The organism is Eubacteriaceae bacterium Marseille-Q4139 (assembly GCA_018223415.1).
Taxonomy (GTDB): Bacteria; Bacillota; Clostridia; order Lachnospirales; family Lachnospiraceae; genus CABSIM01.
This window is the reverse complement of the sequence record JAGTTQ010000001.1, coordinates 1704536-1762206: the sequence shown is the minus strand read 5'-3', so window position 1 is coordinate 1762206 and position 57671 is coordinate 1704536. Positions and strand designations below refer to the sequence as shown.

The 57671-nt window shown below is 51.4% G+C and carries 38 protein-coding genes and 1 tRNA gene (2 of these 39 running past the window's edge); 25 read left to right on the top strand and 14 right to left on the bottom strand.

Annotated elements, in window-relative coordinates:
• The 4 genes from gyrB to KE531_08415 all read right to left on the bottom strand — a co-directional run.
• Positions 1–1541: the 5' portion of a DNA topoisomerase (ATP-hydrolyzing) subunit B gene (gyrB, locus tag KE531_08430; GenBank protein ID MBR9953644.1), read on the bottom strand. It extends 373 nt beyond the left edge of the window; the window shows 1541 of its 1914 coding nt (coding positions 1–1541); the start codon lies at positions 1539–1541; its stop codon lies off the left edge, out of view.
• A gap of 12 nt (positions 1542–1553) precedes the next feature.
• Complete coding sequence (gene recF, locus KE531_08425) at positions 1554–2639, bottom strand: DNA replication/repair protein RecF (GenBank protein ID MBR9953643.1); 1086 nt, start codon at positions 2637–2639, stop codon at positions 1554–1556.
• A gap of 12 nt (positions 2640–2651) precedes the next feature.
• Positions 2652–2861, bottom strand: coding sequence for an RNA-binding S4 domain-containing protein (locus tag KE531_08420; protein MBR9953642.1), 210 nt, complete (start codon positions 2859–2861; stop codon positions 2652–2654).
• 97 nt (positions 2862–2958) lie between these two features.
• Positions 2959–4077: a DNA polymerase III subunit beta gene (locus KE531_08415; GenBank protein ID MBR9953641.1), complete on the bottom strand. Its 1119-nt coding sequence runs from the start codon at positions 4075–4077 to the stop codon at positions 2959–2961.
• A gap of 94 nt (positions 4078–4171) precedes the next feature.
• Here KE531_08415 and KE531_08410 point away from each other — a divergent pair, with 94 nt between their 5' ends.
• Positions 4172–4345: a hypothetical protein gene (locus KE531_08410; protein ID MBR9953640.1), complete on the top strand. Its 174-nt coding sequence runs from the start codon at positions 4172–4174 to the stop codon at positions 4343–4345.
• A gap of 15 nt (positions 4346–4360) precedes the next feature.
• On the opposite strand, the gene dnaA is transcribed toward KE531_08410, so the two are convergent.
• A complete protein-coding gene (gene dnaA / locus KE531_08405) occupies positions 4361–5731 on the bottom strand; it encodes a chromosomal replication initiator protein DnaA (protein MBR9953639.1) in 1371 nt (456 codons plus the stop codon).
• Between the two features lie 292 nt (positions 5732–6023).
• Between dnaA and KE531_08400 the strand changes: the two genes are divergently transcribed.
• The 9 genes from KE531_08400 to rsmG all read left to right on the top strand — a co-directional run bounded on the left by KE531_08400 (position 6024) and on the right by rsmG (position 13924).
• On the top strand, positions 6024–6656 hold the full coding sequence (locus KE531_08400; GenBank protein MBR9953638.1) for an ECF transporter S component: 633 nt from the start codon (positions 6024–6026) through the stop codon (positions 6654–6656).
• A gap of 245 nt (positions 6657–6901) precedes the next feature.
• The gene (rpmH, locus tag KE531_08395) at positions 6902–7036 is read left to right on the top strand and encodes a 50S ribosomal protein L34 (protein MBR9953637.1); all 135 of its coding nucleotides are present in this window, start codon (positions 6902–6904) and stop codon (positions 7034–7036) included.
• A 67-nt stretch (positions 7037–7103) separates the two neighbouring features.
• Entirely contained in the window at positions 7104–7460 is a 357-nt protein-coding gene (rnpA, locus tag KE531_08390) for a ribonuclease P protein component (GenBank protein ID MBR9953636.1), read from the top strand.
• On the top strand, positions 7453–7665 hold the full coding sequence (gene yidD / locus KE531_08385; protein ID MBR9953635.1) for a membrane protein insertion efficiency factor YidD: 213 nt from the start codon (positions 7453–7455) through the stop codon (positions 7663–7665). The genes rnpA and yidD overlap by 8 nt, the downstream gene beginning before the upstream one ends.
• 17 nt (positions 7666–7682) lie before the next feature.
• Entirely contained in the window at positions 7683–8939 is a 1257-nt protein-coding gene (locus KE531_08380) for a YidC/Oxa1 family membrane protein insertase (GenBank protein MBR9953634.1), read from the top strand.
• Positions 8940–8955: 16 nt separating this feature from the next.
• Positions 8956–9621, top strand: coding sequence for a protein jag (locus tag KE531_08375; GenBank protein MBR9953633.1), 666 nt, complete (start codon positions 8956–8958; stop codon positions 9619–9621).
• Between the two features lie 75 nt (positions 9622–9696).
• Positions 9697–11082 (top strand): tRNA uridine-5-carboxymethylaminomethyl(34) synthesis GTPase MnmE, encoded by a 1386-nt coding sequence (gene mnmE, locus KE531_08370; GenBank protein MBR9953632.1) that lies wholly within the window; start codon positions 9697–9699, stop codon positions 11080–11082.
• A gap of 25 nt (positions 11083–11107) precedes the next feature.
• Positions 11108–13087 carry a tRNA uridine-5-carboxymethylaminomethyl(34) synthesis enzyme MnmG gene (gene mnmG / locus KE531_08365; GenBank protein MBR9953631.1) on the top strand — a complete coding sequence of 660 codons (1980 nt, stop codon included), beginning with the start codon at positions 11108–11110 and terminating at the stop codon, positions 13085–13087.
• 117 nt (positions 13088–13204) lie between these two features.
• The gene (gene rsmG, locus KE531_08360; protein ID MBR9953630.1) at positions 13205–13924 is read left to right on the top strand and encodes a 16S rRNA (guanine(527)-N(7))-methyltransferase RsmG; all 720 of its coding nucleotides are present in this window, start codon (positions 13205–13207) and stop codon (positions 13922–13924) included.
• A 270-nt stretch (positions 13925–14194) separates the two neighbouring features.
• On the opposite strand, the gene KE531_08355 is transcribed toward rsmG, so the two are convergent.
• The 4 genes from KE531_08355 to KE531_08340 all read right to left on the bottom strand — a co-directional run bounded on the left by KE531_08355 (position 14195) and on the right by KE531_08340 (position 19247).
• The gene (locus KE531_08355) at positions 14195–15145 is read right to left on the bottom strand and encodes an alpha/beta hydrolase (GenBank protein ID MBR9953629.1); all 951 of its coding nucleotides are present in this window, start codon (positions 15143–15145) and stop codon (positions 14195–14197) included.
• A gap of 1290 nt (positions 15146–16435) precedes the next feature.
• Entirely contained in the window at positions 16436–16783 is a 348-nt protein-coding gene (locus KE531_08350) for a nucleotide pyrophosphohydrolase (GenBank protein ID MBR9953628.1), read from the bottom strand.
• A 490-nt stretch (positions 16784–17273) separates the two neighbouring features.
• A complete protein-coding gene (locus KE531_08345; protein ID MBR9953627.1) occupies positions 17274–17732 on the bottom strand; it encodes an effector binding domain-containing protein in 459 nt (152 codons plus the stop codon).
• Positions 17733–18293: 561 nt separating this feature from the next.
• Positions 18294–19247 (bottom strand): DUF1835 domain-containing protein, encoded by a 954-nt coding sequence (locus KE531_08340; protein ID MBR9953626.1) that lies wholly within the window; start codon positions 19245–19247, stop codon positions 18294–18296.
• A 965-nt stretch (positions 19248–20212) separates the two neighbouring features.
• On the opposite strand from KE531_08340, the gene KE531_08335 reads away from it, so the two are divergent.
• From KE531_08335 to KE531_08315, 5 genes are all read left to right on the top strand, one after another.
• Positions 20213–20983, top strand: a complete 771-nt coding sequence (locus KE531_08335) for a ParA family protein (GenBank protein MBR9953625.1) — start codon at positions 20213–20215, stop codon at positions 20981–20983.
• Positions 20983–21951 carry a ParB/RepB/Spo0J family partition protein gene (locus KE531_08330; protein MBR9953624.1) on the top strand — a complete coding sequence of 323 codons (969 nt, stop codon included), beginning with the start codon at positions 20983–20985 and terminating at the stop codon, positions 21949–21951. The genes KE531_08335 and KE531_08330 overlap by 1 nt, the downstream gene beginning before the upstream one ends.
• Before the next feature lie 60 nt (positions 21952–22011).
• Positions 22012–22770, top strand: coding sequence for a DUF4446 family protein (locus KE531_08325; GenBank protein ID MBR9953623.1), 759 nt, complete (start codon positions 22012–22014; stop codon positions 22768–22770).
• On the top strand, positions 22770–23663 hold the full coding sequence (locus KE531_08320) for a DUF3881 family protein (protein MBR9953622.1): 894 nt from the start codon (positions 22770–22772) through the stop codon (positions 23661–23663). Before KE531_08325 ends, KE531_08320 begins: the two co-directional genes overlap by 1 nt.
• Before the next feature lie 307 nt (positions 23664–23970).
• Positions 23971–24047, top strand: a tRNA-Arg gene (locus KE531_08315).
• 67 nt (positions 24048–24114) lie between these two features.
• Here the strand turns inward: KE531_08315 and KE531_08310 are convergent.
• Together KE531_08310 and KE531_08305 are read right to left on the bottom strand one after the other, a co-directional pair.
• Positions 24115–25158 carry a suppressor of fused domain protein gene (locus KE531_08310; protein ID MBR9953621.1) on the bottom strand — a complete coding sequence of 348 codons (1044 nt, stop codon included), beginning with the start codon at positions 25156–25158 and terminating at the stop codon, positions 24115–24117.
• Between the two features lie 86 nt (positions 25159–25244).
• Positions 25245–28835 (bottom strand): DUF4253 domain-containing protein, encoded by a 3591-nt coding sequence (locus KE531_08305; protein ID MBR9953620.1) that lies wholly within the window; start codon positions 28833–28835, stop codon positions 25245–25247.
• Between the two features lie 441 nt (positions 28836–29276).
• Here KE531_08305 and KE531_08300 point away from each other — a divergent pair, with 441 nt between their 5' ends.
• From KE531_08300 to KE531_08285, 4 genes are read left to right on the top strand one after another with little or no spacing between them, the layout of a single operon-like run.
• Positions 29277–30764 (top strand): hypothetical protein, encoded by a 1488-nt coding sequence (locus KE531_08300; protein ID MBR9953619.1) that lies wholly within the window; start codon positions 29277–29279, stop codon positions 30762–30764.
• 18 nt (positions 30765–30782) lie between these two features.
• Entirely contained in the window at positions 30783–35126 is a 4344-nt protein-coding gene (locus tag KE531_08295; GenBank protein MBR9953618.1) for a hypothetical protein, read from the top strand.
• Between the two features lie 19 nt (positions 35127–35145).
• The gene (locus KE531_08290) at positions 35146–47505 is read left to right on the top strand and encodes a hypothetical protein (GenBank protein MBR9953617.1); all 12360 of its coding nucleotides are present in this window, start codon (positions 35146–35148) and stop codon (positions 47503–47505) included.
• A gap of 14 nt (positions 47506–47519) precedes the next feature.
• Positions 47520–48455, top strand: a complete 936-nt coding sequence (locus tag KE531_08285; protein ID MBR9953616.1) for a hypothetical protein — start codon at positions 47520–47522, stop codon at positions 48453–48455.
• 20 nt (positions 48456–48475) lie between these two features.
• Here the strand turns inward: KE531_08285 and KE531_08280 are convergent, their stop codons facing one another.
• The gene (locus tag KE531_08280; GenBank protein MBR9953615.1) at positions 48476–48832 is read right to left on the bottom strand and encodes an arsenate reductase family protein; all 357 of its coding nucleotides are present in this window, start codon (positions 48830–48832) and stop codon (positions 48476–48478) included.
• Between the two features lie 88 nt (positions 48833–48920).
• Between KE531_08280 and KE531_08275 the strand changes: the two genes are divergently transcribed.
• From KE531_08275 to KE531_08265, 3 genes are all read left to right on the top strand, one after another.
• Complete coding sequence (locus KE531_08275; GenBank protein ID MBR9953614.1) at positions 48921–49445, top strand: spore maturation protein; 525 nt, start codon at positions 48921–48923, stop codon at positions 49443–49445.
• A 240-nt stretch (positions 49446–49685) separates the two neighbouring features.
• Positions 49686–50087, top strand: a complete 402-nt coding sequence (locus KE531_08270; GenBank protein MBR9953613.1) for a MarR family transcriptional regulator — start codon at positions 49686–49688, stop codon at positions 50085–50087.
• An 88-nt stretch (positions 50088–50175) separates the two neighbouring features.
• Positions 50176–51414 carry a 6-phosphofructokinase gene (locus KE531_08265; protein ID MBR9953612.1) on the top strand — a complete coding sequence of 413 codons (1239 nt, stop codon included), beginning with the start codon at positions 50176–50178 and terminating at the stop codon, positions 51412–51414.
• Positions 51415–51500: 86 nt separating this feature from the next.
• Here KE531_08265 and KE531_08260 read toward each other — a convergent pair whose 3' ends face one another.
• The gene (locus tag KE531_08260; protein MBR9953611.1) at positions 51501–52022 is read right to left on the bottom strand and encodes a nitroreductase; all 522 of its coding nucleotides are present in this window, start codon (positions 52020–52022) and stop codon (positions 51501–51503) included.
• Positions 52023–52121: 99 nt separating this feature from the next.
• Positions 52122–54005, bottom strand: a complete 1884-nt coding sequence (locus KE531_08255; GenBank protein ID MBR9953610.1) for a DUF885 domain-containing protein — start codon at positions 54003–54005, stop codon at positions 52122–52124.
• Between the two features lie 709 nt (positions 54006–54714).
• Here KE531_08255 and metG point away from each other — a divergent pair.
• From metG to rsmA, 3 genes are all read left to right on the top strand, one after another.
• Positions 54715–56697: a methionine--tRNA ligase gene (gene metG / locus KE531_08250; protein ID MBR9953609.1), complete on the top strand. Its 1983-nt coding sequence runs from the start codon at positions 54715–54717 to the stop codon at positions 56695–56697.
• 146 nt (positions 56698–56843) lie between these two features.
• Positions 56844–57626 (top strand): TatD family hydrolase, encoded by a 783-nt coding sequence (locus KE531_08245; GenBank protein ID MBR9953608.1) that lies wholly within the window; start codon positions 56844–56846, stop codon positions 57624–57626.
• Positions 57627–57629: 3 nt separating this feature from the next.
• A protein-coding gene (rsmA, locus tag KE531_08240; protein MBR9953607.1) for a 16S rRNA (adenine(1518)-N(6)/adenine(1519)-N(6))-dimethyltransferase RsmA crosses the window boundary here: on the top strand, positions 57630–57671 show its beginning. It continues 825 nt past the right edge of the window; 42 of the gene's 867 nt are visible here — the first part of the coding sequence; the start codon lies at positions 57630–57632; its stop codon lies beyond the right edge, outside the window.

The window sequence follows — 57671 nt, the reverse complement described above, 5'->3', positions numbered from 1 at the left end:
AAGGTTAAAAGCAGGGTGCTGATATGGGCGCCGTCCACATCGGCATCAGTCATAATGATGATTTTGTGGTAGCGGAGCTTCGTAATATCAAAATCCTCGTGGATGCCGGTTCCGAAGGCCGTAATCATGGACTTGATTTCGGCGTTCCCGTAAATCCGGTCGAGTCTCGCTTTTTCCACGTTTAAGATCTTTCCGCGGAGCGGCAGGATGGCCTGGGTGCTCTTGTTTCTCGCATCCTTGGCCGAACCGCCGGCGGAATCTCCCTCGACGATGTAGATTTCGCATTCTTCCGGGTGCTTGCTGGAACAGTCGGCCAGCTTTCCCGGAAGGGCCAGGCCGTCGAGGACGGTTTTTCTTCTCGTCAGATCCCTCGCCTTTCTGGCCGCAGCCCTCGCCCTCTGGGCCAGGACGGATTTCTCCACGATGGCCTTTGCCGTCTGCGGATTCTGTTCAAGGAAATAGGTGAGCTGTTCGCTGACGACGGAATCCACGGCACCGCGGGCCTCGCTGTTTCCAAGCTTCTGCTTCGTCTGGCCCTCAAACTGGGGTTCCTCAATCTTGACGCTGATGATGGCCGTTAAGCCCTCGCGGATGTCCTCGCCGGAAAGCGCCGGCTCGCTGTCTTTTAAGAGCTTATTTTTTCTCGCATAGTCGTTGAACGTCTTTGTCAGCGCATTTTTAAAGCCGGTTAAATGGGTTCCGCCCTCCGGCGTGTTGATGTTGTTGACAAAGCTGTAAATATTTTCCGTGTAGGAATCGTTATGCTGCATGGCGACTTCCACCAGGACGCCGTCCCGCTTGCCCTCGCAGTAGATCACCTGCTCGTAAAGAGCCACGTTGCTGCGGTTTAGGTAGGTGACGAATTCCTTGATGCCGCCCTCGTAGTGGAAGGTCTTTTCTTTCTTGTCCTCATCCCTGTCGTCCCGGAGGGTGATCTTCAGATTTTTTGTTAAGAACGCCGTTTCCCTTAAACGCACCTTTAAGGTGTCGTAGTCATAGACCGTCTCCTCGAAGATCTCTTTATCGGGAAGGAAGGACACCTTCGTCCCGTGCTGTTCCATCGGGCACTCTCCAACGACCTTTAACGGGTACATGGTTTTTCCGCGCTCATATCTCTGCTTATAGATTTTCCCGTCGATGTAGACTTCCACCTCCAGCCACTCGGAAAGGGCGTTTACGACGGAAGCGCCGACGCCGTGAAGGCCGCCGGATACCTTGTATCCCCCGCCGCCGAATTTTCCGCCGGCATGGAGAATGGTAAAGACTACCTCCACGGCCGGGATGCCGGCCTTTTTCTGGATGTCCACGGGAATTCCGCGTCCGTCGTCGGTGACGGTGATGGAATTGTCAGCGTTGATCTGGACATCGATGGAATCACAGAAGCCTGCCAGGGCCTCGTCCACGGAATTGTCTACAATTTCATATACAAGATGATGAAGTCCCCTGGAAGAGGTGCTTCCAATGTACATGCCAGGCCGCTTTCTTACGGCCTCAAGCCCCTCTAATATCTGGATCTGATCTGCACCATATTCTGCGCTCATGAAGTTCCTCCTTTACTCTTCGCTCTCCACAGTTCCTTCAACAATCCTGAAAATTTTATCCATCTGGAATCTGCTGTTTACGAATTCATCCAGACCCGTGCAGGTAATGATCGTCTGGATATGGCTGATTCCCGACAGAAGATGTTCCTGCCTCTTGCTGTCGAGCTCTGATAATACGTCGTCTAAAAGAAGGACCGGATAATCCTTCACTGTCTGTTTTACAAGTTCAATCTCCGAAAGCTTTAAGGAAAGGGCTGCCGTCCGCTGCTGGCCCTGGGAGCCGAACCGGCGGATGTCGGTGCCGTTTACGAGAAAGCTTAAATCGTCCCGGTGGGGGCCCGTAAGCGTCAGCTTCTGGCGAAGCTCCTGGGCCCGGTTCCTTTCCAGGTCTTCCTCGAAGGTTTCTGCCGTGGTGTTTGGCTCATACTGGAGAAAAAGCTCCTCCTTTTCCCCGGAAAGCTTGAAGTGGATGTCATGGATCAGCCCGTTTAGCTCCTTTATGAACTGTTCCCGGAACCGTATCAGCTCTTTTCCGTAGCGGACAAGCTGGAGATCCCACATTTCCATGGTATCCTTTAAGGACGGGTTAAAGTCCATTTCTTTTAAAAGTTTATTTCTCTGCACTACCACTTTATTGTACTGAACCAGATTGTACACATAAAGCTTGTTGAGCTGGCAGAGCTCCAGATCAATGAACCGTCTCCGCTCCGACGGCCCGCTTTTTATGAGGTTCAAGTCCTCCGGCGAAAAGAAAATCACGTTGACGATTCCAAAAAGCTCGCTGGCTTTTTTTATGGGCACGCCGTTGACAGCCACGCCTTTGGCCTTGTTTTTCTTTAAATGCATGTCAATCCGGTAAGGCACCCCGTCCCGCACAAGACTGAGCTTGATGTGGGACTCGTCGGTCCCGAAGCGGATGATTTCTTTGTCCTTGCTGCTTTTATGGGACTTTGTGGTGCAGCAGACGTAAATGGCCTCCAGGATATTCGTCTTTCCCTGGGCATTGTCGCCGTATAAGACATTGGTTCCCTCATGGAACTCCATATGTAGCTGTCCGTAATTTCTGTAATTCAAGAGTTCGATTGATTTTATGAACATGGAACCGCGTCCCTACTTTTCTACCTGGAATGATTTTCCGTCATACGAAACGATATCGCCGGGATACAGCTTCTTTCCCCTCTGGTATTCCACCTCACCGTTGACCGTCACAAGCCCGTCCTGGACGGCAAACTTTGCGTCCACGCCGGTTTCGCAGAGCCCGGAAAGCTTTAGCGCCTGTCCAAGCTTTATAAATTCATCCCTTAAATGAATGGTTTCCATTTTTTCTCCTTTAAATCACTGATGCATAATTATGCACGAAAAAATCGAAGTATCCGGATACGCAGGTCAGGTATGCCGGATACCCCGCTTGTGTATATTAGATAGCCGCTGCGTTGAAGTTGACGGGAAGAATCAGGTAGATGTAGGTTTCCTCGTCATCCTTGATAAAGCACGGGGACTTGGGATTCATCATGTAGAGAGAGACTTCCTCGTCGTCGATGATCCTGAGGGCGTCGATCAAAAACTTCGGGTTGAAGCCGATCATCAAGTCTTTTCCTGTCTTGTGGATCAGGATTTCCGCGTTCATGGTACCGAAGCTGGAATTTAATTTCAGGCTCATTTTTTCATCTTCGATGTTTAAGATGACCGGTTTTTTGTCATTTTCGCGGATTAAGATGGTCGCTCTCTCGATGCAGTCCAGGAATTCCTTTTTATTTAAGGACACCTTTGTCTCATAATCACTGGAAAGCATCTGATCCACCTTGAAGTATTCGCCCTCGATCAGGCGGGAAATCACGATGGTATCGTCAAACTCGAACAGGATATGGTTCGTTCCGAAGTAGATCAGAACCTCCTTTTCGTTGTCGCCGGTTAAAATTTTGCTGATTTCGTTTAAGGTTTTTCCGGGAACGATGACTTTTGTGCTTTCATATTCATCTTTCAGGGCAATTTTGCGGATCGCCATCCGGTGTCCGTCTAAGGAGACGACTCTTAAAGTGCCGCCGTTTACCTCAAACAGCTCGCCGGTCATCATTTTGTTGCTGTCATTGACGGAAATAGAGAAAATTGTCTGGCGGATCAGCTCTTTTAAGGAAAACTGGGACAGACAGATGTATTTATTTTTTTCAATATAAGGAAGATAGGAAAATTCCTCTCCGTCACGGCCCTGGATTTTAAATACGGAGTTCTCACAGGAGATCACCGTGTTGAATTTTTCGTCGGAATCAATGGTTACGACAGAATCTTCGCTGGACAGTTTGCGGATAATTTCAGAAAAAAGCTTTGCATCAAGGGCAATTTTTCCTTTTTCCAGGATATTTCCGTCAACCTTTGTTTCGATTCCCAGTTCCATATCGTTGGCCGTCAGCTTGATTTCATCGGAAGATGCGTCGATTAAGATGCACTCTAAAATCGGCATGGTCGTTTTGGACGGAACGGCCTTTAAGACAATGTTGATACCGTTGAGTAATGAATCTTTTTTGAATGTCAGTTTCATGGCTGTTGATAACTTCCTTTCTGTTTGATGATGGAACTGCATAGCGATATATAGAAAAGATTTTCGTCGCATTCGCAGTAGGGGGTGTGAATTTGTGAATAAGCCGTTTGGGGCTTTAAAACAAAAGATTTTGGCTGTTTACGGGCATGTGAATAACCGGGGCAAAATCGAAGGACAACTTGAGAATTATCCACAGGTTGAAAACGAGCCGGAACCTGAGAAAAAATGTCCTGGGTTATCCACATTTTTTGAACAGCTTTTCCACTGAAAAATCCACATATCGTTACTGCGGGTTGATTTTCTTTTTTAAGATGTCGATGGTGTTCCTTAAGGTCTCGTCCTTTTCCAGGGTGGAGACGATTTTTTTCGTCCCGTGGATGATCGTCGTGTGGTCGCGGCCGCCCAGGGCTTTTCCGATATTCTGAAGGGACTCGTTTGTCATGTTCCCGCAGAGGTACATGGCAATCTGCCTTGCAAATACCAGCTCTTTGCTGCGCTTCTGGGCAACGATGTCGCCGGGCGTGATGCCGAAATGCTCGGAAACCACTTTGATAATCAGCTCCGGTGTGACCTCCGTGACGGAATTTGGGGAGATCAGGTCTTTTAAGGCCTCTTCAGCCAGAGCCGTATTGATTTCCCGCTTGTTTAATTTCGAGAAGGCGACGATTTTTGTGAGGGCGCCTTCCAGCTCACGGATGTTGGATTTTACGTTGGAAGCGATGTATTTAATCACTTCATTGTCAATATTATAACCTTCCAGTTCTTCTTTTTTCCGGAGGATGGCCATCCGGGTCTCATAATCCGGAGGCTGGATGTCCACGGTCAGTCCCCACTCGAACCGGGAGCGGAGACGTTCCTCCAGGGTTTCGATTTCCTTCGGCGGCCGGTCCGAGGAGATGATGATCTGTTTTTTTGCCTCGTAGAGGGCGTTGAAGGTATGGAAGAATTCCTCCTGGGTCGATTCCTTGCCGATGATGAACTGGATATCGTCGATTAAAAGAACATCGTTGTTCCTGTATTTTTCCCGGAATTCCGTGGTGGAAATGTTGTTTTTGTTCCGGATGGCGTCGATCAGCTCGTTTGTGAATTTCTCTGAGGTCACATAGAGGATCTTGGAGTTCGGGTTATTTTTTAAGATAAAGTGGGCGATGGAATGCATCAGGTGGGTTTTTCCAAGTCCCACGCCTCCGTAAATAAAAAGAGGGTTGTAAATTTCACCCGGGGATTCGGCCACCGCCAGGGAGGCGGCATGGGCCAGGTTATTGTTTTTTCCAACCACGAAGGTATCAAAAGTATATCTCGGATTCAGGTTGGCATTCTGGATCGCAAGCTGGCTCACGGTGGCGTTTGTGTTCTGGATCAGCTTCTTTCCGGCTAGTTCCTGTTTTTCACGCACCTGGTCCTGAAGGATAAACTGGATCTCGCATGGGAAGCCGGTGATCTCCTCGACGGTAACTTTCAACAGCAGTTCATATTTTTTTTTCACATAATTCAGAAAGATGTCATCGGGCACGATTATGGTGAGGATATCTTTATCCACAGAATACGGCGTCAGAGGGAGCAGCCACGTCTTGTAGGACACGTCCGTGATTTCGTATTCTTCCTTTATATAAAGCAGGATCTCTTCCCATTTTTCTAATATTTTCTCCAGCATAGCGGCACTCCTCATTGTGTGTATAAACGGTGGATAAGTGTGGATAAGCAGGTGAAAAATTGTGAATCGCACACAAACCCAATCTAATTCTATTCTACATGAAACCGAGTCATTTTTCAATGAAAATCTTAAAATCCACAACTTATCCATAAAGTTATCCACAACTTATCCACAAATTGTTGATAAATTATGTAAATCTCGTTCTTGACGCCGGGAAACAAATTATATATAATGCGGGTTGTAGAAAATTGCATTGTATCTTTTAAAAGAACAGTAGCAGGAGGAAAAAAAAATGAAAATTGAAAAGAGAGTTCTTGACATGACGCTTGCCGCAATTTTTACGGCAATCATCATCATGATGGCAGCAGTACCGTTTTTGGGCTACATTCCATTGGGATTCATGAACGCAACCATCATCCACGTTCCGGTTATCATCGGGGCCATTCTTCTTGGGCCGAGATACGGGGCGTATTTTGGGTTGGTATTTGGAATGACGAGCTTAATTAAGGCGACGCTCACACCGAATATCACGTCCTTTGTATTCAGCCCCTTTGTCTCCATCGGCGGATACAGCGGAAATATGTGGAGCGTTGTGATCAGCCTGGTTCCCAGGATTCTGATCGGCGTTGCGGCGTATTATGTGTATGAACTTGCGATGAAGGCGCTTCATAATAAGAAAGGCGGTCAGACGGCAGCGCTCTGGATCGCGGGAATCGCCGGTTCCATGACGAACACGATCCTCGTCATGAACGGGATTTATGTATTCTTCGGAAAGAGCTATGCGGCGGCTTCCAGCTGGGTTGTGGCCAGGATCTATGACGTGATCCTCGGCACGATTGTCACCCTGGGAGTTCCGGAGGCCATTGTGGCAGGAATTCTCACGACGGCTGTGGTGAAGGTGCTTTTGAAGCTTCGGAATGATTAAGTTCATTCGGAGCGGATACTAAATATAGTAATAGAAGAAACCGGCAGATACATTTTGTAGGGACAGAAAAAATCCATGCTTTTTTTCGCCAAGAAACTCTTGACGAAGCCGTTTATCTTCTATATAATTGAAACGATGTCGGGTTCCCGGGGGATTTCCTGTCTTCGGGAGCATCGTTTAGATATGTCCATATTCGCCAGGTACGCGAAGGTACCTGAATTTAAGATAAGAGGAGGTGCCGGACAATGAAGATGACATTTCAGCCGAAGAATACTCAGAGAAAGAGAGTACACGGTTTCAGAGCCAGAATGAGCAGCGCAGGCGGCAGAAAAGTATTGGCTGCCAGAAGAGCAAAAGGTAGAGCAAGATTATCAGCTTAATGAATCCAAGAGAGTATCCGGAAGTTAGGAAGAACTTTTGGATACTCTTTTTCGTTTGGAGGAACAGATGAAGCGATTTCCTTCATTGAAGAAAAACAGCGAGTTCCAGACGGTTTACCGCACCGGAAAATCCTATGCCAACAAATACCTTGTGATGTATGCGGTGAATACGGGAAGCGACAGGACAAGAATTGGAATATCGGTAAGCAAAAAGGTGGGCAACAGCGTCGTCCGGCATCATTTCGTCCGGCTTGTGCGTGAGGCCTTCCGGTTAAACGGGGACATATTGAAAAGCGGGTACGACATCATTGTAGTCGCCAGAGCTGCGGCAAAAGACAAAAAATTCGATAAGATTGAAAGTGCGTTCCTGCACTTGTGCGGACTTCATAACATTTTAGAGAATCGAAGTGAGCGTTTTGATTAGAGGCTTTTTGATTGGATTTATAAGGTTTTATAAAAAGTTTATTTCTCCATGTCTGGGACCTCACTGTATTTACACGCCGACGTGTTCTCAATACGCCATTGAGGCACTGGAAAAATACGGCGCTGTAAAGGGTAGTTATCTTGCTTGCAGGCGGATTCTCCGCTGTCATCCGTTTGCAAAGGGCGGTTATGATCTAGTTCCGTAGACCATAGGAGGTAAGGTATGGTTTTGACGAAAGCCGGTTCCATTCTGGGGCCGATTGCAACAGTCCTTGGTTATATCATGGACATCCTGTTCCGGTTCACAAGCCAGTTCGGGATTTTTAATGTCGGCTTGTGCATCATCCTGTTTACGATCATCACGAAGACCTTAATGATCCCGCTGACGATCAAGCAGCAGAAGAGCACAAAGCTCATGTCTGTCATGAATCCTGAAATTCAGGCGATTCAGAAGAAGTACAGAGGAAAGACGGATCAGGCTTCCATGCAGAAGCAGAATGTGGAGATCCAGGCCGTTTACGAAAAGTATGGCACCAGCATGACGAGCGGATGTCTGCCGCTTTTAATCCAGATGCCGATTTTATTTGCACTGTACCGGGTTATTTACAATATTCCGGCATACGTTCCGTCGGTGCGCGTATATTTTGACAATGTTGTGACGCCTCTTATGACGCAGCCGGATTATGCCGAAAAGATTTCCGGGATTACGGATGTCGCCAGGGCCGCAGCCGTCAATTCGATGGACAAATTTGATTTCACCAGCGCAGACAGGCTGGTGGACATGCTTTATAAATTCACCGGAAGCCAGTGGGATCAGCTTCAGAACCTGTTCCCGGCCATTTCTGATGTTATTTCGGAAAATGCACATATCATCGAGGAGATGAACTGGTTCTTGGGACTGAACCTTGCGGAAGCGCCAGGATGGGCGCCGAGCCTTGCATGGAGTATCCCGATTCTGGCAGCCCTTACCCAGTGGTTCAGCACGAAGCTCATGAGCGGCAAGCAGGCGGAATCGCAGATGGACAGCGATAATCCGACGGCTCAGTCCATGAAGTCCATGATGACGATCATGCCGTTATTTTCTGCTTTTATCTGTATTACGATGCCGACAGGACTTGGTCTTTACTGGATTGCGACCAGCGTTGTGACCGTGGTTCAGCAGCTTTTCGTAAACTCCTATATGGAGAAGGTTGACATTGACGAGATGGTGCGGAAAAACATGGAGAAGGTCAACGCCAAGAGGGCGAAGCAGGGGCTTCCGCCGGCGAAGATCTCCCAGAATGCAAATGTTTCCTTAAAGACGCTTCGTGAAGAGGAGGAAAAGGAACGCCTCGAGGAGGAGCAGAAGAAGGAACGGATTGCAAAGCAGATTGAGGAATCCAAAAAGATCTATGAGTCGGATCCGAAGCCGGGAAGCCTGGCAGCCAAGGCGGCTATGGTTCAGAAGTATAATGAGGCACATGAAAAACGGAAAAAGTAAATAAGGGGGTTCTATTATGGAAATGATTACAGTAACTGCGAAGACGGTTGACGATGCAATTACGCAGGCTTCTTTGCAGCTTGGTGTGAGCAGTGATAAGCTTCGGTATGAAGTGGTTGAAAAAGGAAGTACGGGACTCCTGGGAGGCCTTATTGGAGCCAAGCCGGCTATTATCCGTGCAGGCAAGATCGAGACGATTGATGAAAAGGCAGCAGATTTCCTGAACTCCGTGTTTGATGCCATGGGAATTCAGGTGACGATTGATGTGAAGCTGAATGAAGGGGATAAGGAGATGGATATCAACTTATCCGGCGACGAGATGGGGCTTCTGATCGGAAAGAGGGGACAGACGCTGGATTCCCTCCAGTACCTTGTGAGCCTCGTGGTAAACAAGGAGTCGGAAGAGTATCTCCGCGTGAAGCTGGATACGGAGAATTACCGGGAGAGACGGAAGGAAACGCTGGAAACCCTGGCAAAGAACATTGCATACAAGGTTAAGAGAACGAGACGTTCCGTGGCTCTTGAGCCGATGAACCCGTATGAGAGACGGATCATCCATTCTGCCCTTCAGAATGACAAGGTTGTATTTACGAGAAGTGAGGGCGAGGAGCCGTTCCGCCATGTGGTGATCTCGTTAAAGAGAGAAGACCGCGGTTCCAGAAGAGACAGAGCGAGAAGTTAAGAGGAAGGGGGCTGCCTGCGGCAGCCCCTTTATGCAACAGCGGCACCATGCTGCATTGGGGGTGAGATCATGGACATGAAATTTGCGGGGACGGATACGATTGCGGCCATTGCGACGGCCATGGGAAATTCCGGTATCGGGATCGTTAGGATCAGCGGGGAGAAGGCTGTCGAAACGGCAGACAGGATTTTCCGGCCGAAAAAGGCGGGAAAGACGCTGGCGTCCGCAAAAAGCCATACGATCCATTACGGTTTTGTATGTGACGGGGACGAGGTGATCGACGAGGTTCTTGTGATGCTGATGCGCGGGCCGGCCAGCTTTACGGCCGAGGACACGGTGGAAATCGACTGTCACGGCGGGATGCTGGTGACGAGACGGATTTTGGAGACGGTTCTTAAAAACGGCGCGCGTCTGGCGGAGCCGGGAGAATTTACGAAGCGGGCGTTTTTGAACGGGCGCATTGATTTGTCCCAGGCAGAGGCGGTCATGGACGTGATCCAGTCGAAAAACGAGTATGCCTTAAAATCGTCGGTGGGACAGCTTCGCGGCAGCGTTTCAAAGAAAATTAAGGAGCTGCGGGAGAAGATTCTCTATGAGATTGCGTTTATTGAGTCGGCGCTCGATGATCCGGAGCATATTTCCCTCGACGGGTACGGAGAGAAGCTTCTTTCGGTGGTTTCCGGGGTGGAAGAGGAGTTAAAGGCGTTAATCCGGTCGGCCGGGAACGGGCGCGTTGTGGCGGAAGGAATCAGGACTGTGATTCTCGGAAAGCCAAATGCCGGAAAGTCGTCTTTAATGAATGTGCTGGTCGGCGAGGATCGCGCCATTGTGACGGATATTGCCGGAACCACCAGGGATATTCTTGAAGAACATATTTATCTCCAGGGGATCAGCCTCAATGTGGTGGATACGGCTGGAATCCGAAGTACGGAGGATGCCGTGGAAAAAATTGGCGTGTCACGGGCCATGAAGGCGGCCGAGGACGCGGATTTAATTATCTATGTGGTGGATTCGTCGCGGCCATTGGATGAAAACGACGATCAGATTATGGAGATGATCCGGGGGCGGAAGGCGGTTGTCCTTTTGAATAAAAGCGATCTGGACGCAGTTGTTTCTGCGGAGGAGATTGCAGAAAAATCGGGGCACCGTGTCCTTTTTGTTTCCGCCAAGGAGGAGACCGGGATCGGGGAGTTGGAGGAAGAGATCAAGACGCTGTTTTACGGCGGGGAGATTGATTTTAACGATCAGATCCTGATTACCAACGTGCGTCATGCCCAGGCGCTTCGTGAAGCGTATGACAGCATGCGGATGGTGGAGGAGAGCATAAACGGCGGGATGCCGGAGGATTTCTTTTCCATTGACCTGATGAATGCCTATGAAAAGCTTGGGCTTATCATCGGGGAATCGGTGGAGGACGATCTCGTCAACGAGATTTTCAGTAAGTTTTGCATGGGAAAATAGACGCAGCAGGAAATGAGGAATTGCAATGCCTTTTTTAGAAGAGACGTATGATATTGTGGTGGTGGGCGCAGGCCATGCAGGCTGTGAGGCGGCGCTGGCAGCGGCCAGGCTTGGATTTGAGACGATTATGTTTACGGTCAGCGTGGACAGCATTGCGCTGATGCCCTGCAATCCCAATATTGGCGGCAGCTCCAAGGGACATCTCGTGCGGGAGTTAGATGCTCTCGGCGGCGAGATGGGAAAAAATATCGACAAGACGTTTATCCAGTCGAAGATGTTAAATGAGTCCAAGGGGCCGGCGGTTCACTCCTTAAGGGCCCAGGCGGACAAGCAGGATTATACCAGGGAGATGCGCCGTGTCCTGGAGAATACGGATCATCTGACGATCCGCCAGGGTGAGGTTTCGGAGATCCTGACGGAGAGTGTTTTGGAGAAGCCGGGAGAAGGCGGGAGCCCGGAAGCTGAGAAGGCAGCCGAAATCCGCGGGGAAGGTTTTAAAAAGCGTGTGGTCGGCGTGAAGACAAATTCCGGGGCCGTGTATCACTGCCGGGCTGTCGTCCTGGCCACAGGCGTGTATTTGCGGGCGCAGTGTGTTTACGGCGATGTGGTGAACCATACGGGGCCCAACGGGCTCCAGGCGGCCAATCTTCTGACGGATTCCTTGAAGGCCAACGGCATCGAAATGTTCCGGTTTAAGACGGGAACTCCGGCCAGGGTGGACAGGCGCTCCATTGATTTTTCCAAGATGGAGGAACAGTTTGGCGATGAGAAGGTGGTTCCGTTTTCTTTTTCTACGGATCCGGCTTCTGTCCAGAAGGAGCAGGTTTCCTGCTGGCTGACTTATACCAATGAAAAAACCCATGAAATTATCCGGGCGAACCTTGACCGGTCGCCGCTTTTTTCCGGTGCCATTGAGGGGACGGGGCCGCGGTACTGTCCGTCCATCGAGGACAAGGTCGTGAAATTCCCGGATAAGGAACGGCACCAGGTTTTCGTGGAGCCGGAGGGGAATTATACCAACGAAATGTACCTCGGCGGCATGTCCAGCTCCCTTCCCGAGGACGTCCAGTTTGCTATGTACCGGACGGTGCCGGGGCTTGAGAATGTGAAAATTGTCCGAAGCGCCTATGCCATTGAGTATGACTGCATCAATCCGAGACAGCTTAGAGCGACTCTTGAGTTTAAGGAGATTGAAGGGCTGTTTTCCGGCGGGCAGTTTAACGGGAGCTCCGGGTATGAGGAGGCGGCTGTCCAGGGCTTTATGGCCGGTGTCAATGCGGCCAGGAAGCTTCAGGGAAAGGAGCCGGTGGTTTTGGACAGGTCGCAGGCGTATATCGGTGTTTTGATTGATGACCTTGTGACGAAGGAAAACCATGAGCCGTACCGGATGATGACATCGAGGGCGGAATATCGGCTGCTTCTCAGGCAGGATAATGCGGATTTAAGACTTCGCGCCATCGGCCATGAGATTGGACTTGTGAGCGACGAGCAGTACCAGTACGTGCTCTGGAAGGAAAAGGCGATTGCAGAGGAGATTGAGCGCCTTAAAAAGGCCACGGTCGGTGCAAATGAGAAAGTTCAGGAGTTCTTGGGAGAACATGGAAGCACGCTTTTAAAGTCCGGCAGCACGCTGGCAGAGCTGGTACGGCGGCCGGAGCTTGATTACTGGATGCTTTCGGAGCTGGATGAGGAACGGCCGGAGCTTCCGGAGGATGTGGCTGTCCAGGTGAATATCAATATCAAGTATGAGGGCTACATCAAGAGGCAGAAGCAGCAGGTGGCGCAGTTTAAGAAGCTAGAGGGAAAAAAGCTTCCGAAGGGCTTTGATTACGGTGTGGTAAAGAGCCTGCGGCGGGAGGCTGTTCAGAAGTTGAACCTTTACCAGCCCATGAATATCGGGCAGGCGTCGCGGATTTCCGGTGTTTCGCCGGCGGATATTTCGGTTCTTCTTGTGTATCTGGAGCAGATGAGCAGAGGGAATGGAAACGCTGAGACGGGTGGGTGAGTTATGTAAACCTCTATAATGATATGGAATGTGTGGATAAAAGCATGGAAGCAGCTCTGAGCTTGTGGAAAAGACGGGTTCGTTTTTGGTGATTGAGGAATTTTTATGATAGATCAGATGAAGGAAATTTTGGAGAATGGATGCAGGGAGATGGGCTTGGAGCTTTCGGAGCGCCAGGCCTGGCAGTTTTTAAAGTATTTTGAGCTTCTGACGGAGCGGAATAAGGTCATGAATCTGACTGCGATTACGGAGCCGGAGGAAGTGGCGAGAAAGCATTTTCTCGACAGCCTGCTGCTTTTTCAGGCGATTCCGGGGGTTCTTGAGGGTGAAAAGTCCTGTATCGACGTGGGTACAGGCGCCGGTTTTCCGGGAATCCCGTTAAAAATCATGTTTCCGAAGCTTAATATGACGCTTTTGGATTCCCTGAATAAGCGGGTCAAGTTTCTGGAGGAGGTTTCCTCGGAGCTTGGGCTTACAGGGATTATGGCTGTCCATGGGAGAGCCGAGGATTTTGGACATGACAGCGCCTATCGGGAGCAGTTTGACTTTTGCGTGTCCCGTGCGGTGGCGAATTTTGCGACGTTGTCGGAATACTGCATTCCGTTTGTGAAGGTGGGCGGTATGTTTGTTTCCTATAAATCCGGAACCATTGAGGAAGAGCTGAAGCAGGGGAGAAACGCTGTGAAGCGTCTTGGAGGGGAATTGGAGCCTGTGATTTTCTGCACAATTCCAGGAACGGATGTGGAACGGGCGTTTGTGCCGGTAAAGAAAATTGCTGGAACGGGAAAGAAGTATCCCAGGAAGGCAGGAATGCCGGGGAAGGAGCCGCTTAAGTAGGGAGACGGATGAGAAAATTGGGCTGGACGGTTATGTTGGCTGCGCTATGGTCTTTTGGGTGATAAAGGGCTGTGGCGCAGCTTTTTTGCTGTACGAGCCTGGAAAGCGGCACCATGCTTGCCGGGTGTAAGAATATGGAATACGATAGTGCGGCAGGTTCGTGTGTGATGATTGAGCAGGGGAAATATTCGTTTACTTGGTTGGAAAGGAAAAGGCCCGGCCAGCAGTTTTTGACGCTGACCGGGTGGGATATTTGCTGGATTTGTAAATTTAGTTGAAGAAGATTTTGATGGTATTGAATACTTCTTTTGGATTTTCCAGCTGCGGCAGGTGTTTCGTGCCTGGAACTGTGGAGTATTCAATGGCTGGATTGCATTTTGTGTATTCCTCGATGATGGATTCCATGTCTTCCTGCTCGGCGCCTCCGAGAAGGTAGATGCTGTTATCAATTTTTTCCAGCGCTCTGCTGATATTGCATTTGGTGTAATTGCAGAGGGAGCTTGAATAAATGGCTTTTGGCGAGTCACCGAGATGGGCGGACTCGTAGTATTTGTCTACATAAAATGGCTTTACATCGTATGGATTGCAGAAGTATTCTTTCGTAAAAACGGAAGTAAGTATTTTTTTGCTGGATGCCATGTGGTAGAGCAGGGTTCCAATGATTGGAAGATCCAGGATGAATTTATAAAGCTTTGCCGATTTTCCTGGAATCTGGCTCCCGGAGGAGATGCTCTCCGGATTGATGAACATGAACTGCTCAAACAGGTCAGGGCTGTAACTGCATGCCATTGTCGCAAGGGATGCGGATGTTCCGGTGGCAATGACGTTGGTTCGATGGCCGATCTCTGATTTTATGAAGTCGTTGAGAAGCTGAACATACAGGAAATTGGTGTAGGTCAGGTTTGGCTTTTCAGAGCGGCCGCAGCCAAGGAGATCAATGGTATATACGGTGTAGTGATCTTTTAAGAGATCAACAAGGTTTGACCATTCGCATCCGCTGGAGGCGTAGTTCAGGTCATGGATCAGGAGAAGCGGTTTTCCTGTTCCGCATTTTGTATAGTAAACATTTCCAAGCCGCCACTTAAAGCATCTCGGCTCCGGCTGGAGCAGGAGATTTCTGGATGTGGCGCTCATTTTGATATATTTGTTAATCAGGGCAGTGCCGGTCAGAGCAGCAGCGGAGAGTAAGGTTATGGTGATAATTTTATTTTTGGCTTTCATTGATGAACCTCCATAATTGGAATTGTTGTTGTTCAGGTGAAAGGGATTGTCTATGGAATTATTATAATATAATGGGGGGTTAGATACAATGATATTAAGGAAAATATTAGAAAATTGGTAAAAGTTTAGTCATACCATTCATAATTGACCGGGCGGAGCGAGGGATACTTCTTGGACGGGTGTTCAAGAAAGTGAGAAGCGCTGCTGGATGTTAAATGATTCATGTCGGGCGTCCGCCCTATATTCATATATGGCAAAAGACTGCTCTTGTGAGCAAGCTCTCATGCAGCATTTTGTCATATGTATTTGCAGAGATGAACTGTTATGGGAAGTGCTAATGAGTTTGAAAAGAAAAGGGATGTTTCACGTGAAACATTTTTTGCTCTGTAAGAGAGACTTTGTTGAGTGAATGTATAAAAACGGTGCTTTCCGGTGGGACAGAATGTCCTTTGAATAGGGTAGTCGTATTGAGGTGGAGAAGATGAATGCTGCTTATGTGGTTTGCCGTAGGTGGGGATTTCGTTTGTGAAATTTTTTCTTGTGTAGGGTGGTGAAAGTGAAATTGGAAAAATGTTTCACGTGAAGCATTGGAAGTGGGAGATTGAGGAGAGAAAATGATGGTATGAATCCGGTTTACCAGCGAGTTTCCGTGGATGACTTGGAGGGGGGTGGGAGAGTTATTGAGAAAATGGGTGAAGAGAGATGAATGAAAGAAATGCGATTGAAATGTAAGGTAGAGTTATTCTCCTTTATTCTCCTACAAAAATAATCCAAAAAGATTGGATGTTTGTGTTGGCAATGGGACTTTTGTGCAATTACATTTGGACAAAAACCAATTTTGCTGGAATTATAAAAAGAAATGTGAAGCCATGAGAAAAACAGGTACTTTTTTTGTTGATTTTATAGGCGGAAATCGTCGGATAACTTCTTCTGAGTGTTTACAGGAATGGTAAAAAAGCCTTTGGTTTCAAGGTTTTTGCCGTTTCTCTTTATAATCTGTCATAACCCCGCATAAATTCTTTTTGTAAGCGCGGGCAGCAAAAAACGTCAAATATCAAAGTGAAAATCAAAAATCAGAAGATGATATTTTCTACCCATTATATTATCCATTGAGGTTTCATAATCCTTACAGGAAAGGCATTACAGGTACTAAAACTGATGGGGGAAGTAAGTGTGTTTCTACTTTTCTCCTCAAAAAGCTCCATAGTAAGCATAAGAAGGGGAACTCATTCCATAAAAACCACTCGTTTTTGTTTCGATAATATAAGAAATTTTTGCGAAAACAAGATATTATTGGTTGCAATTTGGGTTCCGCTTATCTTTAACAAACTGTTCTAAATTTGTTTTATGGTTATATTTTATAGAAGCTGCTTTATCTTTGCTGATGATAATATCATTCATATCAATCCCATTTAATGCAGCTATTGCCAGAGCATAATGTATCACATCGGCTAATTCGTTACCTAATTGTGTGTGCAAATCTTCCTCACCAGCAGACTTCCTTCCTGCTTTTTTGTTTAAGACTTCAGCTACTTCGCCAATTTCTTCTACGAGTTTCATAAACATACTTTGGTCAATACCACCATTTTTATAATGGTCATATAAGTATTCCTGTAACTCTTCTATTGTAATTTTCATATTGTATTCTCCCTGTAACATTGTCTTCGTTAATTTGTCTGCTCAGATTATAGCACTAATATATGAACTTCTCTATTCATTCATTATTTGTGTGTACTTGTTCCTTTATATTTGTCCGTATCGTTTTATATTGCCTTATTGAGTTGGGGCGGCAATAGTACTTTGGAGCCGCCAATTATCAATTGCTAGAAGTCCAAAAACATAGTATCTATGCGGTTTTTCCGCACTGGCGTAACAAACAGGATCGTTCTACTATTTTTTAATATGCTTTGTGTGTTGTTTTTGTGGTTCAAATAGATAAGGCAGCGATATATAAGCTATTAAGGACAATAATGCTGAGGACTTTAAGTTTATTTTACGGTTTGTGTTGTTTTCCTGGGGCATAGAAATTTGTTTTCATAAGACAGTGTGAGTGATTGACGGAAATTTTGTATCCCTTATAGCTGGTGTTTTAGTTTGCAAGATCCTAAACTCTTGCATAAACGTAACTTTATGAAATCTTTCTAATAGGAAAATACATGTATCCCTTTCCCGTTGCAGGATCGGTAAAATCGTGAACTGCTCCGGCAAGAGAAATCCCTTCTTCGTTCATTTGTCTAATGGTATCTTCAAACACTCCATTATAGTTTTCAGCAACCAGGTACTCATAACCAGGTATGGTCCATTTTGTCCATCCGTCAGGTGCTTCTGCATCATCAACACATTCTACTCCTGCCAGATACAATCCTTTGCGAAATCCATCTTCCCATGGTTTAAATGAGTGGGACATGTCAGACATAGTTCCCCATATGCCCACAAGATTTCCGTTTGCGTCTTTCTTTGCCAGATGTGCTATTTCACTAAAATGACTGTTTGCATCATCCCATAATTTCTGAATAAAGCCTTCACCGTCTAATGTTGAACCCTCTTTGCCGATGACAACAAATGCTTTTTTTATTCTCGAAATCATTGTTAGTCTCCATGATAAATGAAAAGTTGGCATTTTATGCTAAATATTATAGCACTATCTATAAGTTTTTATAAAGACATTTTTTATTGATTTTATAGAGGGAAATCGTCTTATAACTTCTTGCAAGTGTTTATAGAAATGAGGAAAAATTCTTGATTTATAAGGGCTTTCCCGTATCTCCACATAAATTCGTTTTGTAAGCGCGGGCGGCAAAAAAGCGTAAAATACAAAAATGAAAAGCAAATACAGAAGATGATATTTTCTGCCCTCTATGCTACGCATTAGAGGCTCAATAAGCCTTGCAAGAAAGGCATTACAGGCACTAAAAGTGATAGGGTAAGGGTTTATACCCTTTTTTTCAAAACTGCGCTTTAACTGCGTAACACTTCAAAGAGAATACTGCTTTCCTTTCCCTTCCATTCCTCTATGAAAAGTTCCGTATCAAGCATAGGAAAGGGATACCCTTTCCGTAAAAATCACTCATTTCCGTCTGCGACAATAAGATGGATTTTTACTTTACTTGTTGGGAATATCCCAAACCCATACCAAACTGAAATTCGTCTATCTCTTTATCTTCTTCAAAAAGCGATGATAAATAGGAGCGTTGGGTGATGGCGTTGTAATTGGAACTAAAAGTCCATCTTTGATGAATTGTTCAATACGCAAAGCAATCCACCCATCACCGATTCCTAATTGATATTTTCCAAGAACCCGTCCGACAAGGAAACCTTCATTAAATTCATCCTCCAGAGCATCCAACTCTCGAAGTATAAATGCATCATACTGTGTTTCCGGTACGCTGACCAGTTTGCCATTTACAACAGCACGAAGGAAAGAATTTTCCTGCTGAAGCTCTTTCCAACGATTCGCCAAACTGCGTAGGTAATTTGTCGGCAGCTTCTTTCCCAGTAATGCCATCCGCTCCATGTGATAAGGTTCAATTTCGCCCCATCCGTTATACTGGACAATACACCCGTCTTGTCTTGCTTCCCACGACGGAAGTTCCACGAGGGTAACATCCAACTTTTCAAACCCGATAGGTCGTAATTGCTCCATCAGCCAATACAGACCACACACATCATCTGGTTCTCGTCCTACCCACACACGAATTGGCTCTCCATTCTGAACCTCTTCCAGTAGTGTGGCATAACTCTTGCGAGATGTGTCGAGGATTTCGGCCACAACGTCAGATGCCATACTAGGGTGGATGCTCATCAGCAGAGATAATGCTGCCTCTCGTTCCAAACCAATTACTGCCTCTGAAATATTGCCTACCGACAAGGCCAGTGAAAGATTGATGATGTTCTTCCGATTTCCTTCTAATGGAACGGCGTTCTCCCAACCGAAACGCTCTCGTTCTTCTGCTTTACGCTGAAATTTTTCGATTTCTTCTTGCGAAACTGTACCATCATTGTTAGAGATAATTACACTGGTGGCACAGCCTAAATATCCCTTATGTCCAATCGCCACCGCCATATTTCCTGCGGCACTATCACTAAATACTACTTCTAACATAACAATATTCACCTTTTAGCAAAATTACAAGTTTTCGCTTTGTATGTTTACAGCATAGCAATTATACATTGATTTTTCAATATATTTCCTCATTATATACGATATATGAAGTAACGGAGCCCAGTCGTCAACAGTCGAGATAAATGGGCTTCGTCCGCCGCCCGCAAACGTGTCTGCCCCTGCTTATATGACAGCCAAGAGAGCGAAAGCAGCGAGTGCTTTCGCCCTCACATAGTATGGTTTTTCTTATATCTGCCCGTATTGTTTCATATCGCCTTATTGAGTTAGGGTGGCAAAAAAGCGTCAAAAGACTCTTAAGGAAGTTTGAACTTGCAGTTGTATCTACCTAAAACTCAAGTATTTATGCTGGTTTCTGGCGTTTTGCTCGTTGCATCGCTGAAAAGTATAATACTATTTTTTATCTATATGAAATAGCAGAGCAAACTTTTATTAACAGCCATGATAAATGGGATTGGTATGCTATTGATAAATGTGTTTTTCAAAGTTTATATAGGAAGAAGGAAAGGACAATCAGTGTTCTCGCATTAGAAACGCTGTCCTGTGGCCAAGTGCGAGATTGTGTTTGTAGAGATGAAATGTTTTTACACGATGCAGAATCATTTTGTGTGAAGCTGTATCCAGAAGAGTCAGTGGAAAGTGAGGTGAATACTATTTATAAATTTTCATCGAGAGGAAAATCATGATATTTATGATCCAGCATTAGAAAATAGAAAAAATGGCAAAAATAGAGGTAGAAATCAGCCAGAAAAGTTTCCAGATTATAAACGATCCCAACTATTGCCCGGGAGAATCCTTCCTTGTGTAGTTTGCGTAATGTTTCACGTGAAACATTTTTATTTTTCTCTGCATTAGGGCATAGGAAAATATAAGGTTTTGTGATATACTATTCCATGACTTTCCATATCAAAGATCAGCCACAGCTTTAGAAAGGAATCAGTAAGCCTATGGGACGCATTATTGCAATTACGAATCAAAAAGGTGGAGTTGGAAAAACGACAACAGCAATAAATTTGTCCGCCTGTCTGGCCGAAGCGGGACAGAGAGTTTTGGCTGTTGATTTTGATCCGCAGGGGAACACGACAAGCGGTCTTGGACTAGAAAAGGGAAATTTGGACAACACGGTGTATGAGCTCCTGATGGGAGAGTGCAAGCTGGAGGAATGTATTTTTCAGAGTGTGCAGGAAAGGCTGGATGTCATGCCTTCCGACATGGATCTGTCAGGTGCCGAGATTGAATTATTGGATATCCAGAATAAGGAATCCATTCTGAAAGACTATTTGGAAAAGGTGGAAGACAAGTATGATTTCATTATCATAGACTGTCCGCCTTCCATCAATCTTCTGACGATCAATGCATTGACAGCGGCAGATACGGTGATTGTTCCGATTCAGTGTGAGTATTATGCACTGGAGGGCTTAAGCCAGGTTTTAAAGACGGTCGCTTTGGTGCAGAAGAAGATGAATCCGCATTTGGAGATTGAAGGTGTTGTATTTACCATGTATGATTCCAGAACAAACTTATCTCTGGAAGTCGTGGAAAATGTAAAGGAACATCTGAATCAGAATATCTATAAGACAATTATTCCGAGAAACGTGAGGCTGGCAGAGGCACCAAGCTATGGTATGCCGATCAATCAGTATGACAGCCGGTCGTCGGGAGCAGAAAGCTATCGGCTTTTGGCCGCCGAGGTAATCAGCAGAGGAGAAGAATTGTAATGGCAAAAAGAGGATTGGGAAAAGGCCTGGGGGCATTTTTCGGTGAAGATGCAGAACAGAAGAAAAGTGCAGATATTCCGGAAGAAGTAAAAAAGGAATCCGCAAAAGAAAACAAAAAAAAGACGCCAGAGAAGGCGGTTCAGACAAAAATTGTTGAAAAAATCGTGGAAAAACCGGTAGAACAGAAGCTTAAACTGTCTTTGATTGAGCCGAACCGTACACAGCCGCGGAAAAATTTTGACGAGGAAGAACTGAATGAGCTTGCAGATTCCATTAAGAAATATGGAGTCCTTCAGCCTCTTCTGGTTCAGAAAAAGGATGACCATTACGAGATCGTGGCTGGTGAGAGAAGATGGCGTGCGGCAAAGCTTGCCGGCATTTCGGAGGTTCCGGTCTTGATTCGGGAGTATGACAGACAGCAGACCATGGAAATTGCGCTGATTGAGAATGTCCAACGCACGGATCTGAATCCCATTGAGGAGGCGCTGGCATATCAGAGGCTGACAGAAGAATTCCATCTGACACAGGAGGAGATTGCCAGCCGCGTTTCCAAGAATCGTGCGACAATCACCAACAGCATGCGCCTTTTGAAGCTGGATCCGCGCGTCCAGCAGATGTTAATTGACGGAACGCTGTCAAACGGGCATGCAAGGGCGCTTCTTGCCCTTGAGGATGGGGAAAAGCAGTTTGCGGCGGCGCAGAAGATTGTCCAGGAAAATTTAAGCGTCCGTGACGTGGAGAGGCTTGTAAAATCGTTAAATAGGATAGAAGCTGACAATCCGAAAAGAAAAACAGGCCCTGATATCAGCCTGATTTACAAAGAGCTGGAGGAACGGCTGAAATCCATTATGGGAACGAAGGTCATTATCAACAGAAAAGATAAGAATAAGGGACGAATTGAAATCGAATATTACTCGCAGGAAGAGCTGGAGCGGTTGATCGAATTGATGGAATCGCTGCATTCCTGATGAAAAATTTATGTTGGAACCCTTCTTGTGATTTAGGAAAGGAAGGATGAAGGAAGACGGATGGAAAACAGTATGTTAAATAATCTGCCGATTGACCCTCTGATTATCATCGCCGGATTTTCGGTGCTGTCACTGGTTCTTTTGGTAGTTGTGATAATATGCATTGTTAAGATGAATAAGCTGTACCGGCGGTATGACCTTTTCATGAGAGGAAAGGATGCGGAAACGCTGGAGGACGCGATTATCTCTATTTTAGAGGAGTTAAATGAGCTGAATGTGAAAGACCGCGGAAGCAAGGACATGATGAAGCAGCTTTCCAAGCAGGTGAAGTCGTCCTTCCAGAAATTCGGTTTTGTGAAATACAATGCATTTAAGGGGATGGGAGGAAATTTAAGCTTTGTGATTGCCATGCTGGATGACAATAATTCAGGCTTTATCCTGGATGCCGTGCATAGCCGCGAGGGCTGCTATCTTTACCTGAAGGAGGTTGAAGAGGGCGCTACCGAGGTGCTTCTTGGCGGAGAAGAGCAGGAGGCTCTTGAGCAGGCACTTGGATATGTCAAGCGTCCGACGCTTTCAGAGCGGTTAAGCAGCAATGTGCGTCAGGCCGGAGAGGGAAAAGAGAAGTCTGGTTCCGGTGAGCAGTCCATTGAAATTCCGAACAGCGAGCGGAAGAAGAGTGAACGTATGAAAGAGCTGAGAAGAAGGCAGAGGGAGGCGGAGTTGGCGGCAGAATCGAGACGTCCGTCCAGAGATTATGGAGAGGATGAAGCGGATTTTGCTGCGGAAGAGGACGAGAATATCAAAGGAGAATATTGATGCATAAATTTTTGCGTACTGCTGGCTTCAGCATGTATCAAAAGAAAAAAGACATTGAAAAGCTGCTGGATATGCTGGAGACGAAGGCATCTGTCGAGAAAACCATCCAGATAGACAGGGATACGAATGTCTGTGAAATCCGTTCCGAAGTGGCGCCTGGAATCGGGCTTTCCATCGTTGGTGAGATCAATGAGAAAGGAGAGTTCGAGCGGGAATTCTATTTTCCGTATCTCCAAAGTGATACGGAAAGCTCAAAGGCAGAATGTTCCGTTCAGCGTCATGCAGAGCGGGAGACATATGCCGGAATGGTGGATGAAAATAACATAGGAATCTCTTTGATCTTTTATGTGCAGAACTTTTTGGAATACAGAGAGCGGCATATGAAGCGTGACGCTGCATTCCGGGTTCGGTCGGTAAATCTTGCGGGTCTTTCGGTGTCAGGAAAAATCCTGCTTCCGATTAAGAAGACACAGAAGCAGATTCAGAGATCCAAGGTGGCGGCGAGGGACAGGAACAGCCTGATCGAGGCGGCGAGAAATGGCGATGAAGATGCCATGGAGACGCTGACGATTGAGGATATTGATCTGTATTCCAAAATTTCGCGGCGGGCCATGAAGGAAGATCTGTATTCGATCATTGATTCCTGCTTCATGCCATGCGGGATTGAATGTGACCAGTATTCCATTATTGGAGAAATTAAAGAATTTCAGAAAACCAGGAATATATATACAAAAGAAGAAATATATCAGCTTCATTTGGAATGCAACGATCTTCTGTTTTCTGTCTGTATCAACAGCAAGGATCTGCTGGGTGAACCGGCAGTCGGAAGGCGGTTTAAGGGGCAGATCTGGATGCAGGGCAGGCTGAATTTCGAGGAAATTGAAAGAATTTAGAGGCGGCAGAACCGTTTGGAATGCTGCAAAAAACGCGGGAAGATAAGGCAGGGGATGCGTTATCTTCCCGTATTTTGTGAACAGGCCAGGCGGGCGGCATCATGCTTGCCTGGCGCAAAAACAGAAAGCACGACTGGACGGAATGTTTGTGTGCGATGATCGGGGAGGGGAAATCTTACTCTGCCCGGTCTGGATGAGCGAGAGTAATTTCCGCTATAAAATGTTGTCTTCTGCTTGACTTTCCGGCCTGGGTTTGTTAAGATAATGTACGCAGGTGTTTTATGACATCTGCAAAATAATGATGTAAGTTTCCGTAGCTCAGCAGGATAGAGCGTCCGCCTCCTAAGCGGAAGGCCAGCGGTTCGAATCCGCTCGGGAACGCCAGAAAATACGCCGAAACCCTCTAATTTTCAGAGGCTTTCGGCTTTTTTATTGCAGAAACAACATCACCTCACTCAATCACCTTTATCACATTCCCGTCCCGGTCGGCGATTCTGGTTGGAATAAGTTCCACAGTCATGGGAAACACGGTCAGCGGATATCTCCCCGCCCGTGGCTGGAGTGCAGCGCAAAGTTCCTCCAGAACGCCTGCCGTCAGGGTCAGAACTGGCATGCCATCTTCCTCACACACAGCGGCCGCTTCCCCTGGACGGAACAGGACAGCCTGACTGCTGCCCTGCAAAAACAGGTTCCGGCCTTTTCTGACCCTGGCCCGCAGCATACGGGCCAGAGTTTCACCGTGTCCCGCGCCCAGGCGGAGAATGGAATGGCCGCTTTCCGTCTGGAACCCGAGTTCATCCATATAGAGAAAGCCTGTGGAAGAGCCGTCCCGCTCCATCCCCTCCTGCCAGACAGCGCAAAAAGCGGAATTTTCCATCATGGAAGTACGGGACAAGTCGGTGATGCACAGGGGGATCTGTTTTTCCATTGCAGACAGGAATTTTTCTCCATCCCAGCACATCATGGCATCCATTTCATCCGCCGTCAGCCCTACCACCTGCAAAAATACAACATGACCGTTAGGTGTATCCAGTTCGCCCAGTTCCGGATCCACGCGGAAGCCGAGGGCAGTGAGCCGGGTATCTGTTTCCAGGGCGATGGGCCCATTCGCGTTCATGTGGTGGCCGGAGCCGAAAACATTTCCGCTGGAGAACACATAGCGGGCCAGATTCTGCAACAGGCTGATGGGCCAGGCAGGCGGCTGTTCCTCATCTCCGCGTTTCATCCGGAAAGTCAGCTCAAATCCGTAGCCGCTTTCATCCGGATTATCACATTCTTTTTCATATAATTCCGTAAATCCATAGGTGACATAGTGCCAGTGGGGCGCGCAGTGCTCGCTTTTCCACACCTCCACACCGTCCAGCGGATCGTCCCCGCCGAGGAAAGCAGGGATGATGGTGCCATAGTAAAGCCCCTCCTGTCCGGGGTATAGCCCCTGCATGGCATGGGAAATGGCGTCAAAACCAGTCTGAGTCAATTCTTCTTCTTTGTTCATGGAGAGTTCTCCTTTCTATTCCGGTGGCCATCTTCTTTCCCTGTCCGCAGGGACAGCCCCGGCCCATCACAGTTTCATGAATCCCATCAGTCCCACCAGAAGTACCAGACAAAAGACTGCCGCAGCACATCCGCCAGGGCGCCGACCGTGGCATCTTCTGCCCCCTGGTCAATGACATCCGGGCAGAAGCCGTACTGTTCTGTGGCTGCTTCCATGGCCTTTTCTCCGGAAATGGGAGCCGGAAGGTCAAATTCCAGCTCATCATGGGTCATGACAGCAGGCACAGCGCCGTATTGCTCGAACCAGTATTTTGCTGCCGCCATCAGCTCCGGGGTATCAGGGCATTCATTCCAACTCCCGAACGGCAGATACGCAAAGATCTCCCATGGATGTCTGACCGGAATTTTTGCCAGAATGAGGGGATACGTCATGTCCGTATCAGAATCCCAGATGCCAGAAAAACGGCAGTTCTGATAACCGCCTTCCATCTCACCGAGGATTTCTTCCTCCCAGTCCATCTCGTCATCCTCGGCTTCGGCCCTGCGTTCGCCGGTCAGTTTTTCAAGGACTGCCTTTCCGTCCATGACGGGAGCAGAAAGCATGTTTTTTCTGTACTCCGCCACTTTCTCCGGATTGAAACCATAGCCGTCATCGCCGTCGCTGTCCGGATCAGAATTCATCACCAGGCACTCCCACAGAGTTTCGTCGGCCTTCACCAGTACGGGAACAAAGCCCTCCCGCACACCAAGGCGCCGGGCGTATCGGTACGCCGATATGATGGGATCGTCGTCCTTCATAGAAGGGAAGTAGGTGCATTCACAGTCCAGATACTTCATCACAGCCTGCGACAGCTCGGAGGGCTCCATGGTTTCCTCATCGAAATGCTGGCCCTGCCAGTTGGCAAAGCGTCCCTCTATCACCTTCGCCATGGCCTGATAGTAGTTCTCGTCAAAGGGGATGAACAGGTACGCCTCCTGACGGAACTCATCCGAATGGTACCGCTCCGGGCCAAAGTATGCCAGGGCATAGTCATCAATGTCACTGGGGTAGTAGGGAGAGTCATTTTCTCCATAATAGTATTCGGCAAAAGCCTGTCCCTTCCGATTGAACAGGGCAGAGAACAGACAGCCGTACAGCTCCTTCCGGATAAAATCCCGCAGATCCAGGCTGGCCGGGTTTTCTTTGACCTGCTTTATGGCTTCGCCATGTTCCGCCAGGAACCTTTCTCCCATCAGGTCATGCTCCATGCACCAGCGCAGGTAAATGGCCATGTGGTTATAGGCCGAAATCTCATCCACCGGAAGCTGTTTCTCCTGGATCGATTCCAGGTGATAGGCTGCATCGTCCATCGCCGTGCTGTCTTCTTCCTCAGAATCGCTCTCTATGGGTTCATAAGAAATCTTAAGCGTCATCTGATCCTCGGGAAGAGAAACGCCTTCGCTGCGCGTGATGGCGTGTTTATCGTTCTCGGAGAAGCCGATGGTTTCCCCGTCGTGAAGTTCCACGCCGCTCTCCAGCACATAGGACACGAGGCTTGCCAGAAAGTTACGCAGCTCGCCCGGTTCGGCGTCGGCGCCAAGCACCTCCATCTCGTCCTTGCCGAACACATCCATGCCGTAGGTGTAGGCGTTCATGCCGTTTTCATCCCGGTACAGGCCGAACCAGATCCAGTTGAAAATGGGAAGCTCGCCGTTTTGCATCATGTCGGCAAAGCCCTCGTAGAACCGGGGTTCAAACACGACGCCGCTGGTGTAAACGCCGGAAGTGTATTTCTGACGGCAGCAGGCGGCCATCAGCTTTGCATAGAGCTTGCCGCGCTCCAGGACATTCTCCTCTTTGCCTAATACCGCCACCATCAAATGGGCGCTGTGCTCCCTGGCCGCTTTTACTGCATCCGGCCACAGATAGTTGTTTTCTGCGTTGGCCTCGGCCTCGCCGTCGGGGATGGGGTAGGGCATCAGGCTGACGGCAGCAATCATGCCGCCCACATCAAACACCGCCGAGTCGTCTCGTTTGCCCTCGTCCTCTGACACAGAAATGTCCCACTTTTCCTTCATGTCCCGGATGAACTGTTCCTTGTCCCATTCCCCTTTGGACAGTAGGACAAAGCCGCCGAAGGCGCCCGTAGGGTCGTGCTGGGATTCTTCTTCCTCATCGGCCTCCGGGCTGTAAATATCTTCATGCTCCAGGCCGCCGTCCGCCGGGTTCTTTAGCCGCACGGAGGCCGCCTCCCGCCGGAAGGTATGGAAGCTTGCCCAGGGGATATCGCTGTTTGCAAAGAATTCCCCGGCCATATGGAGCGCTGCCTGGAGATCCCAGGCGATGAAGTCCACATAGCCGCAGAAGATGCCGGTGGCTCCGCCGGTGAGGGTGAGCACCTCCGGCCCGTCCCCGGCAGCAAGCGCTTCCTCCAGCTTGTCGCGGAAGTCGAAGATCTTCTGGCTGCCTTTTTCCTCACGCAGGGTATCCAGCGGATAAATGAGAAATCCCGCCGCCGCGCCGTCCGCGTGGAGAGCGTCCATCCAGTCGTTGTCGGCGTTTAAATAGCCGTTGACGAGCGCCGTACAGCAGGTGGAGCCTGCGATGGTATCCAGCCGCCAGTCATCGTCCGGATCTTCATTGGGCTTCATTTTATAGCCGATGTAGGTTTCAAGACAGCTTTCCGGGTCAGCAGAGAGATTTAAGCCAAGTTCCTTTAGCTTATCCGGCAGTTTGGACATGAGGATGGCCGGTTCTTCCCTGGGTGTCTCCAGAACATCAAAACTGTCAATATATTGCATGTGGGGGATTTCCCCCAGAATCTGATCGGTGAGCGTGGTGAGCATCCACCAGACCTTCCCTTCCTTTTCAGGGAGCAGGGGCAGCAGTTTTTCACAGAAGGCAGAGAGAGCAAAGCTCTTTTCGCCCTGTTTATCCAGCCAGGCCTGCACATCGTCCCCGAAAATTTCCCAGCCGTCTTCGGTACGCAGGCCGATACCAGGATTCGGCTGGCGGCCAACCAGAATGTTCCAGTGTTCCAGCACCTGTTTGGGAGCATGTTTCCGGAAATAGACAAGCTCAAACAGCTTGACCTTATCCCCCTCCGGCGTGAGGATCAATTCATACTTTTCCCCGTTATATCCGATTTCGTAGGAGATGTCGTCAAAGGCCAGATTCAGGATGTGTTCGCATTGTTCGATCAGCTCTTCGCCCCGCTCATGGTTTTTGTCCTCATTCATGATCTGGCGCAGCCTGTCCTCTTTCTCGGAAAATGCCTTCCATGCTGCCTCTGTCCGCTCCCGAAAGCTTCTCCTGAACTGAGGCAGGGCAATGCACGCTTCGCATTGTTCAATCAGTTCCTGGGTATCCTGATCGCCGGGGCGGGCCTTCAGCGCTCTGCGGAAATAGGGCAGTGCCCGTCCTTCCTGATCCAGATAAAAGTAGGCATAGCCCATGCGGAAGTTCCAGAAATGGTCATCCACAAAGGCTTCCTCGTGGGGCTTTAAAAGCGCAATGGCCCGTTTGAGCATGTGGACGCCCTCCGGCTTACATGGATCTGCCAGATTGTTGTAGGCGCGGGCCAGTTCGCTGTCCATTTCCGGCGTGCGCTCTTTGGCAGGGATTGCTTCCAGCGCGTCAAGGATCTTCTGGTATTCGTGATTTTCGTTCCATGTTTGGCACTGTTTTAAAATATCCATATCCTGTTCCTCCTTAACTTTTATGCCCTCCGGCGGAACTTAGCGCCCGGGTTCTTGCGGCGGGCGCGAAAAACCGGTATGTGCAGGCAGAATGTCCGCTTCTGAGGTCATTGTACCATGTCCATTCGCCATTGGAAAGATTTTCATGGCTCCCCGCACAGGAAAAATGCCGGATTTTATTTCCACTCTGGACAATCCTGTCGGATTGTGTTATAGTGGATTTATTCTTACAGAAGTTCTTCTGTAATGACAGTTCTGACGGCGTTTCTGCCGGAGAATCCAAACTGGACTGACAACAAAGGAGAAAAGGCGCTCAGCCATACATTACGAATGCGGACACGGGAAAAACGATGCAGTTCCCGGAGGTTTGTTTTTTGTACCCTTTTTCATGCGTTCAGAAAGGAGGGGACGGCGACGAGAAAGAGGAAAAAATGGAAAAGGATGGCTGTATTTTTGTGCGCGGCGTGGTGCGCGTTCCTGGGAGAAATTCCGGTACAGGCAGAAAACGGCTATCTGGTAAGGAGCAGGGAAGAAAACCGGAGGCTTCTCATGGAACTGGTTTCCGACTCAGGTCCGGAAGGGAGAACTGAGGTATTTGTGACGGGAGAAGACTATGTGCCGGACAGCCTGGTGATCGCCCAGATGTTTCCTGATGTGCAGAACATTTCCAACACAGTCATGGAAGAGTATGAAAGGGACGGACACCGCTATGTACGCTGCCGGATCGGCTTTGAAAGGAAGGCGGAAGAAACGTCATGCAGCCATGTGTGGACGGGAGAAGTTTTGGAGGAACCGGCCTGCCTGACGATGGGAAAAGCCAGGATCGCTTGCGGGCGCTGCGGTGCGAAATTTACGGCGGCGCTTCCGGCAAACGGCCATGCAGATACGGACGGGGATTCCCTCTGCGACGCCTGCCATGGACGGTGCGTGGAACAGAAGGCCGGGGATGAAATCCGGATCCTGTATGAGGGAAAGGAGGGAGCGGTACCGCTGACGTTTTGCTGCGCCGATGAGGATTATGGGGGCGGTATGCTGTATGTGAGCACCGCCAGCGTTTCCCCGGGGCTCTCCGGTGACTGGGGAGAGGAAGAGGCAAGGATTTGGCTTACCATGGATTTTGCGAATCAGATTTCTATCCATGATGCCTGCCGGGACGTCTTTCTGGCAGACCAGGACGGAAAGCCCGTCGGACATGGCCAGTGGAAAAAGGAGGACGGCATCTGGCCGGCCCTTGTGCTCGATGTGCCCGTGACCGGTGAGGAAGCGGAAAAGGCATTCTGGGAAACCGGGGATTTCCAGATCCAGAGAATCGGCGGAAAGCCATACCTGTTTCGCTGCATCGACGGCGATTATAAGGACAGCAGTTCTAACCATCAAAAATCTGCACTGTTTCTGTGCACGTCTGTCATCCGTTCGGATATTGACAGTACGGATTCCCAAAAGATAATTACGACCTTTGGAGATACCAATAATTATAAGAAATCGGCAGTCCGCAGGTGGCTGTCGGAAAATGGAAGTGAAAATGGGTTCGGCATCCGCAAAACGTATATCGGGGTGAACTCTGCCTTTTTCGGAAAGACAGAAGAGGGCGGATTCTCGGATATGGATGTATCGGAGCTTCTTCGGTATGAGCTTCCCTATCAGGAAATGGCGGATTCGATGTTTTTGCTGTCCGTGGAGGAAGCGGAGGCGTACCGGGAATTTTTGTGGGATTTTGGCCCTCTTGGAGATGGCCCGGAAGCGGAAATCAGCCCGTACAGCCGCGGATACTGGCTGAGGAGCCCTGCTTTTTTGTCGGACGGAAGCGGGGCATTTACGGACGGAGCATTTGCATATGCGGTGGATCTGGAAAAGGGATGGATCGGGCCGGAGTCTGTCAGTGACGGCAGCATCGGAATCCGCCCGGCATTCTGCGTCCCGCAGGCTTAAGGAAGGATGGGAGATTGTATGAAAAATCATGGAAGATGGAAATGGGAACATGGAAGACGCAGCCAGTCCGTTTGCGGACATGGAAAATCGAAGGCGGCCTGCCGGCTCCTTGCAGCGGGGCTTTCGGCCTGCCTGGTGGTTCTGGAGACCGGGACGGCGCTTGCGGCACGGCCAGATGGAGCCGGGGCGTTCCTGGCAGGGGCACAGTCGGATGGAGCCGGGGCGTTCCTGGCAAGGATGCAGCCGGATGCGGCCAGGACATTTTCGGCAGGGGCACAGTCAGATACAGTCGGAGCTTTTTCGGCAGGGGAACAGTCGGATACGGCCAGGGCGTTCTTTGCGGCAACGCCATCGAACGCGGCCAGTTTATTCGCAAGGAAAACATCATCGAACGCAGCCGGCTCCTTCGTCAGGGCGACACCGTCCGATGCCGCCCCGGGGATTTTTGTGCCGACGGCGTCTAACGCCCTGCTGTTTGCCAGATCTGCGGGCTTTTGGGACAACTGGGCCGGGGATCTGAGCTTTCTTGACGGAAAAACGGGAAAAGGAACGGAGGATGAGCCCTATCAGATCTCCACAAAGGCGCAGCTTATGGGGCTTTCCAGGCTGGCGGCTGACGGGATGCAGGTGGCGGAAGGAGAGGGGAACAGCCCCGGTGATTACAGCGGTGCTTATTTTCTCCTGACACGAAATATCGACTTAGGCGGTATGGAATGGCTCCCCATCGGGTTTTACAAAGACAGCGCAGAGCTGGCATCCGGCCAGATCACGCCGTTTTGCGGCCACTTTGACGGAAACGGGAAAACCATTTCCAATTTTCGGATTTATGAGCCCTCCTGGACGGAAACAGGGCTTTTCGGAGCCATACAGGATTCCGAAATCCGGAATCTCACGGTAAAGCCGGAGTCTGTCCTGACATCTCAGAAAACGGCCGGGATTCTGGCCGGGCGCGTCGAAAACAGCCGGATCTGTGATGTGTCAGTGTCCGGGACGTTAATGGTTTCCGGGACGGCCGGAGGAATCGCAGCCGTGGTTTCTGACGGAAGCGTGCTGGAAAACTGCACGGCCGACCATATCGCCATTGATGCGGGAAAGGAGAAGGAAACTTATGTGGGCGGCATTGCCGGCACGGCGGCCGCATCCCTGATTGCAGACTGTACTGTCAATACGGGAGACAGCTTGAGCGCCAGGCTCCAGGGCGGCGGCTATGTGGGCGGAATCATGGGCTTCCAGAACGGGACGGATATTTTCAACACGCATGTCATGGGCACCATCGGCGGAAGCGGTTCCCAGGCCATCGGCGGGATTACGGGAAAATATGCCTCCGGGAAGCTGAAGGTGGCCCGATTTGAGGGGACGATTGCAAGTTCCGGCCTCGGAAGCGCCGCCAGAGAGGGGACGTTTATCGGGACGCGGGACGCCGGCTTCCATTTCCGCTACGGGACGGAAGCCGGGGCAGATGTGGCTTACCTGTTTGCAGATAAGGAGAGCAAAGTTCTTGCCGGTGTCTGCGGCTCCGGGATTTCTGACGACAATTCCTATACCTACGGCGCCCATATCGGCTTTTGGCACAGCGGCGACAATTTTTTCACGCTGGTTCAGGGAAGCGGGAGCCGGACAGAGGAGGAGATTTACTTTTACGAGGAGCTGGAAAACGGCGTTCTTCATGTGATCGACATGGAGGACGAAGCCAGAGAGGAAAAATACCAGCCGGATCATTTTGCGCCGAACGCCGTCGGCAGGCCCCAGAGGGGCTATCTGGTGTCCGTCCTTCAGATCGACACGGCGGCAAATGTGCAGAAGTATTATGACGTGGCTGTGCTGACAGCGAAAGGAAGCTCGGCGTACAGTCATGAGCTGGATAAGTTTCATCGCGGCGCCGTCGCGGCCGGAGACGTGGTGACTGTTGTGACAGCGCCGAAAAACACGGATACGGAAAAATACCAGATAGACGGAGTCCCTACCTATACGGATCCGGACGGAAAAAAGAGGAACACGTCCTATCAGAACGGCGGTTTTTATACGTTTGTGATGCCGGAATGCGACACGGAGGTGTCGGCCGTCTACCGGAAAGTGGCCGCTGCTGTCCGTACGGAGCCGGAGGAATACCAGTTCCAGGTGGTTCAGGAGCGGAGCGGTGACCGGAAAAACCCCAGTACGGTGACAGAGGTCAGGGACGGCGCAGGAAAGCTGATTGCCAGATACATCAACGGGGAGCTGGAACAGGATACGAAGGTGCAGGAGGTGAGGATTGAGGCAGTCGTGGATGCTAACAATGACGTGGTGGACAGCCGTGTGACATGGAGCATCGACGATGCGGAGCTGATAGAGCTTAAAAAGAATGACGATGAGGATCCGGAAGGCTACACGGGGAAAAGTGCGTCCATTGAGCTGAACTTAAAGTCGAAGTTTTTTGAGGACATTATAAGCAAGGCAGAAGAAGCGCAGAGGGAGGACGGCTATCGGTATGCCATCCCGGATACGATTTACGGCGGCGGAATTGCCGTCTTAACGGCCAAGACGAGGCCGGCGGCCAGTTTTGAAGGGAAGCCGCTGGAGGCAAACTGCCGGATTTTGGTGACATTCCGGATCTTGGATAAAACCCAGGTGGCGGCAGAAGGCGCGTCTCTCGATAAGACAGAGCTTGCCTTTACGGTCACAAGAAGACTGAGCGGGGATCGGAAAAATCCGTCGGAGCAGCTTCTTGTATCGGAGCCGCAGACCTTGACGGCCTCTTTTAACCCGGACTTTTTTGATAAAAAGTCGGTGTCCTGGACATCAAGCGACGAAACTATCTTTACGGTTTCCGGCGACGAGTCCGGAAGAGATTATAAAAATGTAAGCGTCCAGGCGATCCGGGATGCCAAGTGGATCCGCGACCTGATTGCGGCGGAAAACGGAATCCATGAAAATGACCCGTACCGCAAGCTGGACGGAAAAGGAAGCCGCAGCGGGACGGTAACGGTGACAGCTGACGATCTTTTGGGCAACCGGCAGAGCGCCGTGTGCGAAGTGACGGTGAATTTTGTGACGGAGGATCAGACGGTCATCCGGCCGGAGGAGGTGCGCTTAGATCAGAATAAGCTGGTGATGGAGATTCAGGAGGAAAAGAGCGGTGATATCGATTCGGAAACCGTGAAATGGACAGGCCTTGCCATGGAACTTCCAGGCGCAGAGGTGCTTCCTGCGCTGGAAAATGCGGGAATTTACGAGCCGTTCAATCGGAAGATTGTATGGAACAGCCAGGATCCGTCCTTAAGGATAGAAGACGGGCGGCTCGCTGCGGATCCGGAAGCGGCGTGGATCAAAGAGGCAAAGAAAAATCCGCCGTATCACGGCGAAAAAACGGTGACGGTGACGGCGCAGGCGGCCGGGAACCCGGAAGCTTTGGCGGAATGCCAGGTTACGCTTGTTTATGATGCAAAATGCCTGGAAATCCGGAACGGCGCGGTTTTTGACCTGGTTCTTACAAAGAGCGGGAGACGGTCGGCCCCGGTACTTACCTGGTCGGGAGCGGAAAAACAGACGCTTGCGGCAGAGATTTATCCGCATGATGAAAAAGAGGCAGAACTTACCTGGAGCGGGGATTCTGAGCTGATTCTTCTGGAGGAATCCGGCGCTGTGACACCGAATCTGGAAGCGGAATGGATCAAAGAGGCGATGAAAAAGGCGCCGTATGAGGCAGAAATGCGGACAGCCGTCCGGGCAGAAGCAGGCGGCATGAGCGACGAGACGGAAGTTCTTATAAAGTTCCGGCTGGTAGACAATACCTATTCCTCCGGTTCCGGCAGCTCGGGAGGTTCCGGCGGAAGCTCTTCTTCCGGCAGTTCTTCCCATGGCGTCACCACCGGCGGAGCCGTCAATATGACCGTTGATCAGCCGAAGGGCAGTGTGACGGGAACCTGGATCCAGGACGGGGCCGGAAAGTGGCTGTTTGTGTCCGGCGGCCGCACTTATGCGGGGGAGTGGGCCTATGTCCACAATCCATATGCCGGAGACGGGCAGGCAAGCACCGACTGGTTCTTGTTCGGACAGGACGGTTACATGGTGACAGGCTGGTACCAGGAGCCGGAGACGGGAAACTGGTTTTATCTGCATGAAATTTCCGACGGCACCCTTGGGCATATGTACTGCGGCTGGCATTTTATGGACGGAAGCTGGTATTACTTTAACCAGGTGTCCGACGGGACAAAAGGCAGACGGCTGACAGGCTGGAACTGGATTGACGGAAAATGCTATTACTTTGATCCGTCGGACGGCAGGATGGCAGTCTCCGAAATGACGCCGGACGGCTTTTCGGTGGACGATACGGGAGCCTGGACGGTGGACGGAATCGTGCAGATCCGGCAGGACGGCGTTTAGGATCAGAAAGGGGAGGCTTATGGGGAGAATCACGCACAGAAAATGGAAGGGGCTCCGGCGGGGAATAGCGGGAGTCACGGCAGCGGCTGTCTTTTTTTCGGGCACTGTATTTCGCCTTCCGGCAGGCGCCTCCAACATCTGGCCGCAGAAAAGCACGGCGCCGTTTTACTGCATCGACGGCGGAAAACCGTGGCGGAGCAGTGACCGGTACGAGGAGATGGGACGTGAGGAAGCAGGCGTTACCGATGAACAGGCAAGACGGCTGTTCTGGGCATACCCGGATATCTGGAATGGGGTCTTAAAACCGGCGGCGGCAAAGTATGATCCGGAATTATATGAGGAGATCCGCGGAACCGGCTCCGATCCCAACGTGGTGAAGCGCGTGAAGGACGATAGCAGCACAAAATTTGCCTGGGTGGCCGACAATCCGGAAATCGAAGAGCGGGCCAAAGCGGCGGTGGTGAAGTACGCGGCGGAAAGCGCGGAGTCCGGGAGGACTCCGCCGGCCTCCCTGTTCAATCAGGAGACAGGGACATACGCCGTTTATGAAAATGCAGCAGTCAAGATTTCTCTGGGAGATTTCGGGCCGGGATCGGCTTTGGGACAGGATTTCGGCCTGGACAGTTATTTTGTGAGCCAGATAAAAAATGTGGAGCCGCAGACGGTCTATGACAACGGTTCGACGGGCGGCGCAGTCGGCTGGATTGACGCGTCCCAGGACAAAAACATTGCAACATCGGTACTGGGGACGAAGCTTTATGAAATCACCTGGAGCGGGAGCAGCCTGCACATCGTGAACAACGGCTCTCAGTATGCCAATGAAACGATTCTGGATCCCAATGTGCCGGATGAGGTGAAATTCAATAAGACCATTGTGCGCTATAAGATTACCATGAAGGAGAATTCCGGCTATGTGCTGGAGGCCGCATGGAATGAAAATTATCTGGACGAATGGATGCGGTTTAAGGTCTGTGTGACTTCTTCCGACAGGCAGCGTCTTTATACGGCGCAGGCGCCTATCGAGCCGTCCTCCATGCCGTTTTATATTGAGATTTCCCAGAACGGCGAGCCGGTGGAATATCCGCCCGTGGAGACGGAATGGAGCGTCCCGTTCCAGATTTACCGGCATGAGGAGACTTTTGAGGCGGACTACAATGTCCGTCTGAAAAAGATGGATGCGGAGACCGGCATGCCCATCAAAGGGAGCCAGTTTTACCTTTATGAGCGGTTCGATGACCGGGGAAAAATCGGGGACAGCCAGAGGGACGGCAGCCTGGCAGAAGAAAACCTAAGCTTTTCACCCTGGGACGGGTTCCGGATCTTTTCGGATGCAGTGACAGACGGGGACGGAACCATTGTACATACGGATCACCGGGAATATGAATACGAAAAGACCTACTGCAACGGCCATCCTGCGCCGAAGTGGGCCGAGATCCCGGAGGCAGCCGCGGATCCTGTGACGGGGCAGGTTACAAATGAGGCGGATATCCAGGCGGCGGAAGATGCCAACCGGGCGGCTGCGGCCGAATGGCTCCGGCTTGTGGAGGCCTGCGAGGCTGAAATGGAAGATACGGATACACATTTTCACTGGATGGCCGACGAGTCCATGTATGAGAAAATTGCGGCAGCCGCCGAGAGCGGCGAGACGGAAAGCTTCGGGGAAATGGATGTGACGAAGGAGACGGCCTTTGAGAAATCCGGCTGTCAGGCGGACTGTGAGGAGACATATGAGAATTTCATTAACCTGGAATTCAGCTATACATGGAAGGAAATCCAGGCGGCCGTGGGATATGTTCTCCATGGGCTGCATCCCGAGGATGTGCCGGTGGAGATTATCACGACAAATTCCTCTCAGGCTGGTGCAGAAAGCCGGTTTGGAAACGGATACAGTCAGGATATCAGCGAAAACGTCTGGTACGGCGGAAACGGGGGCAGAGCCAGCTCTTTCGACGATGCCGCGTTTCGGAGCCTTTATGCCGGAGAACCGGAGGCCATGGATATGTCCTGGCGGGAAAAATTGGCAGTCATGCCGCAGGAGAAAGAGCTGGAGCTTATGCGGGAGTATTCGGTCAACCTGATGAAGCTTCTTCTGGAAACGGAGCGAAAGACGACGGATTCAGATGCAGTGTCAGTCGGGACGAAATCGACTGCCTCCAATGCGGCAGTGAAAAAGACGGCGACCGCCTCGAATGCAGCGACGGCTTCGGACGCATGGGCGGTTTCGGACGGGAATCCGGCTTCCGGCACAGGCGCTTCGGCCAGAAAAATAACGGCTTTGCGGGCAGGAAAGGCCGGAATATCGGCCATGGTTTCTGACGACGAATGGGAGTCCGGGAAAGAGGGGACGGAGTCGTTTGCATCCTATCTGGAGTCCGCCGGGGCAGACGGGATCAGCCATCTGGAAAGCCGGGAAGAGGATCGGTTTTCCCATTGCAGCGGGGCCGATGACTGCGGCGATTCCTGGCGCGTTTACGACCACAGGACGGAAGGCAGGATCCATATCAATAAGCGGGATCTGGAGCTCTACCGAAAGGAGTCAGAGGAATATTCCTCTTATGGAGATACCGAAGGCGATGCGACGCTGGAAGGGGCTGTGTACGGGCTTTTTGTCGCGGAAGATATTCTGCACCCGGATTCACAGGTCATGGAGGACGGAACCGTAAAGAATACGGGAGTTGTGTACAGGCGCGGCGATCTGGCGGCTGTGGCCGCCACAGACCGGGAGGGAAACGCAGACTTCCTAGTGTTTACGGAAGCGCCCGGTTCTTCCTATGATTATGAGAAAGGAATGATTGTCCAAAACGGCGGCTGGCCGGGAAACCTCTATCAGTCAGAGGGATTCCAGGCGGAAAGGGACGGATATTCGCCGGATGGGACAGGCGGTTTAACATATCAGGACAACGAGGCTTTAAACGGGAATCCATGGATTGGGCGGCCGCTGCTTCTTGGAAAATACTATGTCAAAGAGCTTTCCAGGTCAGAGGGCTTCGAGCTTTCCGTAAACGGTATCACAAGGGCAGATACGAACCGGGGAACCGGTTTTGAGACGCCGGATTCCATTCTTTCTTCCAACGGCATGGCCGTTTTGTCTTTGCCAGAGCTGTCGGCGTCCATGGAAGGCGAAGACGGGAGCGGAAACGGCTACGACCAGCTTTCGTTTACGGTGACTTCCTCCGGAACGGAGGGCTATGACCTCTTGATTTCCGGATTCCCGAAGGGAACGAGATTTTACCGTGAGGATTCCGGCGAAGAGATGGTGACAGGGCCGCATATCACCGGGTTTGAGGAAACCATTGTGAGGGACGGAAACGGCGAGATTGTGTGGAAACGGGCGGAAAGCGATGAAAGTGATTTGCGGTACGAACCTGTTTACGATAGTACAGGCGCAGTGACGGGACAGAAGGTCGTGACGCGGCTGGAGGAACAGGTGATGCGGCTGGAGCGCGTCCCGATGGCAGGAAACATGGCATTAGATGCTGTGGATTTCTGGCAGGAAAGCGGCTTTCAGGAGCTTTTGTCAGCGCATGATATCACCGAAGAGACGGACAGCCTGTTTCTTCTCATGAAAGCAAACATCGAGGAGGTGTTAAGAAAATACGGATATGACACGCCGAAAACGGCGGACGGAACGTATTCTACGGAGACGAAGGGCTCTTTCAGCCGCGGCGTGAAGAAAGGAGAAACCGACCATTACGGGCAGGCCGGGCTTGCGGGAGAGACGGCGTCAAGAACCGTGTACGGCGAGGGGATCGCTGTTTTAAACCTTGAAAAAGTGCCGGAAAATGCGGCTGCGGCAGATCTGGCTGCGGCCGTGATAGATTGGTACCGGGAACATCCAGAATGGAGCTTCGGCGGTCTTGACGGAATTGAGAAAACGGAGGACGGCTACCGGATCTTTTTGTATGCCGGAATCCTGTCGTTTTCCGGAAAACGGTTTTTTACGGCAAAGACCGGCGAAGACAGCCTGGAAGCCGATGCGGTTTACGTGGGCTTTGAGAATCCGGAAACCATGCGGTATGTCTACCAGAAATGTGAGGAAGACGGTGAATTTTCCTATGAACTGGAGCGGAAGTACTCCTTTGGAAGCGGTTCGTCCAAGCGGTATTATGTCGATGCCATCATACGCCCGGCTCTCCAGGACAACGGCGCCGGACGGCTTGAGAAAATTTATCATACCGTGATGGTGTACCACAAAAAGGGAGAAGAAATCATCGACTACATGGAAGGAATCCCGGAAAGCGGATACCGCGTCCCGCTTACGGAACTGACGGAAAAAGTCGAAATTACGACGGAAAAGGAAACGGTGCAGAAAGATGTGGAGCTGCCTGCTGTCTATGATGAAAAAACAGGGACTTATACGGTTCATGTGGAGACGAACGGCACAGATGCATGGGGAAAGCCGTTTTCGGATAAGGAGAAAAGCCTTACGCTGTCATTCCTCGCCGTCACGGAACAGAAAAAAGTGACGCTCACCGAGGCCGATATCGAAGCTCTGGGCGAGGCGAATGTGTCCGGCTTTGAGGCAGGAGAAGAACTGGGGTATGTCCGTTACCAGATGCTGTTTGGCGGCGCATCGGTGTCTGTGACAGCGGCTCTGGGAGAAGATGCGGACGACACGTATATCGTGCCGAAGAATCTTTTATACCGCGGCCAGAACAAAGTGAGCGAGGACGGGGATACAAAGCTTTTGCCGGTTCAGGTTTTAGAGCGGCCCATCCGCCAGAAGGTCAAGGTGGTAAAGGATATTGAAACGGGAGAGGAGCGCACATACGAAAATAACAGCTACCAGATTCACGAGGATGCGTTTACCTCGGATTTCGGCGGCTTCCTGGAACGGACGGCCGCCCGCGCGATGCCGAATTTCCGTTTCCGGATTTATTTAAAATCCAATCTGGAACGGCTTTACCGGAACCGGGACGGGGATATTGTCTGGGTGGATCGGGACGGGACGCCTGTGAACATCGGCCAGTACCGGGAAAATTTCCCGGAGCTGGTTCAAAAGCTCTATACGGAAACGGGGCCGGAATATACCAGACTCCTGGAGACCATAACGGTTCCCATGGAAGACGGGGCTGACGGCATGCGGGAGATCCGGACGTATCACTATGAAAAGTTTTTCGATGCCGTCGAGACGGCTGACCGGGACAAATGGGACAATACGGAAGGGCTCTTAACCAGCTCGTTTAAGCCGTTTGCAGAAAACCGGCTCACGGGAGAGGCCAACGAAATCAATACGTCTGAGGAAGCGAGGGAAAATGCGAAGCGGTCAGATGCCGTCCGGCAGTTTGCTATTGATTGGTACTTGGAGGAAGAAGCGGCGCGGCTTTTAAAAGAGGACGGAGACGGCGGATTCCTGGCAAAAGACGGGGAAGTCCGTTATACGGACGAGCTTTATGACACGGCACTTTACGCAGCCATCTTACGGGCAGAGGAGTACCTGAAGCCGTTTTTCCGCTATGATCTGAACGAGATTTATTCTATCTTGTGGGACAGTGCCCCAGACGGCGGCATCGACCGGGAGATGGCGACGCTGGCCGCGGATACCGCCTTTTTAGAAGACGGGGATCCGTTATACACCTACGGGATTTCTAAGGCACTTCCATACGGAGATTATGTCCTTGTGGAACAGCAGCCCTGGAACCCGGAATGGGGAGATTTTGCCAATAAGCACTATGCCGTTGACACGCCGAAGGAACTGTCGGTGCCGGTAAGCTATGAGAATGGATCGGAAGGCGCATGGAAGACGCCGGAGGAGGAAAGTGCGTATTACCAATACCGGGCGGCTGATCTGCCAAACGATCTGGCGGCAAAGTACCTGATCCGCTTTAACGAGGAAACTGCGGAAGCTTCTGTTGTTTACGGCCATAACAGCGACGGGGATTTTGAGGTTTACCGATACGGCCTCGACCGGGATCAGACGGCCGGTCATTACGAACCTTACGGAAATCCGGCGGTGGCAAAATATTATCATTATCAATCCGTCAGTGAAGACGGCGGCCTGGAATCCGGTGTCCCGTTTTTGGGCGGGAAGACCAGCGGGGAAAATGCGGCAGGACTGTATTGGAAGGACAATGTAAAGACCATGACCGGCGTCCGGACGGCTTATGACGGGAAGTTTGCGCCGATGCTTATCCCGTGGAGCATGACGGAGCCGGAAGATGAGGAGGCGGACAGCACTCAGAACCAGGACGGCAGCAGTTCCTTTGCCGGATACGCATACCGAAAATTCCGAAACCGTTTCTATTCGGTCAGGCTGAGGGTGGAAAAGCTGGATGCAGAGACAGGCGAGCCGATTCTCAACGACGGCGCCATTTTCGCCCTGTATGCGGCGGAACGGGATGACTCCCCGGACGGAGACGGAACGGTCAGGCGGTATGAAAGGCCGACGGTCATCATGGGAACACGGCTGTTTCTGGAGGCCATGGGTGCGGAAAACATCGTTCCCATGGCGAGGGATTGGGATTCCAAGGAAGCGCCGGGAGCCACCTGCTATGGGACAGTTCCGGCCGGGACGCCGGTCTGCCGGGAAAAGGAGTGCATTGTATTCCGTGATGAGGACGGACTTTTGACGGGCGGCTGGGAGGCGCTTTCGACGGTGCGGGACGGAGCCATGAAAAAGGAAGAAGGGGACGGGCAGACAGATGGGCTTCAGATTACAGGAAGCTTCCTGACCCCGGAGCCGGTGGGAGCCGGCGTCTACGTCCTGGCGGAGATTAAGGCGCCAGGTGGGTACGCGCGAAGCCTTCCGGTACCGGTGGAGATATATTCGGATGAGATTTCCTACTATCCGGACGGCGGAACGAAAAAGGCTGCTGCCGCCCTCTATTCCCTGCGGCTTAAAGACGGTGCACAGGGAAACAAACCGGAGAGTGCGGGAGAAGCTGCGCGGATTTTCGTCTCGGATACGGCAGTCCGGCTCCAGGTCTCCAAGCTTAAGACCTCGGATATCACAAGGAAAATGAAAATATCCGGCCGTGTGGAAGGGACTTTGGCGGAGCTTTCCGGAAAGTATGGCCTTCAAAACTTAGACCTGGCTTTCAACAGCTCAGGCGCCTATCTGGGATATGGATGGTTCAAGGGGACGTTAGAATATCTGGAAAGCAGGAAGGATGCCGGGGAGGCGGTAGAGCTGGTTTACAATGAACAGCAGGTATTTTCCGGGTACGGCTATGTCACGAAGGAGCTTGAGACGGCAAAGGATGAAAACAGGTATGTTCCCGGGGCTGTCATGGCGCTCTATGAAGCCATAGAGCTTCTGCCCTCCGGGGACAGCGGCGACTTCTCGTTTGAGGGCGCTGAAGTGACCAGGGATCGGAACGGAAACGTAAGCTCCATCATTTTAAAGGAGGGATATGCAGGAGAAAAGACGGAGCTGGTAAAAAAGGAAGACGGGACGTGGACGTATGAGACGGTTTACAGGGGCGATACGCCGGTTCTGTTTTATGACGTAGGCGGGCTTAAAGTAATAGAAGAAAACGGGGACGGCAGCCTGTCTGGCTATGATGAAAATGGGAAGACGATGCGGATTGGCTCGGATACCAGTTCCATTTATGCGCTGAAAAACGGGATTCCGGCGTTTGAGCTTTCCGGAAGCGGTTTTGACGGGCTTGTCTATGACGGCAGCGCAAAGGGATTTTCCAGAGTGCCGGAAACCATAACCATCTATCATCTGGATGGAAGCGGCCGGCGGGATGCCCTTGTGGACGGATATACGGGGCTTGCTTATGCAGAAGAAAACGGAAAGAAATATGCCTGGCCGGTCACGGTTTCCAGACGGGACGACGGCACGGTGATCTCGCGGGATAAAATTCTTACGGGACGGCCGGCGGAGGTTCATGCGGATACGGCGCAGGCGTACATAACCGGGAGCGTCCGGGACGGAGAACTTGAAAAGCGTCTGGAGCCGGTGTATGACCGGTACGGCCTGGCGGAGTATTACCTGGTGAGCGGCGAAACCTATCAGAAGGGAGAGGCCGTTTATGACAGGGACGGGGATTTTGTGCGCTATCGCTATGACGATCTTCTGAGCTTTTACAATGATGCGGCGTACCGCCAGCTAAAGGCGGAAGAGATGACGGAAATCGGGAATCCGCAAGACCCGACGGACGACTTCCCGCTCTGGCACAGGAGAGGGGAAGCGTTTGTGATCCCTAATATATGGACGACAGGGGAAAAGGCGCCCAACGATCCGGCGGAGACAGAAACCACGGCAGGTCAGGCAGACATGCTTAAGCGGGTCATGCCGGGAACCTATATGATGGAAGAGCTTTCTGCACCGGACGGATACGTGAGAGCCATGCCCGTGGCCGTGACGGTGGAGGAGACAGGCGAAGTCCAGACAGCGTCCATGACAGATGAGAAAATCAAGATTGAAATTATCAAGATGGATGCGCCGGAGGACTATGAGACGGAGATCATCCCTATGGATGTGCCAAAAGAGGGAATTTCTGTCTCCGTGGAAGGAAAGGGGGATTATACCTATAAGCAGGTTCCTGGAGCCGAGCTTGCGCTTTACCGGGCCGAGCGGGTGCCGTCATCGGATTATGAGGCGCATCCGGACGGATGGTATTTAAAAAAGGCTGAGACGGCACCTGCCGTCTGGTACACCGAGTCTCCGGAGGACAATCGTCCCGTAAAAGTCACGGCCAGATGGACAACCGGCGGCACGGCACAATATTTTGAGGGAATCCCGGCTGGCGATTACATCCTGGAAGAGCTTTCTGCGCCTTCCGGATATGTGAGGGCGTCCATGGGAATTACGGTCAGGGAGACAGAAGAGCTCCAGACGTTCCTGTTAAGGAACGACCACACGAAGCTGGAAATTTTCAAATATGAAACCGACGAAAATGGGAAGAAGGTGCCGCTTTCGGCGGGCAAGACGGCAGGCCTCGCCTTATATCCTGCCGTGGTGGGGCCGGACGGGCTGCCGGTTTTTGAGGACGGCGAGCCGGTCTATGACAGCAGTCATCCCATGGATGAGTGGGAGACGGCGGACGTGTCACGGTATCTGGAGTCGTGTGAGGTTCCGGAAAAGGGCTGGACAGGCCGGATTGCAGCCCTTTTTAGGGGAAAAACTAGGTCTGGTTTCTCTCTGGAATATGAAAAGCATTTTCTGGAATACGGGGACGGCTTCGATGCCTTCTCCTGGTTCATGGAAGACGATAAAGGTCTGACAGAGCACAGCGCAAAGCTTTTAGAAACCCACAGCACGGCGGGCGGGGAAACTGTGACGCAGCTCTGGGAAATGGATCAGGAAGACGCTGTCCGTATCACCGTGAACCGGGCCAGTGAAGACGGCATGCCGGACTTTGAGTACCGCTTCCGTTTTCGGAAGACGGAATCCGGCATGATAAGCTACGACACGGCCTCTGGCATCCACAGGATTGACCGGATCCCGGCAGGCTATTACGTCCTGGCGGAGACAAAGACGCCGGAGGGGTACCAGGCAGCCAGGCCGAAGCTGGTGCAGGCCGGCGAAACGGCGGCCGTATGGCGGTATGAGCTGGAAAATGTGCCGAAAGAGCTATGGATTGATAAGACCGACGAGGACGGGAACCAGATCATCGGAGCCGAACTTGTCCTATACCGTGCGGCGGCTGACGGAAGCTTTTCGGCGGAAGCGACCTATGAGATTGACAGGTGGATTTCAGGCTCTGAGGGACGGTTCACGGCGGACGATGCCGCCGAAGGGAAGGTGCCTGATGGCTATGGAATTGGAAGCTTAAGGCCCCATAAGCTTAAAGGCCTGCCTTATGGAACTTATTACCTGGCCGAGGCCTCGGCGCCGGATTATTTTTCTCTTATGGAGCCGAAACGGATGGAAGTGACGGCGGACAGTGCGGCTGTCGTGAAAGCAGAGAACCAGATGGCGGAAGGGATTCTGGAGCTTAAAAAGAAGGAAGAAGGAACGAAAATCCCGTTGTCCGGGGCGGAATTTGAAGTGACGAATTTGGAGACAGGGGAGACGTTTTTCCTTGTCACAGATTTCGACGGCAGCGCCAGGTCGGAGCAGCTCCCGGTCGGTTCCTTAAAGGACGGGGCAGTCGTCCCGTATCAGTACCGCGTCAGGGAGGTGCTTGCGCCGGACGGATATGAGAGAATGTCTGAGGAATGGCAGTTTTCCTTTGACGGGAACCGGCAGGAGACGGTGATTGCATATGAACTGGAGGCAGAAAACAGGAAAACCGAACTCTGGTTTTCTAAGACAGATTTCCATGAGGGCTTTTTCGTGGAAGGCGCTGTCCTTGCGGTTTATGAAGCCAGGCTGGAGGATGGAAGCTTTGTAAAGCAGGAGCCGCCAGCCGCCGTGTGGGTTTCTTCCGGAGGGCCGAAGGTCATAAGAGGCCTGAAAGCCGGGCAGACGTATGTGCTCGAGGAAATTACGGCGCCGGAAGGCTATGGGAAGGCAGAACCCATGCTGTTTTTTGTATCGGCGGACGGAAAGTCTCTGGAGGTTCTCTCATCAGAATTCCAGATGGTGAGGCTTGTGAAAGAGGAAAGCGGTGAGATCACAGCACTGACCGTAACGGGACGGGCGGGGCTTCGGACAGTCTCTTCTTTATATAAGAACGGGACGGAGGTCTGTACCTGGCACGGAAACGGGAGCGGCAGGACGTTTGCAGAGTCAGAGCTTTCCGACGGAGAGCTTTATACCTTAAAGGAGAGGGCTGTCTATTCGGACGGGAGCACTGCGCCCATAGGAAGCGAAACCTTCCGGGCCGACGGCGCCGCAGGCGGATACTGGCTGGCGGACAGGAGGCTTAAGGAGACGAGGCTTACCCTCATGGAGAAAGACGGCCGCATCCTGGATTCCTGGAGCCTGCGTCCCGGCGAGGTGTCCCATACTGTGAAAAACAGAGCAGAGGAAGAACCGGCCGGCCGGATTTTTGAAGCCGGAAAGAGCTATGTCTTGGAAGAGGCAACCGTGTTCCGGACGGGAGACAGAGAGGAAGCGCAGACCACAGGGCGGCTTCGTTTCTGGCTGGATGAGAACGGCATCCGGATGAAGGTTGAAATAAAAGATAAGGCCACCCATGTGGAAATCACGAAGGCCGACCTGACAGACGGCGATGAACTGCCGGGCGCCGGGATGATCCTAAAGGATTCTTCCGGCAGGATCGTGGATCAATGGGTGTCCGGGGAAGAACCGCATGTTCTTCGCGGAACGCTTCTGGCAGGCGAGACCTACACGCTGGAGGAGACGGCGCCGCCGTCGGGATACGCCTATGCGGAAGCAGTCACGTTTACGGTGGAGTCAGACGGCAGCATCCAGAAGGTGAAAATGTCAGACCGCCCGACCCATGTGGAAATCACAAAAGCCGATGTCACAACGGGAGAGGAACTTCCCGGCGCGTCCATGGTGCTGAAAGATTCCACAGGAAACGTGGTGGAGCGGTGGATATCTGGGGAAAAACCGCATGTCCTTTGTGGAAAACTTCTGGCAGGGGAGACGTATGTCCTGGAAGAGACGGCGCCGCCGTCGGGATACGCCTATGCGGAAGCAGTCACGTTTACGGTGGAGACAGACGGCAGCATCCAGAAGGTAGAGATGTCGGATCGTCCGACTCAGGTGGAGATCACAAAAACCGATATCGCAGACGGAGCCGAGCTTCCCGGAGCCCATCTTGTTCTAAGCGATGCCGCCGGGAACGTCATCGACCAGTGGATTTCCGGGGATACGCCTCACAGGCTCACGGCTGTTTTAGAGGCCGGAAAGAAATACCGCCTCACAGAGACGGCACCGCCGTCCGGGTACGCCTATTCCGAGGAAGTGGAGTTCCAGGTTTCCATGGACGGGCAGATTGACCGGGTTTTCATGGAAGACAAAAAGACGGAGGTGTATGTGAAAAAGACAGACGGAAATACAGGTGAGCTGCTGTCCGGCGCCGTTCTGCGGCTTGAGGAAGAAAACGGGAATCTTGTCTGTGAATGGGTGACGGACGTTACGCCCCGGCTCTTAGAAGGGAACCTTGACGCAGGGAAAACGTATCTTTTAAAGGAGATAAAGGCTCCGGAGGGATATGAGAAAGGAGACGATATCCGGTTTACAGTGCCGGAAGACGGGGAGCCGCTCTGGCTCGATATGAAAAACTTCCGGCTGCCCAAAAAAGATGTGCCGGACGAAGATGAGCCGGAGGAACCGCCCAGGCCGAAGGAAAACCAGCCGGTGCCGCGTCAGGGGACGATCTCGGCCAGATATTCCCGGGGCTGGAAAGGAATCGGGGAGATCACCTTTGGCGATACACCGGTTTACAGGAGAAAAATTCCGAAAACCGGGGATGATGGCAGGACAGAACTCTATGAAATTATTATGATTCTAAGTGCTGCGGGGCTGGTATTCCTGGCGGTACAGAAAAGAAAGCGGGGTGAGAGGAAATGAAAGGGAGGCGGTTTATGGCTTTTTTCATCCTGTTCCCGGCCCTGGCGCTTTTAGGCGCCGGGCCCGGGACAGGGAGCGGCGAAGAATTGCTCTATGAAAGCCCGGTTTATATCGAAGAGACAGCGCCGAAACCGGAGCAGGAAAAGGAGTTTGACGGAAAGTGGTACCGGCTCTATTCCTATGAACGAAAGGCTGCTGTGAAAGACGGGCGGAGCCGCCATGTGTCCGGGAGTATCCCCTATGTCCTGGAGGCAGGCGAAGAACCGCCGGACACTGCCAGATTCCAGGTGACAGATGAGGACACGGGACAGCTTGTGGAATGCATCATTGAACGGACGGAGGTGATCGAAAAGGGGGAACGCTGGTCTGACGATTTCTCGTTTCCCGTCACGCTTCAGGATTACGGGGCAGACAGCTATCTTTTGGGGGATGCGGAAATACCGGGAGATGCCGATCTTTCCGATTATGGGGATGCATTTTTAGCCTATCTGGGACTTCCGGGAACCCATTATCGGATCTATTCTGTGGAATGGGCGGGAGAGCCCTATGAAAATGCCGGCGTGCTCTGCCGGGACGCGTCTGCCAGAGGGGAAAAGCTGGTGCGGGATGTGGAAGCCGTCTATGAAGGGGAGGCCGGGCTTCCGCCGATTCAGGGGTTTTACTACGCCTGTACTTATGTGCCGAGAGAGGAGGAGACAGAAGCTCCAGAAGAAGAAAGCCCGGAGGAAACGGAAGCAGCAGTCAAAATAGAAAAGACGCCGAAGAGCCAGGAAACCGTCTCACAGCAGGACACGGTACAGGAGCGGACAGGCATTGCGGCCTTTTTTGACGAGGTCGGAGCATGGATCCTGCGCCACATGACCGTGGTGAGCATCAGCCTGGCGGCCCTTGCGGCATTGGCCTTCGCCGTATTTTTGTTCTTTGCATCGGGAAAGAAGCAGGAACCTTAAAACGCAGGAAAGACCCGGCGTTAACCGAGTCTTTCCTCCCACTCCTTCTCCTTAAAACCCACAAGGATAAAGCCGTCCCCGATTATAAGGGGGCGCTTTACCAGCATGCCGTCTGTGGCGAGCAGCGCAATCTGCTCCTCCTGGGTCATGGACGGAAGCTTGTCCTTTAAGGCCATGGATTTGTAGAGAAGCCCGCTTGTATTGAAAAATTTCTTGACGGGCAGGCCGCTTTCGGCGATCCATGCAGTCAGTTCTTCGGCCGTAGGGTTCTGCTCCTTAATATGGCGGGAGGTAAACTCTACATTGTGGGCAGTCAGCCACTTTTTTGCCTTCTGGCAGGTGGAACAGGGCGGATATTCAATAAAAAGTACGCTCATGGAAGCCTCCTTCTATGTCTATGATTCATCAGTATATCTGATTTCGGAGAGGAATACAATGAAATAAGAAGTTCTGGCCGGAGAAATTATGGATGTATTGATCTTTTTGTCAGAATTTATGGTTCCGCTGGTTATTTTTTATATTGTCGGGTTCGGGCTTCTGTCCGGCAAGCCGGTGTTCGACGATTTCCTGAAAGGGGCAGCAGAAGGGATGAAGACCGTGGCGGGAATTCTGCCCACGTTAATCGGACTCATGGCGGCTGTGGGGATTCTCAGGGCATCCGGGCTTTTGGAGACCGCGGCAGAGATCCTAAAAGCGCCGGCTGCGCGGCTCCATATCCCGACGCCGCTTGTGCCGGTCATGCTGGTGCGGCTTGTGTCCAGCTCTGCTGCGACTGGGCTGATTCTAGACATTTTTAAGCAGTACGGGCCTGACTCCCTCACCGGGAACATGGTCTCCATCATGATGGGATGCACAGAGACGGTCTTTTATACCATGAGCGTCTATTTCATGACGGCAGGGATCCGAAAGACGAGATGGACGCTGGCAGGCGCCCTGATTGCCACGGCCGGAGGGATTGCAGCGAGCATTGTTCTGGCGGGGATGATGTAGCAAAAAGCATCTCTGATGGAACAGAACGCATGGAAAAAGGCCAAAAAACTGTCAGAAAGCTGTTAAAATCGCGGAATTTCAAGGGAAATACGGATTTTCCAGTTGTGCACCACTCGGTCCTGTTATATAATACTTTTGCATTCAAACTATTTTTCACCGGCAGGATAGAAGAGAAAGGAAAATCCATTGAGTACCTTTGAAACATTGAACGAACTGCTTGTCAGGCTCTTCCGCGACGTGATGGAAATCGAGCAGAGGGCGTTAATTAACCAGGATTTTAAAGATATCACAAACAATGACCTCCATGTAATCGAAGCCATTGGGATTGGAGAGGCAAAAAATATGTCTGCCATCGCAAAGGAGCTTTCCGTCACCATGGGGACGCTCACCATTGCCATGAACAGCCTGGTAAAAAAGGGATACGTGGTGCGGGAGCGCGGAAAGGCGGACAGACGGATCGTCTACATTTCGCTCTCGGAAAAGGGCAGGAAGGCGTACCGCCACCATGAACAGTTCCACCACGAGATGATCGAAAGCATCATGAACGGGCTTGGAGACCGGGAGACAGAGGCCTTAGTACAGGCGCTGATGAAGCTGAATCTGTGGTTCCGGGAAAAAGAAGCAGAAAACAGCCTGAAATAGCAGGCCTGCCTGTGCGGAGAATAGTTGAAAAATCGCTTCAAATAGCGTATAGTAGATGCTGAGAAAAAATATGGAGGAGGAACCTATTGTGAAGGGGAATGTGATTGTCGGCCAGTCGGGCGGCCCCACGGCTGCGATAAATTCCAGCCTGGCTGGTGTTTACCGTACGGCCATGGACAGAGGGGCAAAAAAAGTATATGGAATGCTGCATGGAATCCAGGGACTGATGGATGAAAAATATGTGGATCTGTCGGAGCACATCCGGAATGACCTGGACGTGGAGCTTTTAAAAAGGACGCCGGCTGCTTATCTTGGCTCCTGCCGGTACAAGCTTCCGGAAATCCATGAGGATCCGGAGATTTATGAGAAAATTTTTGGAATCCTGGAGAAGCTGGAGATTGAAAGCTTTATTTACATAGGCGGAAACGATTCCATGGACACCATCAAAAAGTTGTCCGATTATGCGATTGTCAAAGGCTATAAGACGAAATTCATCGGCGTGCCGAAAACCATCGACAATGACCTGGCGCTGACAGACCATACGCCGGGCTACGGAAGCGCCGCCAAATATATCGGTACATCCACAAAAGAAATCATCCGCGACAGCAACGCCCTGGAGTATGGAAAAGGCCTTGTTACGGTAATTGAAATCATGGGACGCAACGCCGGATGGCTGACGGGTTCTTCTGCCCTTGCAAAGGGAGAGGACTGCGAAGGGCCGGATCTGATTTATCTCCCGGAGCTTCCCTTTGACGTGGACAAGTTTGTGGAGAAGGTCAGAGGGCTTCTGGAGACGAAGCAGTCTGTTGTTGTGGCAGTTTCCGAGGGAATCCGCCTGGCGGATGGCCGCTATGTCTGCGAGCTGACCGACGGCGTGGATTACGTGGATGCTTTCGGGCATAAGCAGTTAAGCGGAACGGCCAATTACCTGGCCTGCCGGATTGCCAATGAAATCGGCTGCAAGACGAGGGGAATCGAGCTTTCCACTCTCCAGCGTGCCGCTTCCCACCTGGTTTCCAGAATCGACATCATCGAGGCGTTCCAGGTCGGCGGTGCTGCCGTGAAGGCCGCTGATGAGGGAGACACCGGTGAAATGGTAATCTTAAAGCGGATTTCGGACGATCCGTACCAGTGTACCACCAGCCTTCAGAATGTCCACAAGGTTTCCAACGTGGAGAAGGTGGTTCCGAGAGAATGGATCAACGAAGACGGAACGTATGTGACGGAGGAATTCCTCGACTACGTGCGCCCGCTGATCCAGGGAGATGTGCCGCCGATCATGGTAGACGGTATTCCGAGACATCTGTACCACTGCGATAAATGGTAAAGAGAAAACAGCGGTTTGGGAACCGCCTGTAAAATTCCGGCCCCGGCTTCCGTATTTCAGAAGCCGGGGCCGTGGATGATAAATGCCTATTCGATCCATGCTACCTGGCCGATCCGCTTGATCGGAGTTACCGGGGCATCGGGAGCCGGATAGCCCAAGGCAGCCATACCGAAGACCACATGATCTGCCGGGACGCCCATCTCTTCCAAAAGCGCCCGTACCTGCGGCCTGTCGCAGATATCCTGCATCTGGTTGATCCAGACGGAGCCGATCCCTAAGGAATGGGCGGCCAGGAAGATATTTTCCAGAGCGCAGGCGTTGTCCTCGCGGCTCCAGATACCGTCACGGATGTTGGAAGGCATGATGATGGCGGTGGGGCGGTACATGTCGTAGTTCTCCCGCGCCAGCTCGCTTCCGATTAAATCGGTCAGCCGCGCGATCATGTCCCGGTTCGTGATAACCGTGAATTTCCATGTCTGTCTCCCTTTCCCGCTCGGCGCATGGAGGCCGGCATTTACCAGCTCCTCCAAAATGTCTCTCGGGATCGGGGCGTCTGTAAATTTTCGGATGCTTCTTCTTGTCAGGATTGCGTTCATGACTTCGTTCATGCTGATTTTCCTCCTTTATCGCAAGAAATGTAACCGTTTCTATCTGTCTTTATCATACTAAACTCTGTTCCTTTTGTCCAGTGTCCCTGCGGGGGCGCGTCACTGCTTTTTCAGCCACTGCGAAAAATATTCCCGCGTTACCGAATAAGGAACCGGCCCTATGTCTAAGAGGAACCGGTGGAACTCCATCAGGTTGAAGGACGGGCCAAGGGCCTCCTCTGCCTCTGCCTTCATCTCCATGATTTCTATGTACCCGCAGCAGTATTCCAGGTAGTTGGCCGGATTGTCGATCATAGTCTGCCACAGATTTTCGACGGTCTCATCGTCGGCGTTAAAATACGTGCGGATAAACTCGCCGGCCTGCTCTCTGCTCCAGCCGTCGTAGTTGATTCCGATGTCGAGCAGGCTGTGGACGCAGAGGGAGAATGAACGCAGGCTGGATAAGTAGGTTCCCTGCGCCTCGGTCAGGCCGTTTTCCAGGGTGTAGGCGTAATTTTCCGCGTAGGTCGCCCAACCTTCGTTTGCGCCGGAACAGCCAAGCAGAGAGAGAAGCGGCGAGGCAGCATGGCTCCTGGAATAGACGGTCTGATAGAGATGGCCGGGAAAGCCCTCATGGGCCAGAGTCGTGTAGAGATCGTCCGAGCTGCCGGCAGAGCCGTTGTTGATATAAATGACATTCTGGTTCAAGTCGTCTAAGGGAGCCGTGAGATAAAAGGCAGGGCTTAAGGAGCTTTCCAGATATTTCGGGACGTATTTAATCTCATAAGAATAATCCGGAAGCGCCGGGAAGTCCCGCTTGATCTGCCTTTGAAGGTCATCCAGGATTTTATCCGGCTCTGTCAGGGAAAACATGCAGGAATCCGGGTCAAAATCCGGGTCTTCCAGGAAAATCCGGCTGATGGCCGTCAAATCATCCTCCATCCGGCGGGCCAGTGCCTCTTTTAACTGAGGGATCGTGTAGGAGGTGCCTGTTCCGGCTTTTACGAGATATTCATAATACTGCTTCCCGTCCTTATACTGGGCCAGACCGCCGTCGTGGATGCCGCGCCCTTTGAGCGCCGTCATGCCTTCTATGAGAAGTTCATAAGCCGGAATGAAATGTTCCCGTATGGCCTTTACATGGCGGGCGGAGAGGTCGGCCTTCTGTTCCTCCGTCACGCCCTCCAGGCCGTCCAGGCGCGTCCGGAAGGTCTCGGTGAGGAAATTGTCCTCGGGATCGATGAGATAGCTCCGGCAGGAGGCCAGGATCCCGTCGATGGAAGCGTCCGACGGGCCAAGTCTGGCCTCCGCCTTCTGATTTTCAAAGGTGAGGAGCTGGCCATAGTATTCATCAATCTGGGAGAGGATCGCCAGATAGTCTTCGACATCCTTAAGGGTCTCAAAAGAGTATTCGGAAAGCAGGATCGGAAGCTGGGCCTGGGTCCCGATGGTCGGGGAAAGAGGCTGTGCGTAAAGCTCCATGCCCTCCGAGGTGAGGGAGGTTTCCAGATTGTCGAGGAGAACATCGTAGACAAACTGCTGCTCCGGGGACAAAAGCGCCCGGTCATAGGACAGGAGCACGTCCTTAAGCTCCCGGATTTCCTGGTTGGCGGCAATCATGTCTGCCAGATGGAAGCTCCCGAGGGACGGCTCGCCGGGGTTGATGCCCCAGCTTTCCGGGTTTTTCAGGGTATAGTGGAGATCCAGGGTATTTCCGGCCGCCTCGCTGCAAAAAAGGTTAAGGCAGAAATCGGAGAAGCTCTCCTGGCACGCAGCCTGTTCTTCCGACCGGACAGGATCGCGGCCGGACGAGAGCCATTCGCCGGTTTCCCCGGGAACGTCGATCCGTTCCTTCTGGCAGCCGCATAAGAATATGGCACAGAAAACCAGCATGGACATGAAAAACATGGCTGCGGCTTTCTTTTTGCGGAAAAAAGCCGGAAAGAAAAGCTGGCCCGGGCGTTTTCCGGCAGAATCCGGGCCGGGAACATGGTTGAGATTCATTTTCAGACCTCCGGATTTACATATATGTTCAATATATTTCGCCGCAGGCGGCCGTATCCCTGAAAATCTGCGGGAATGCCGGGAAGCTGCCCCGTATGCCCGCGAGACATTTTGCCAGATCCGCCATGCCATTCATAATTTGACGGATTCCATTACATTGGCTAACGAAAAATGGCATTGGCCGTCAAATTATTCATGTCGGGCGTTCGCCCTATATCCACATACGGCAAAATGCTGCTCTGTGAGCAAGCTCCCGCGCGGTATTTTGCCGTACATGCCTGCATGGCGGAACTGTTGTCACAAATTTCCGCTCAGCGCCTTGACAAAAGGAACGGAACAGGATAAACTGGGACTAATAAAATTTATGAAGAGAAAGGCTTGGAAGGGAAGAGTAGGCAGGAGGGAAGCGTCCAGAGACCCCGGCTGGTGAGAAAGGGGAGCGGAGTGCCTGGTGAAGATGGTCCCGGAGCCGCATGGCTGAAGGGCCCGCGAAGGCGGGAGGTTTAGGTCGTGACGGAAGCGCCCGTTAGCGTGTCAGACTGTATCCGGTGCAAAGGTGATTTATGCGGCGGTGCAGCCGGTGAGGAATCGGCCGTAAGGCCGGTTTGAATTAAAGTGGTAACACGGGGAATGACTCGTCTTTAAATATAAAGGCGGGTTTTTTATTTGTAAGTGAGATGCCCCCAGGAACCAGGCAGGAGGAGAAATTATGTGTAAAAACTGTAAAAAACCGTACTACATTTCCACGGCCATTGCCTATACATCCGGCAAGCCGCATATCGGAAATACTTATGAAATTGTTCTGGCCGACGCCATTGCCCGCTACAAGAGGGAGCAGGGCTATGACGTATATTTCCAGACGGGAACCGATGAGCATGGACAGAAAATCGAAGAGAAGGCTGCCGCCGCCGGTGTGACGCCGAAGGAGTTCGTGGACGGCGTGGCCGGGGAAATCAAGCGCATCTGGGATCTGATGAACACGTCCTACGACAAATTCATCCGCACGACGGATGAGTACCATGAAAAGCAGGTACAGAAGATTTTTAAAAAGCTCTACGATCAGGGCGACATCTATAAGGGCCATTATGAAGGCCTCTACTGTACGCCGTGCGAGTCCTTCTGGACACCGTCCCAGGTGGTAGACGGCAAGTGCCCGGACTGCGGCCGCCCGGTGCAGCCGGCAAAGGAGGAGGCGTACTTCTTCCGCATGAGCAAGTATGCCCAGAAGCTCATCGACCACATCAACGAGCATCCGGAATTTATCCAGCCGGTATCCAGGAAAAACGAGATGATGAACAACTTCCTGCTTCCGGGACTCCAGGATCTCTGCGTTTCGAGAACGTCCTTCAAGTGGGGAATTCCGGTGGATTTCGACCCGAAGCATGTGACCTATGTCTGGCTGGACGCCCTGACAAACTATATCACGGGAATCGGCTATGACTGCGGCGGCGAAAACAGCGAAAAATTTGAGAAATACTGGCCGGCTGACCTGCACCTGATCGGAAAGGACATCATCCGCTTCCATACGATCTACTGGCCGATTTTCCTGATGGCTCTGGATCTCCCGCTTCCAAAGCAGGTGTTCGGCCATCCGTGGCTCCTTCAGGGAGACGGAAAGATGAGTAAGTCCAAGGGGAACGTGCTGTACGCCGACACGCTTGTGGACTTCTTCGGCGTGGATGCCGTCCGCTATTTCGTGCTCCATGAGATGCCGTTTGAGAACGACGGCGTGATTTCCTGGGAGCTGATGGTAGAGCGGATGAATTCCGATCTGGCAAACATCCTGGGAAACCTGGTGAACCGCACGGTTTCCATGACAAACAAATATTTTGGCGGAATCGTGGAGGACAAACATGTCTGCGAGGCCGTGGACGAGGACTTGAAGGCCGCCGTTTTGGATGCCGTGAAGAAGGCAGATGAGAAGATGAATAAGCTGCGCGTGGCCGACGCCATCACGGAAATTTTCAACATCTTCCGCCGCAGCAACAAATACATCGACGAGACGACGCCGTGGACTCTTGCCAAGGACGAAGAGAAGAAAGACCGCCTTGCGACGGTGCTTTACAACCTGACAGAGGCCATCACCATCGGCGCCTCCCTGCTCCACTCCTTCATGCCGGAAACGTCTGAAAAGATCCTGGCACAGCTTAACACCAAAAAGCGTGATCTGGAGGCCATGGATCAGTTTGGGCTGTATCCGAACGGGACGAAGGTGACGGAAAAGCCGGAAATCCTGTTTGCCCGCATGGACATCAAGGAGGTCATGGAGAAGGTGGAAGCCATGAGAGCTGCCGAAGCCGAAAAAGAGAATGCCGGAAAACCGGAGAAAGAAAAAGAAGAGAGCGGAATGGACGTGGAGAAGAAGCCGGAAATCACTTATGACGACTTTGCAAAGCTCCAGTTCCAGATCGGCGAGGTCGTAAAGTGCGAGGAGGTTCCGAAGTCCAAAAAACTTCTCTGCTTCCAGGTTAAGATCGGCTCCGAGACAAGACAGATCATCAGCGGAATCAAGGCATGGTACAAGCCGGAGGAGATGGTCGGAAAGAAATTGATGGTTGTGACGAACTTAAAGCCGGCAAAACTGGCCGGCATGATCTCCGAAGGCATGATTTTAAGCGCCGAGGACGACGAAGGCAACCTGGCAGTCATGACGCCGGAAAAGGATATCAAGGCAGGGGCTGAGATCAGGTAACGATTCAGGCTATGCAGCAAGCGCCGGGACGCATGTGTTCCGGCGCTTTCGTCTGCATACCCCCGCCCTCCCCGTATTGATTGTTAAGCCGGAATCGGCTATAATAGCCATAGTACACAACACCCACACAAGGAGCACACACATTTATGTATCAAATATTCGACACCCACGCCCACTACGACGACGAGGCCTTTGACGGCGACCGGGACGAATTGATAAAATCCCTGCCGGAACAGGGCATCGGCACGGTTGTCAACATCGGGGCCAGCATGGAGTCCTGCAAGAGCACGTTAAAGCTCGCAGAGCAGTATCCGCACATCTATGCGGCCATCGGCGTCCATCCAAACGAGGCGGGAGAGCTTACGGAACAGGATATGGAGTGGTTAAAAGCCGCCTCCGCAGGAAAAAAAGTAGTTGCCATCGGGGAAATCGGACTGGATTATTACTGGGACGAGCCGGCAAGGGAGATTCAGAAAAACTGGTTTGAGCGCCAGCTTTCCCTGGCCTCCGAGGCGGATCGTCCCGTCGTCATCCACAGCCGCGACGCAGCAAAGGACACGCTTGACATCATGAAGGCCTGGCAGAAAGAGAGCACGGGCGGCGTTATCCACTGCTTTTCCTACGGCACAGAAATTGCGAGAGAGTACCTGAACATGGGATATTATCTCGGAATCGGCGGTGTCCTGACCTTTAAAAATGCCAGAAAACTGATTGAAACGGCGGAATATGCGCCGTTATCCCAGCTTGTTTTAGAGACGGACTGCCCCTACCTTGCGCCGGTGCCAAACCGGGGAAAGCGCAATTCGTCGTTAAACCTCACGTATGTGGTGAAGGCGCTGGCAGAAATCAAAGGCCTTCCGGAGGAAACGATCATCGAAGAAACAGAAAAAAATGCGAGACGCCTTTACCGGCTGTCGGGACAGGAGTAGAGAATGGCAAATCTGGGAAACCCGAAAAATACCATTGAGATCATA

Excerpts from the sequence above, each read along its gene's own strand:
- KE531_08295 (MBR9953618.1), top strand. The coding sequence starts at position 30,783 with ATGAAAAATCATGGAAGATGGAAATGGGAACATGGAAGACGCAGCCAG.
- mnmE (MBR9953632.1), top strand. The coding sequence starts at position 9,697 with ATGAAATTTGCGGGGACGGATACGATTGCGGCCATTGCGACGGCCATG.
- KE531_08340 (MBR9953626.1), bottom strand. The coding sequence starts at position 19,247 with ATGTTAGAAGTAGTATTTAGTGATAGTGCCGCAGGAAATATGGCGGTG.
- KE531_08310 (MBR9953621.1), bottom strand. The coding sequence starts at position 25,158 with ATGAACAAAGAAGAAGAATTGACTCAGACTGGTTTTGACGCCATTTCC.
- recF (MBR9953643.1), bottom strand. The coding sequence starts at position 2,639 with ATGTTCATAAAATCAATCGAACTCTTGAATTACAGAAATTACGGACAG.
- metG (MBR9953609.1), top strand. The coding sequence starts at position 54,715 with ATGTGTAAAAACTGTAAAAAACCGTACTACATTTCCACGGCCATTGCC.
- KE531_08280 (MBR9953615.1), bottom strand. The coding sequence starts at position 48,832 with ATGAGCGTACTTTTTATTGAATATCCGCCCTGTTCCACCTGCCAGAAG.
- rsmG (MBR9953630.1), top strand. The coding sequence starts at position 13,205 with ATGAAGGAAATTTTGGAGAATGGATGCAGGGAGATGGGCTTGGAGCTT.
- KE531_08325 (MBR9953623.1), top strand. The coding sequence starts at position 22,012 with ATGGAAAACAGTATGTTAAATAATCTGCCGATTGACCCTCTGATTATC.
- rnpA (MBR9953636.1), top strand. The coding sequence starts at position 7,104 with ATGAAGCGATTTCCTTCATTGAAGAAAAACAGCGAGTTCCAGACGGTT.
- KE531_08290 (MBR9953617.1), top strand. The coding sequence starts at position 35,146 with ATGGGGAGAATCACGCACAGAAAATGGAAGGGGCTCCGGCGGGGAATA.
- KE531_08420 (MBR9953642.1), bottom strand. The coding sequence starts at position 2,861 with ATGGAAACCATTCATTTAAGGGATGAATTTATAAAGCTTGGACAGGCG.
- KE531_08345 (MBR9953627.1), bottom strand. The coding sequence starts at position 17,732 with ATGATTTCGAGAATAAAAAAAGCATTTGTTGTCATCGGCAAAGAGGGT.
- mnmG (MBR9953631.1), top strand. The coding sequence starts at position 11,108 with ATGCCTTTTTTAGAAGAGACGTATGATATTGTGGTGGTGGGCGCAGGC.
- KE531_08375 (MBR9953633.1), top strand. The coding sequence starts at position 8,956 with ATGGAAATGATTACAGTAACTGCGAAGACGGTTGACGATGCAATTACG.
- KE531_08255 (MBR9953610.1), bottom strand. The coding sequence starts at position 54,005 with ATGAATCTCAACCATGTTCCCGGCCCGGATTCTGCCGGAAAACGCCCG.
- KE531_08330 (MBR9953624.1), top strand. The coding sequence starts at position 20,983 with ATGGCAAAAAGAGGATTGGGAAAAGGCCTGGGGGCATTTTTCGGTGAA.
- dnaA (MBR9953639.1), bottom strand. The coding sequence starts at position 5,731 with ATGCTGGAGAAAATATTAGAAAAATGGGAAGAGATCCTGCTTTATATA.
- KE531_08275 (MBR9953614.1), top strand. The coding sequence starts at position 48,921 with ATGGATGTATTGATCTTTTTGTCAGAATTTATGGTTCCGCTGGTTATT.
- KE531_08335 (MBR9953625.1), top strand. The coding sequence starts at position 20,213 with ATGGGACGCATTATTGCAATTACGAATCAAAAAGGTGGAGTTGGAAAA.
- KE531_08355 (MBR9953629.1), bottom strand. The coding sequence starts at position 15,145 with ATGAAAGCCAAAAATAAAATTATCACCATAACCTTACTCTCCGCTGCT.
- KE531_08380 (MBR9953634.1), top strand. The coding sequence starts at position 7,683 with ATGGTTTTGACGAAAGCCGGTTCCATTCTGGGGCCGATTGCAACAGTC.
- KE531_08270 (MBR9953613.1), top strand. The coding sequence starts at position 49,686 with ATGGAAATCGAGCAGAGGGCGTTAATTAACCAGGATTTTAAAGATATC.
- KE531_08320 (MBR9953622.1), top strand. The coding sequence starts at position 22,770 with ATGCATAAATTTTTGCGTACTGCTGGCTTCAGCATGTATCAAAAGAAA.
- KE531_08400 (MBR9953638.1), top strand. The coding sequence starts at position 6,024 with ATGAAAATTGAAAAGAGAGTTCTTGACATGACGCTTGCCGCAATTTTT.
- KE531_08350 (MBR9953628.1), bottom strand. The coding sequence starts at position 16,783 with ATGAAAATTACAATAGAAGAGTTACAGGAATACTTATATGACCATTAT.
- KE531_08415 (MBR9953641.1), bottom strand. The coding sequence starts at position 4,077 with ATGAAACTGACATTCAAAAAAGATTCATTACTCAACGGTATCAACATT.
- KE531_08300 (MBR9953619.1), top strand. The coding sequence starts at position 29,277 with ATGGCTGTATTTTTGTGCGCGGCGTGGTGCGCGTTCCTGGGAGAAATT.
- KE531_08285 (MBR9953616.1), top strand. The coding sequence starts at position 47,520 with ATGGCTTTTTTCATCCTGTTCCCGGCCCTGGCGCTTTTAGGCGCCGGG.
- KE531_08245 (MBR9953608.1), top strand. The coding sequence starts at position 56,844 with ATGTATCAAATATTCGACACCCACGCCCACTACGACGACGAGGCCTTT.
- KE531_08305 (MBR9953620.1), bottom strand. The coding sequence starts at position 28,835 with ATGGATATTTTAAAACAGTGCCAAACATGGAACGAAAATCACGAATAC.
- KE531_08260 (MBR9953611.1), bottom strand. The coding sequence starts at position 52,022 with ATGAACGAAGTCATGAACGCAATCCTGACAAGAAGAAGCATCCGAAAA.
- rpmH (MBR9953637.1), top strand. The coding sequence starts at position 6,902 with ATGAAGATGACATTTCAGCCGAAGAATACTCAGAGAAAGAGAGTACAC.